The sequence below is a fragment of the Anaerovirgula multivorans genome, assembly GCF_900188145.1.
Taxonomy (GTDB): Bacteria; Bacillota; Clostridia; order Peptostreptococcales; family Natronincolaceae; genus Anaerovirgula; species Anaerovirgula multivorans.
On sequence record NZ_FZOJ01000009.1, the window covers coordinates 115,343 to 161,960 of the forward strand.

Here is a 46,618-nt window from a genome sequence, read left to right on the forward strand (position 1 = left end):
GATAACATGGATTCATCATATAGGTCTATTAAATCCGGCATGCTTAAGGGTTCTTTTCTCACTTCATTGAACCATACATCAATTAAATAAGCCATCTCACCCCTAGTTATTTCTAATTTTGACATTTTTTCTTCTATTTCATTTAAACCTTTCAGTGCATGTATTACTTCTTCTGTTGTTACATTTTCTTCTGATTTGAATTCATAAGGAGACTTTGTTTTCATTAGTCCTTCTTGTAACACCAACGTTATATACATATAAGCCCAATGATTTTCATGAACATCATTTAATTGGAAATTTTCATTCTCAGCTTCTTTTATATCTAACATTTTTGCTGAAATTACAGCTAATTCTCCTCTTGTTACAGGTTTATTTGGATCAAATATTTCATCTGTAAATCCTTGCATGATTCCTGCATTTGCTACTCTGTAAATACTATCATAATGGGGATTTGTATCTTGGGAATGAACATCTGCAAATTTATTGAATTGGTCTACTACTTCTTCTACTTCTGCTATTTCTTCTTCTATTACTTCTACTTCTTGTGCTAACGCATTATCAATTACTGTTGACAATATTATGGATACTATTAATAAAGCTAACAATAGCTTGCTTAACACTCTAAAATTCATATCCATTCCTTCTTTCTACGTATATAGTATTAGTATTTCTAAGAAACCTTTTTGTTTAGTCTTTTGTATAAATTACTATTTCTTTATAAACATATATATTAAATAATTTTAAAAAAATACAATATTTATTCTGTAAATGTGGGCATAAAAAAAACTCCACCTTATTAAAAGGCAGAGACTATTTTACGTTTATGATATTATTCAATCCAGGAAAAGACTCTGAAGGGATTTAGTATATTTTTATTCGTATGAGTTGACCATTATTTCTATAGTTTCTTCAAGAGATAAAGTATAAGGATCTAGTTCAAATAAGCCTCCCATTGTTTGGCGTGCACTTTCAGCCAATGAAGGAATTTCTTCCTTTTTGATACCATATTGGGACATTTTAAGATTGAATACATCGCAGTCTTTTTGAAGTTTTACTAAGGCTTTAACAAAAGACATAGGACGTTCCTCCTGTGGAAGTAAGTCTACATCAACACCCATGGCTTTTGCCATAGCTTCAAATCGCTTAGGCACTTTAGAGGAAAAGAATGTGTAATAGGCTTCTGATAGCATGATAAGTCCAGCACCATGTGGAAGATCAGGGTAATAGGCACTAAGTGCATGTTCCATTGAATGCTCTGAGGTACAACTTGATGTGGCTTCTACGAAGCCGGAAAGCGTATTGGCTAGAGCTACCTGAGTACGGGCTTCAATATGATTGCCATCTTTAACGCATGTAGGCAAATATTTAGCTATTAACTCAATACTTTTTAAAGCGTACGCGTCACTGATTGGTGTTGCTATATTTGCAATATAACCCTCTGCGGCATGGAAAAGTGCGTCAAAACCTTGATAAGCTGTGAGATGTTTGGGTACTGTCAACATAAGCTCTGGATCAACTACTGATAGTACAGGAAATGTATATGTATTACCAAAGCCGATTTTTTCATTGGTTTCTTCTTTGGTAATAACGGTCCAAGGGTCAGCTTCTGTACCAGTTCCAGCTGTGGTAGTTATGGCTACTATAGGAAGTGCAGGGTTTGGTACAGGCATCCCCTTTCCAGTTCCCCCACTGATATAGTCCCAATAATCCCCAGGATTTTTTGCCATAACAGCAATGCTCTTTGCTGAGTCAATACTACTGCCACCCCCTAGACCAATTACAAAATCACAATCTTCTTTCTGTGCAAGGACTGCTCCTTCCATAACGTGAGATTTAATAGGGTTAGGCAAGATTTTGTCAAAGATAACATGCTCTATACTCTTACTGTGTAAAATTTCTACGACACGATTTAAATAGCCATTCCTTACCATGGAACCACCAGCAGAAATAACGATTAAGGCTTTTTTACCAGGGAGAGTTTCTTTAGCAAGCTCCTTTAGTTTTCCTGGGCCAAATAAAATTTTTGTTGGTACATGGTAGTTAAAAATCATAAAAATACCTCCTTGATGTTAATAGGTTTATTAGAATCATTACTTATAGTATAATATTTTTATATATTTTAACAAGAATGCACTTTTTTGATACATAGTACCATGGAGGATACTATAGGATAGGAGTTGGAGGATGCTTATGACTAAGAAAAATAAGAAACCAAAAGAAGCAACATGTGAAATTGAAGTAGCTTTTGATATTATAGGAGGTAAATGGAAACCTATCATCTTATGGTTTCTTGGAGAGTTTGGCACCCTAAGATTTGGACAGCTTCAACAGTTAATGCCAGATATAACTCATAGAATCTTAACTAAACAATTAAGAGAGCTTGAAACACACTGTTTGATACAAAGAAAGACATATCCAGAGGTGCCACCAAGGGTTGAATATACAATTACCGATAATGGAAGAGCGGTTTTGCCTATTCTGGATATGATGTGTGGATGGGCTGATAGAAACGATTATTTTGGATATAGCATAAAATATAATTTATGCCAACAAGGCATACAGAAAAAGTTGCTGGTAAATGATCATGATAATATGGACTGAGACATATATAGTTAAGGAAGTAAATTAAGAAAGATAGATTGCTAAGAGGCAGTCTATTTTGTTTAGAAAGAAGGGGCAATAGGAGGTTAAATTTTTTTGGAAAGGGGGAAATGATTGTGGCACAAAAATCAAATAGCGTCTATGCGAGTATTTTTGTAATCATGACTATTCTAACAGTATTATTTCTTGGTAGATGTTCAGCCACGAATGAAAAAACGGATAAAGAAGAAAACTCTGATATGACAACAGTACTGCCTCCTATAAAAATGGTACTGCCTGATGATTCTTATTTATTCTTGCCTTTAGAAGATATAGGCTTCCAATTGGTTTTTACAGAAGAAGTTGATCCGGATGTTGTGGAATCAGCAGTTTCTTTTGAACCAGAATTAGATTTTACAGTTCAAAATACCAAGGGTCAGTATGTAAAGGAGGTTCACCTGCGACTTCAGGAAAAACTGCAATCTCAAACCAAATACACACTGCGAATTAAAGACGTAGAAAATGAAGTTACTGGTAAGTCCGAGACAATTCAGCTTACTTACCACACGGAATTCCAGGGCGACAAACAAATTGCTGACCTGCAGTGGTCTCATGATGGGAAAGAAATACTTTATCTGGTTCGATCGGAGAGGAGCGATACTGCAGAGCTCTGGAAGGTGAGTGTCAAGGATGGAAATGAACAATTAGTGGCTACTGAGGTTGCTTGGCCGGGTAGGGCTAGCTGGTCACCCGATGATAGTACTATCTTGTATACAAAAATGATTGCTTTGCCAGATAAGAATTATTCTATTCCAGAAGTTCGTTCGGTGAAAAAGAGAGGCCGAGAGGAAAATATAATTGTCTCTGCCGAGGACCTAAAGGAGATTACTTACGATGATTATCCAGTTAATGTGTATTCTTGGTGGTCACCTGATGGGAAAAAGATTGCCCTGCAGCTTGACATGGCAGGAGAGGATGCCCATTCGGATTTACCTAGGTTTATGGCAACGGTCGACAGTGACGGTAAAGATCTTCAAAAGATAGAAGGGGAGATCTTTGTAGGCTGGCAAAAAGCTAACAAACTAATGGCTTTAAAAACCCACAAGAGTTATAATCATAGTCGTTCCTACCGATATGATTTATTTCTTGTCCAAGTAAATGAGAAGGAACTAATACAACTTTTATTAGGAGAAGGGCAGATATCTAATCTTGATAGATTTAGCCAATCATCGGATCTTGAAATCCTAGCAACTAGCCACTGGAAAAGTCTTAATGTGGTAAATTCATTTAAAATGGAAGGAACGGAAATTTTTCTTTACAATATAGAGCAAAACTTTCGTGTACCTATAAGCATGGATAGCGGTTATCAAAAACATCCCGATGTAGACATAAGTGGAGAGCGGGTTGCTTTTACATCTAATAAAGAAGGAAGCTGGGATATATACCTCTGGGAGAATGGTACAATCACACAGATCACCACTGGCCCAGCTCATGAATTATATCCTGCATGGTCGCCCAAAGGGGATAAACTAGCTTTCATTTCCACTCGCAGCGGCAAGGAAGAAATCTGGCTTTTAGAACTTTCTTCGGGTAACCTAGAACACTTAATTGGGCTGGAGTAAGTAAAGTAATGAAGGCATAAAGAATACTATTTTAAAATAGATAGTTGTAGGTCATACAAGAAGAAGATAATTCAGTCTTTTTCTTTTTTTATGAACACTTATAGGTTTGGAATCTGGGTTAATAAATTTCTTTTTCTATTGATTTGATGGTCTATAGATAGAGTAGCACAAAAGTCTAGTAAGTATTATTGATTTTTAAAGATTATTTAGCAAACACGAACATTAAACAAATTAGAACTATAAATAAAACGTAAAAAAACATATTATATAAAAAAAACATCAAAAATAGTTCGCATTTTCTTGATTGAAGTGTTATAATAGTTTTATCAAAATATGGTGGCATTTGTCTAAAGTAAATTAAGGCAAGCCAAAACACAGGAGGGAAAATAATGAAAAAAGATAATACTGTCTATAGCATCGATGGAATTCCATCGTTAGGAAGTGCAATTCCGTTGGGGTTACAACACGTTTTAGCAATGTTTGCAGGTAATGTTACCCCATTGATTATTATTGCCAATGCCTTGGGTTTACCGATTGAAGAAAGAACCTTCTTAATTCAAGCAGCAATGTTTGTGGCAGGAATTACAACACTAATTCAACTCTATCCAATTGGACCAATTGGAGCAAGATTACCGATAGTACAAGGGACAAGCTTTGGATTTTTACCGACTTGCTTGGCAATTTCAGCTAAGTATGGCTTAGCAGGTGTTTTAGGTGCTTCTTTTGTCGGCGGGTTTGTTGAGATGTTCTTAGGCGTCTTTCTAAAGCCTTTAAGAAAGTATTTTCCTCCTGTTGTAACAGGAACAGTATTGCTATCAATCGGGTTGTCATTGCTACCTACAGGAATCAAGTATTTTGCAGGAGGGGCAGGAACACCAGATTTTGGATCTTTTTCAAATTTAATGCTAGGTACAATTGTACTTGCAACAATATTATTCTTCAAACAATTTACTAAAGGGATTACTAGTATGTCATCCATATTAATTGGTTTGATGGTGGGGTATATTGTAGCTATACCTATGGGAAAAGTAGATTTTGCAGCAGTAGGGTCAGCTGGATGGATAGCCTTTCCAACACCTCTTAGGTATGGTATGACTTTTCGAATGGATGCAATTATAGCAATGCTATTGATGTACATTGTAACAGCGGTTGAAACAGTTGGAGATATCTCTGGAATTACAATTGGTGGAGCAAATCGAGAGGCCACAGATAAAGAGTTGGCGGGAGGTGTTATGGCGGATGGACTTGGTAGTTCTATTGCTGCTGTTTTCAACGTATTACCTAATACATCCTTCAGTCAAAATGTTGGTATCGTGGCATTGACAGGAATCATGAATCGTTTTGTAGTAGCAGTAGGTGCAGTATTCTTAATCGCTGCAGGATTATTTCCAAAAGTGGGAGCAGTTGTTGCAATTATGCCGCAAAGTGTGCTTGGTGGAGCAGCTATCGTTATGTTTGCCATGATAGCAATCAGTGGAATTAACTTAATTACTAAGGATTCATTAGAGGGAAAAAACAGTATTATTGTTGCTGTTGCTATGGGTCTTGGGTTTGGATTAGGCTCAGTTCCTGAGGCGTTAGTGAACTTACCTGAAACATTAAAGTTGATTTTTGGAGGTTCAGGCATCGTAGTTACAGGATTAATTGCTATATTTTTGAATATTATTCTGCCAGAAGATCAAGAAGAAACAAAAGCTGTTTTACAGAATAAGGCTGTATAAGTAACATTGATCCTAGAATAATAAATAGGAATCCAGCATGAGATGACTTGCTTCTGGTAAGTCTCAGAATTATGCTGGATTTTTCAATGAAATAGAATGAAATTGTGAAGATGATTGAATAAAAAGCAGATCTTTTTCGAGGAGGAGTTGGAGTGTTTACAATACAGCATTATGTTCAGCCTGAAACATTGGAGGAAGCATATCAGTTTTTAACAGCTAAGAGGAATAACGTAATATTAGGTGGCTGTGCCTTTTTAAAAATGAGCAAGAAGAAAATTGGCACTGCAATTGATCTTTCAAAGCTGCAATTGGATTTTATTCATGATAAGGGAGATGTCATTGAGATAGGAGCAATGGCGACTTTTCGTTCACTGGAAGTAAATCCTTATTTAAATCAATATTTCAATGGTATTATACCAAAATCTATAAAAAGCATCTTGGGTGTACAGTTTAGAAATGTTGTTACCATAGGAGGAACTGTTTATTCGCGATATGGGTTTTCTGATTTGATTACAGCATTACTGGCGTTAGACGTTGATATAGAATTATATCATGGAGGGATCATGCCATTAGAAACCTTCTTGAAAAATGGTTCATCAAAGGATATTTTAGTAAAGGTGATTTTACACAAAAACAATCGGATTGCCTCCTATCAGATGATGAGAAATTCTGTTGCGGATTATCCTATTCTGAATGTAGCAGTTTCTAAAAAAGGCGATGACTGGAAAATTGTTATTGGGGCAAGACCAAGGAGAGCAGAAATTGCAGTAAAGGCATCAGAATATTTAACCAATAATGAAGTCAATGAAACAATGATTAAGCAAGCGACCAATATAGCGATGGAGGAGTTGGACTTCGGTACCAATATGAGGGGACAGAAAACTTACCGTCAGGCAATTGCTGTTCCTTTAGTGAAGCGAGGAATAATGGAGGTTTTAAAATGAAAATAGAAGCTACGATTAACAATAAAAAGATTCAAATGGAAGTAGCGAATGATGAGTTTCTAGTAGATGCCCTAAGACGATATGGTTATTCCAGTGTGAAGAGGGGCTGTGATACAGGTTGTTGTGGGTTATGTACTGTTTGGATAAATGAAAGGCCTACCCTTTCCTGTTCTACGTTGGCCCCTACTGTTCAGGGGAAACAGATTACCACCATAGAAGGATTACAGGAGGAGGCTAAGGAATTTGCCTCATTTCTAGTTAAAGAGGGAGCAGAACAATGTGGCTTCTGCAGTCCTGGATTTGTGATGACAGTATTGGCAATGAAGAGGGAGTTAGAGAAACCCACTGAAGAGGAAATCCAACACTACCTAGTGGGAAACCTTTGTCGTTGTACTGGCTATGCAGGACAACTAAGGGCGATTAAAAAGTATTTGGAGGTCTAACATAATGAAATTTGTCAATCAACCAATTGAAAAAATAGACGGAATGGATGTTGCAACAGGAAAACCGGTGTATACTGATGATCTTGTCATGACTAATGCATTAATCGTAAAAATTCTCCGAAGTCCCCATGCCTTTGCTGAAATTAAATCTATTGACGTCTCGAGGGCAGAAGACTTACCAGGGGTGGAGTGTGTTTTAACCTATAAGGATGTACCTAATGTTCGATTTACTATGGCAGGGCAGTCTTACCCAGAGCCCTCCCCTTATGATCGATTAATCCTTGATAAGATTCTGAGATATGTAGGAGATGAGGTGGCCATCGTTGCAGCTGTGGACGAAAAAACAGCCAATAAGGCACTGAAACTAATTAAGGTGGAATATGAGGTGATGGAGCCGGTTCTAGACTTTGAAGAAGCGATTGGCCATTCAACAGTAATTCATCCAGAGGATAATTTGCACATCAATTTTGATATCGGCTTTAATCAGCATAAAAATATAGCCTCTTCAACAATCATTGAAGCAGGAAATATTGAAGAAGCTTTTGATGAATGCACTCATATTGTAGAAGAAACCTACTATATACAGGCGCAGTCCCATGCCATGATGGAGACCTATCGAGCTTTTAGCTATCTAGATCTGAATGAGAGACTTTCTGTAGTAAGTTCTACCCAGATTCCCTTTCATGTTCGAAGGATACTGGCAAGGGCCCTACAAATACCTGCCAGTAAGATTAGGGTCATTAAACCAAGGATTGGTGGAGGGTTTGGAGGAAAGCAAACAGCTTCAGTAGAAGTATTTCCTGCTATTGTGACACTAAAAACAGGAAAACCGGCAAAGATCATTTATGACCGTAAAGAAAGCTTTAGCTGTACGACTAGCCGTCATGCAATGCGGATTAAGGTAAAGCTGGGAGCAGACAGAGATGGTAGAATTCGAGGAATTGATATGGAGGGTCTTGCTGATACTGGAGCCTATGGAGAACATGCCCCTACTGTATTTAGTGTGACAGGATATAAAACACTTCCATTGTATAATCAGGCTAAGGCAGTACGCTATCGTGCCCATGCTGTCTACACAAATAAAATGACTGCAGGGGCCTTTAGAGGATATGGTGTAACGCAAGGAACCTTTGCCCTTGAATGTGCCATCAATCAGTTGGCAGGGAAATTGAACATGGATCCAGCTAAATTAAGGGAAATCAACATGATTAGAGAGGGAGAGAGTAGCCCTGTACTAGGTAAAAAGGATGATGGTACACCTATTAAGATGGAAAGCTGTGCCTTAGACCGCTGTGTTAAAAAAGGCAAAGCGTTAATCGAATGGGATCGAAAATTTCCAAGCTATGAGGTAAGTGACACAAAGGTAAGAGGGCTAGGTATGGCAATTACCATGCAGGGATCTGGGATTGCAAAAATAGACACAGCTTCTACAATCATTAAGCTAAACGATGATGGTTTTTTCACCTTATTATTAGGTTCTACAGATATGGGTACAGGAAGTGATACGATACTAGCACAAATGGCAGCCGAGGTATTGGAGATACCAATGGATAAGATTATTGTCCATGCAGTGGATACAGATATTTCGCCTTTTGATACGGGCTCCTACGCTTCCAGCACAACCTATGTCACAGGAAATGCTGTAATAAAAGCAGCGGAGAATATAAAAGAACAAATCATAGAATATGGCGCTAGATTTCTGAATCAATCTATGGAGGCTGTAGAATTTGATGGTGGTTATGTGAAGGAAATCGATGGAAGCAATAGAATTTCTCTAGATGAAATCGCACAACGGGTTGTATCTGGAGAAGGTAAAAGCCAATTAATCGGCCATGGCAGCTTCGGAGGGGATACTAGCCCAGCGCCGTTTATCGCAGGTTTTGCAGAGGTAGAGATCGATAAGGAAACAGGTAAAATTGACTTAATTGACTATGTTGCAGTAATAGACTGTGGAACCGTAATTAATCCTAACTTAGCTACAATTCAGGCGGAGGGTGGCTTGGTGCAGGGGATTGGTATGGCGATGTTTGAGGATGTTGTCTATAGTAGTAAAGGTAAGTTGCAGACAAATACCTTAATGCAGTATAAAATACCTTGCCGTAAGGATATTGGTAAATTGACAGTAGAATTTGAATCCAGCTTTGAACCATCGGGTCCATTCGGGGCAAAATCCATTGGCGAAGTGGTTGTTAATACACCCCCTGCTGCTATTGCTCATGCGGTATATAATGCAGTAGGAGTAAATGCAAGAAATCTACCAATCACCCCAGAAAAGGTCTTAATGGGGATGCTGGAGAATAAGAAATCATAAGACAAAGTGATAGAGAATAACTAGCAGAATTTTGTTACGCTAGTATTCTCTATTTTTTCACAAAATTATATTTTACTTTTCTTCAGAGTCTAAAACAGCTTGGCTGTTGTCAATACTTGGGATAGACAGAAAAAACTATGATTAGCCTCTAAAAAATTATTATTCTTGATGTTATATAATATCAAAAGGAGAAAAGGAGAGAATATGATGGACGTTATTGAAAGAAATTTACATTATTTCATTGATAAGCATAAGGAAATCTATGAAGCCTATGAGAATTACGGATATAAGCTGCATGAAAAGGGAGGTCCTTTGGATGAAAAAACACGGTGGCTGATTAAGGTGGCTATCTCGGCTTCATGCCAGTATGAATTTGCCCTTAGAACCCATATCCGAAAGGCCTATCGCTGTGGCTGTACTCTAGAAGAAATAGAACATGCGATTATGTTAGTGGCTCCCACTGGAGGCTTTCCTAAAATGATGGAGGCGTTGTTAGTGCTTAGAGATGAAAATTGGCCACCTAATTCCCTACCTTTTGGGAATCAATAAAGTATGATTTTATTGCTGATAAACAAATGCTAGTTGTCTGTTAATATGATTGAAGTAGATTGCTAAATAGGCAATCTATTTTGTTTTATAGAGGATTTGTAATATATAGAATATGCTATAATGAAGAAATAAGGTAGAAGCTTTCTAGAAAGCGCTAAGGTTCAATATAGATAATAAAAATGAGAGGAAAGCATTAATTTATCAAAATAGAAAAGATAGATTAAATATGGCAAATAAGTACGGATAACAAAAATCCAAGTATTTGGGTTTGTGGCAAGAAAAGAAGAAGTTTTAGATAGGGATATAGATTTTCTTGTTAAATTTCAAGAAGAACGCACTTTATTGCACTTAATTACTTTTAAAAATCAATTAGAAGAGTTTGTAAAAATGGGAGTAAAACATATAATAGCAGATTATTATGTGTAACCCTTCATAATGGGGAGAATAAATTAATAGAAAATCAGGTTGCTGTGATATGCAATCTGTGCTATAATGCATTGTACAAGTAAATAAGACAGTTCGAAACCATCCTGTCTATAAACAAAACTATGGACCAATTAAGTATTTATTAGTAAATTTGTATTTATAGGGTCGATGGACCTTTTTTTAGTTTATACAGATTTTAAGATGCTGCAGTAAATTATACCTAATACTTAACAAGGACAAGTTTATGGGCAAAGTAAGCCCTTTTTATTTTGCTCAAAATGACAGGGAAAACTATACTAGGAGGCCATTCTATGAAAATTAATTCAAATTTAGAAAAGAATTCGTCAAGAAGTAAAAGTATTTCTTCAGTTAATAAACTTACAATTTCGGGAATTGTCATAGCATTATATATAGCAATTATGTTCTTTACACAGGGTTTTGCCTTTGGTCAATTCCAAGTAAGGATAGCAACATCATTATATGCATTAACTGCAATTTATCCTTTTTTGATTATCCCTATGGGTATTAGTAATTTTTTAAGTAATACATTAATGGGAGGTTTAGGACTGCTTGACATGATGGGTGGTTTATTTGTTGGGATAGTAACCTCTACTTCAGTGTACCTTATTAAAAAATACAGACTTAATGATTGGCTGATAGCACTTCCAATAATATTTGGTCCTGGGCTTATTGTACCCATATGGTTATCCTATTTAATCAATGTACCTTATAAAATATTAGCGGTTAGCATTGTTATAGGACAAATTTTTCCTGGAATAGTTGGCGTAGTATTAGTAAAGCAATTAAGAAACAAGGTAAAATAAGTTAAATTGTAGAGTTATTAAAAACAATTATGATGATAAGATACAAAATAGCATATGGAGGTTTTATTATGGAAGGTAGAAATGAAAAAGAACTACAAGAGGTTACTTTGCTGGGAAATCAAGGTGTTAAATACAATTATGACTATGACCCTGCAGTACTAGAAAGCTTTGTCAATAAGCATCCAGAGAATGATTACTTTGTAAAATTCAATTGTCCTGAATTCACCAGTCTTTGTCCAAAGACAGGGCAACCTGATTTTGCTACCATCTATATCTCTTATGTACCAGATAATCTACTTGTTGAAAGCAAGTCGCTAAAACTTTACCTATTAAGCTTTAGAAACCATGGGGATTTCCATGAAGATTGTGTAAATATTATTATGAAAGACTTGATAAAGCTTATGGATCCTAAATATATAGAAGTATGGGGAAAGTTTACTCCAAGAGGAGGAATTTCAATCGATCCTTATTGTAATTATGGAAAAGAAGGAACTAAATGGGAAGGCATGGCTGAGAAAAGATTATTGTGGCATGATATGTATCCAGAGAAAATAGATAATAGATAATTATATTTAACTTGTAATAAAGAAAAACAGATTGCTGAGAGGATAGTCTTTGTTGTTTTTACAGAACATTTATAACGTACAAAATATAGTATAATAGATAAATATAATATAATCTTTTTAGAAAACGGTGAAAATTTAATGAAGGATTTATTAGATAAAATAGATGAAAAGAAAAATTTGCTAGATAGCAAAAGATCGCGCTCTCCCTATGCATTTACTTAAGGGGGGATAATTATGGACAAAAGAATTAAAGATTTATACTGTTGGAGCGCATTAATAGGCTTAGTAATGGGGCTTACCTTCTTTTAAATATGACAAAGGTACTATATATTGTACAAAAGCAAATGAAATTAACAGAAAAGAATTTAGCAGAAAAGAATTTAGCAGGATTTACTTTGACTTATTCTGGAATGATAGATATTTGAAGAAAGGGAACAATTTATTTCAAACAAATTTTTAAGTAATAAATTTTGTAACAGCATATTTTACATTCTCCTTCACTCTAATTAGTGCTACCAGCTTACTGTAGAAAACTATTGCTGGTAGTACTAATTTTTTATGCAATATTAACTACTTGTTTATTACAAATCTGCACCTATACAAATACAATTTCATAAGAAATAATTATAATTCCATATCCTCCCTCATAAATTATAAGGATAGCACTATGTCTTGAGGGGGAGTGGATGTGCATAGACGAATTATACAAATAAGTATTGTAATCCTTTTCGTAGGTATTCTCACTTTAGGAAGTATCATCTTCTTATATAATCAAAATTATTTTGCTAAGGTAGGAACAATATCTGATAAATATGGCAGTAAATATTTTGTAGAGTATATTCAGTGGGAATATAAAATGATTGAAGAAAATCCTGATTATGATGATTTAAAAATATTAATAGACATATCGGAAAAGAGGCTATATTTACTGAATGGAAATGAGCTAATCAAAAAGTACCCTATTGCCAGTGGGAGATCAGGGCATCCCTCTCCCCTAGGAGCTTGGAAGGTAGTTGGAAAGGCTAGGTGGGGAGGGGGCTTTGGTACTAGATGGATGGGTTTGAATGTACCCTGGGGCAGATTTGGAATACACGGTACCAATAAACCTGAGAGCATTGGATATAATGCCTCTGCTGGATGCATTCGTATGAACAACAGCGATGTAGAGGATCTGTATAAGTACGTAAAGAATGGAACATCAGTAGCCATCGTTAATGGCCTTCACGGACCCTTTGGTTATGGTCTAAAAACCATCAAACCGGGAGATTTTGGTGCAGATGTTATGGAGATTCAGAGGAGACTTCGAGTATTCGGATATTACAATACAGAATACTTGGATGGCAAATACGGTCCTATGATGGAGCAGGCTTTATATAATTTTCAAAAAGACCGTGGTATTCCTAAAAATCCCCATATAGGATGGGAAACCTTTAAGGCTCTTGGTGTGGTTATTATGGATTAATAATTAATAAAGGATTTTTCAAGGAAATGTAGAATATAAAATATATAATATAGTTATAAAAGAACTTTGAGTTCCCAATGCACATATACATAAAAAAGGGTATGCTCATCACAATGTATATTGAAAAACAAAAGATAGCAGCCATCTTTTGTGACGAAGCACTATATCAACCATAAAAGGAGGAAAAGAAATGCTTATAACGGATATAATGAGAAAAAAGCTGATTACAGTAAACCCACAGGATACTATTGAAAAGGCTTTAAAGGTTATGGTTGAGAAGCAAATAAATGGTACTCCAGTGGTGGATGAAGAAGGTAATCTAAAAGGCATGATTGTAAAAGCGGATATCTATAGATTTTTGATGGATCCAGGACATTATGAAAGCTGTCCAGTAGATTGGGTAATGACAAAAGATGTGGTTACTGCCCAAAAAGATCAAGATATTATTTCACTAGCAAAGCGTTTGAGAGAAAATAATATTATAGCTATTCCTGTGACAGAAGATAATAAAGTTATAGGAATTATTACAATTGAAGATGTCATAGACTACTTAATTGAAAATACGATATAAAAGATAAGACCTGCTATAGAAAAAATAGCAGGTCTTATCTTTTGCAAATCCAATAACGGTCAACTTTCTATTATAAGACAAACATCATTTCTGTTTTTTATCATACTATGATATAGAATATCAATTTTATGGGTTATACTAATCAAAGGAGATGGAAGATGTGTGTGGAATTGTTGGGTGGACAAATTTGAAGGAAGATATATCAACGCAAAGACATATTATAGAATCAATGACATGCCAGTTAAGCAAAAGAGGGCCTGATGATGTGGCAATTTTTCAAAAGAAAGATGTTCTTTTCGGGCATCGACGCCTTGTGGTAGTAGACCCCGAAGGGGGAAAACAACCTATGACCAGAAGGATAGGGGATTATGCTTATACTGTTATTTATAATGGAGAGCTATATAACACCGAGGATTTAAGAAAGGAATTAATAGAAAAGGGACATCGCTTCCACTCTTATTCCGATACAGAGGTGCTATTGGTTTCTTATATAGAGTGGGGAATAGACTGTGTTAAAAAGTTTAATGGAATTTTTGCCTTTGGTATATGGGATGAAAAGGAAAGAAGTCTGTTTATGGCAAGAGACCCGCTAGGAGTAAAGCCATTGTTTTATACAAAGGCAGGCAACCACTTTATGTTTGCATCTGAGATTAAGGCTTTGCTAGCTCATCCCTTAGTAGAGCCAATCGTTGGTGAAGAAGGAATAGCAGAGATATTTGGGTTAGGTCCTGCAAGATCTCCAGGCAATGGGGTATATAAAAACATTCATGAGGTGCCTCCAGCCCATTGGTTACTGTACAAGAATGAGGGCTATAAGTTAAAGCAGTATTGGCAGCTAGAAAGCAAGGAGCATACTGACAGCTTTGAAACAACAGTAGAGCATGTAAGACACCTATTAATAGATGCCATCGAAAGACAGCTAGTATCGGATGTACCGGTCTGCACCTTTTTATCAGGGGGTGTAGATTCCAGCGCCATATCTTCCGTTGCCGCCAATGCATTTAGAAGAGATGGGAAAGGTCAGCTTAACACCTATTCTATCGATTATGTAGATAACAACTTATATTTTAAAGCCAACGAGTTTCAGCCTAATTCCGACAGCGCTTATATAGAAATGATGAAAAATCATATCGGCTCAGAGCATCATAATATTCTTCTAGATATACCCCAATTGTTTACGGCATTAGAGGATGCAGTAAAAGCCAATGACTTACCAGGAATGGCGGATGTAGACTCTTCTCTATATCTCTTTTGTAAAGAAGTGCGAAAAAATGCTACTGTAGCTTTATCAGGGGAATGTGCAGATGAAATCTTTGGTGGGTATCCGTGGTTTACAAGAGCAGAAGATATAACTGCCGATACTTTTCCATGGGCAAAATCTACAAAGGAAAGAATGGGAATTATCTCCAAAGGCTTTAGAAATATATCATTAGAAGATTATGTAGCAGCTAAATATGAAGAAACCATCAAAGAAGTACCAAGGCTTGATGGAGAATCTCAACAACAGAATAGGATGAGGGAGTTATTTTACCTCAATATGAAATGGTTCATGATTACCCTGTTGAATAGAAAAGATCGCATGAGCATGGCCAACAGTTTGGAGGTAAGGGTGCCCTTTGCTGACTACCGACTTGTAGAGTATCTTTGGAATGTACCATGGGAAATGAAATATCATACTCAACAGGAAAAGGGATTGTTAAGAAAGGCTATTCAAGGTATCCTACCAGAGAAAGTATTGAATAGAAAAAAGAGTCCTTATCCTAAGACCCATCATCCCCTATACACAAAGATGGTGCAGCAAAAGATGAAGGAAATACTGCAGGATACTACTTCTCCGCTACTTGATGTCATTAATATATCAAGAGTAATGGAGATCACAGAAACAGGCGGAGCCTCCTTTGGTAGGCCTTGGTTTGGTCAACTAATGACAGGGCCTCAGCTTCTAGCCTTCTTAATACAGGTAAATATATGGATGAAGGAGTATAAAGTAAGAATACAATAAAAAATATAAAAGTTTTTAAAATATGAGTTGAATCAAAGATTTTTACTCCCGTCTATTATAAATTGGTTAAAGAATATGAAAAAAATTCTTCTCAAGAATTATTAGAGAAAATTGATAAAGTTAATAGAGAACTAGAAGATGAACACGATGGAGCTGGCGACGTACTGAAAAAGCTTCGAGAAGTTACCAATGGCTTTGAGGTGCCTACTGGAGGCTGCCACAGCTTCCAATTAACCTATAAAGGACTAGAAGCATTGGAGTGGGATATTTTCCAACATGTTCATTTGGAAAATAATATACTTTTTCCAAGGCTAGATGTAGAAATGAAAAAATAGTAGATCATAGTGAAAAGCCCAACAAATTTGTTGGGCTTTGATATTATCTAACTAAATTTAAGACAACAATAACACTACCTATCGTCCAAGTATAATAGGAAAAGTAGTAAAGCTTTTCTTTTTTGATAAAGTTGATCAAGGCTCTTATAGCAAGAACTCCTGCTATAAAGGAAGCCAGAATACCCGCAAAAAGAATGGAAAAGCTAATATCCCCTGCACCATGAGTGATCACATCTTTTGTTTCTAATAGCACAGCTCCTCCTATAGAGGGAATAGAAATTAAGAAGGAAAACTTGGTAGCCAACTCCTTATTAAAGCCTCGAAATAAAGATCCTACAATGGTAGAGCCTGAACGGGAGATTCCTGGAGTAATGGCAAATCCTTGAAAGATCCCTACAATAAGAGCATCTACCCAATTCATCTGTTTAATATTTCTTTTACCGCTGTGAATCCTCTCAGCCGTCCATAGAAGGGTACCTGTTATGATTAGGGAGATACCAATGATGAGCTGAGATCTATAAAAGCCTTCGAAGATATCCTTAAAAAAGATTCCCATCAACCCAGTAGGAATGGTGGCTACAATGATTAAAACCCCTAGCTTTCTATGATCATTATTTATTCTAAAGCCCTTACCTTTGAAAACATCAAAAATCATCAAGATAAATTCCTTGCAAATTAGAAAGATATCCGATGAATAGACGAAGAAGATAGAAATAAGGGTTCCAAGATGGAGCATTACTGTTAGAAACAGTATTTTATCCTCAGGAGTATTTAATAGGTGTTGGGCTACTGATAAATGGCCAGAGCTACTGACAGGTAAGAATTCTGTTAACCCCTGGACAATACCTAATATAATGGCTTTAACAATTGTCAAAAAAACACCTCCTCTAAAATGTATATAACCTAATCAATTATACCACAATTACAATAAATTATTATCCCAACAATAATAGTTTTTATTGTAAAAGATTAAAAAATAATAAATTTACATTGAAGTAGTTTATCATATTGTGTAGACTTAATTTAATAGGTAGCTCAAACAAGGACTTATGAGATATAAGTATCTAATACCAATGCCAAAGGATGATTATAAATGTTTAAAAACAACAGCTTTATAAAACGGTTTACCGACATGATGTCGGAGGGCTTTATTTTTATAGATACTACTGGAAAAATACAGATATATAACAATAAAGCAAAAGAAATCTTTGGAATAAATGATCATGAAGGCATAGATCATAGGACTGGAACGATTCAAAAGGGAGATATCGTTATTATAGGAGACAACTGCCTAGGCAAGGACGATGGCAACCTTACTCCCAAAGCCTTAAAACAGTTAGGCATTCATGATCATCACATTGAAATTGGAGATGCTATTGCAGCTGTTGGCGTTATAGATATTCCTGATGTAGAACCTATGTATAGATACAGTAAATCAGGTGCACTAGTGCTAGAAAAAAGATTTCTTGAAAATGATATCAATGTAGTAATAGATACTATTAAGAAAACTATAAAAATAGAAGTAAATCATCAGGAATTTTTACTATCCTACAATAACGCTATAGGTCATATGGTAGTGCTAGATGGGGAAACAAGAGAAGTGAAATTTTACCAAACAAAGGGATACACCGCTAGAGGAGAAGGTATACAGGATTTACTTTCCGGCAAACATTATCGAGCTAAAGGTAAATATGCTGATATCTTTGATGTTATTGGCAAAAACATTTTTGAAATCCATAGCCATAGCGCTACCATTGAAGAGTTTTATGAAGTAGCACAGGGGAAAGACCTCAGCTATAAGGAAAAGTTTACTGAAATCAATGGGCGTTCTACCATCTGCACACTAGAACCTATTAATCATAAGAGCAAAAGGGTAGGAGCAGTCCTAAAGGTAGAGGATATTTCAGAGATAAAGAAAGTAATCAGAGAAAGAGATGAAGCCCTTTTCCATCTGGAACGAATAGAAGAAAGGCTGAAGGAAAGGGAAGATATTTCTATTCTTTTTCCTGAGGTTATAGGAGAGGGTGAAGAAATCAGTCATGTAAGACATCTGGCTTATAAGGCATCAAGGTCTAACTCCACTGTTTTAATTTTGGGAGAGAGCGGCACTGGGAAAAGTATGCTGGCTAAAGGGATTCATCATGCCAGTAAATATAGAGACAAGCCCTTCATTTATGTTAACAGTAGCAGTATACCAGAGAATCTTTTGGAAAGTGAATTGTTTGGTTATGAAGGGGGTGCCTTCACAGGAGCTAGAAGAGAAGGAAAAATCGGTATGTTTGAAATGGCAGATGGTGGCACCATATTTCTAGACGAAATTGGAGAGCTATCTATTTCTCTACAGGCAAAACTGCTACAGGTTTTACAAAGCAAAAGCTTCTATAGGGTAGGGGGTAACAAAAGAATATCAGTAGATGTAAGAATCATTGCTGCCACTAATAAAAATTTAGAAGAGGAAATGGTAAAGGGAAGCTTTAGGGAAGATTTATATTATAGAATCAATGTATTTCCTATTTGGATTCCACCTCTTAGGAATAGAAAGCAGGATATATATTCTTTGGTAGAGAATATACTCCCTAAAATTTGCTCTCGAATAGGATGTCATCAGAAACATATGTCAGGGGAATCTATTCAAAAGCTATTAGATTACTCTTGGCCTGGAAATATAAGAGAATTGGAAAATATTTTAGAGCGAGCGGTGAATTTAACGGAAACCAACACCATATTATCAAAACATCTAGTACTAGGCACTATAAAGCAACATCAAGTAGACAGAGATACAGATATAAAAAGTTTAAAGGAAATTATATGGGAAGCAGAAAAGAAGGGAATTGAGGAGGCATTAAAGCTTTCAAACGGAAACAAAAACACAGCAATGGAAGCTTTAGGCATTGGCAAAACTAGTTTTTATGAAAAATTGAAAAAATACAGCATAAACTAGTCCTTAAATTCGGAATAGAGTTCGTAAAAATGAACTCTATTTTTAATGTTGATATTAACATATTTATTGTCCACATTTATTAGTATAAGGAAGATACGGTTCATAAAAACGGAAAGAAAGTGTTTGTTTTCTAATTAGTGGTTCTGTAGATTTTAAAAGAATCAGCAATTGTATTGGTTGGTATAATTATTGCATATAATTAGCATCATAGAATAATAAACAAAAGGAGATGCAGATGGTGATGGAGTTGAAGGAGAGAAACAATCATTTTATTTTTTCGGGATGTGATACAGTTAAGTTAGCGCAAGAATATGGCACCCCTCTATATGTGATTTCAGAGGATATCATTCAGGAAAGATGTAAAGAAATAAGAGAAGCTTTTTTAGATAAATATTCAAATACTAAGGCTGCTTATGCTAGCAAAGCCTTTTTAACGTTGGCAATGTGTAAGATTATTGATAGAGAAGGTCTAGGACTTGATGTCGTATCAGGTGGAGAGCTATATACAGCTATAAAGGCAGGCTTTCCTACAGAAAAGATTATGTTTCACGGGAACAACAAATCATGGGAAGAGCTAGAGATGGCAGTAAAAAACGATGTTGGAAGGATCATTGTCGATAACCTCTATGAGTTAGAAATACTAGGGGAGATTGCAAAGCAACATCAAAAGAAAGTTAAAGTTCTTTTCCGTGTTACACCAGGAATACAGGGACAAACCCATGAATACATTATTACAGGACAGAAGGATTCAAAGTTTGGTATGCCTCTTGAGACACAAAAGATTTATGAAGTAGTAGAGGAAGTTATGGCATCAGAATATATAGAGTTGACTGGATTTCACTTCCATTTAGGTTCTCAATTGTTTGAAAATGATATCTATATCGGTGCGATTCATGTGATGATTCAGTTAGCACAGGAATTAAAGGAGAAGCTAGGATTTATTCTTACTGAATTAAATACAGGAGGAGGATTTGGAATTCGTTATACAGATCATGATAAACCAAAACCTCTACATTTCTTTACCGGCGCTATTATGGAGACTGTAAAGGAACAATGTGATAAGTATCATTTAGATATGCCGACAGTGATTATAGAGCCTGGCAGATGGATTGTGGGGGAAGCGGGAATTACCCTTTATACAATGGGAGCCATTAAAGAAATACCAAATATTCGAATCTATGCCAGCATAGATGGAGGATTGCCAGATAACCCAAGGCCCGCACTATATAGAGCTAAATATGATGCAATTGTAGCTAATAAGACTAATGAAGCCCCCAGTATGACGGCAACGATCGCTGGGAAATGCTGTGAATCAGGGGATATTCTAATATGGGATTTAAAAATCCCTAAAATAGAAGCAGGAGACACTTTAGCAGTATTAAGTACTGGCGCCTACAACTTTTCTATGGCAAGCAACTATAATAAATTACCTAAACCGGCAGTAGTCTTAGTGAAGGAAGGAAAAGCAGAAGTTATAGTGGAAAGAGAGAGCTATGAAAATCTGCTGGATAGAGAAATTGTTCCTGAATATCTAAAAAAATAACATAAATTAAATAGATAAAATTTTATAATGGCCCTAAGATATTAAAATAGTTATTGTACGGAATTCCTAATATTTTTCAATCAATAGAAAAAAGAAAGAATATTATTGCAATTAAATTCTTAGGGGCATATAATTATTCTATAAAAATAGAAATATATGGTAAAAATGAGAGCTGCTTTAGACTGGTATAGAGGATGTCTATAACCAGTCAAGGAGAGCTTAGCAGGATAGAATAGATGGAAATTTAAAAGTAATGGGGGGGAGAATTATTATGAGATTACCAGTATGTATTTCTTTGGCGAATCTACCTACAAAGATCGAAAGGCTAGAAAGAATATCAAAGGAGCTAGGAGGCATTAATCTTTACATAAAAAGAGATGATCAAACCGGTTCTGAAATTGCTGGGAATAAAGTAAGAAAGCTGGAATTTACAGTCAAGGAAGCTTTAGATAAAGGCTGCGATACCTTGATTACCTGTGGAGGGATTCAATCTAATCATGCTAGAGCCACTGCTGCGGTTGCAGCAAGGTTGGGGTTGAAATCTTTTTTGGTTTTGAGAAGTGATGAGACACCTGTTTTAGAAGGAAATTACTTTTTAGATAAGCTTTTAGGGGCCGAAGTCAAGCTGATTACGTCAAAGGACTATGCCACAGCAAGAAATCAAATCATGAAGGATCTAAAAGAATCGTTGGAGAAAGCAGGACATAGCCCTTATATCATACCTGAAGGAGCTTCTAACGGTATTGGTAACTTTGGATATTTCAAAGCTATGGAGGAAATTAAGAGACAGGAAGAAGAAATGGGTATCAGCTTCGATGGAATAGTTGTTTCGGTCGGCTCTGGAGGAACCTATGGCGGTTTATTTCTGGCCAATAAGCTTTATGGCTATGGTAAGAGGATTATTGGTGTCAATATATGTGATGACGCAGATTACTTTAAAGATAAAATAAGCAGTATTTTAGAAGAAAGCTTTCAGTACATAGAAGAAACAATTGATTACCGTAGAGATGAAATAGAAATTATAGAGGGATATGTAGGAAGAGGCTATGCCTTAAATAATAAGAAAGAACTAGATTTCATTTATAAATTTTCGGCTATGGAAGGGGTGATTTTAGATCCGGTTTATACTGGGAAGGCTATGTATGGACTAACAGAAGAAATCAAAAAGGGGAATATAAAGGGAATAAAAAACCTTTTATTCATCCATACCGGTGGAGTTTTTGGCCTATTTCCTAAAAAAGATTTGTTTGGGTTATAACAATAAGATGAGAAGTAGCCTATTTTAAACAGTGACAGCAAGGAACAGAAGAAAAAATTGATAAGCTAAGGGGGAAGAATTATGAGCGAAACAAACAAAAAAAGCGTATGGCAAGCCTATAAGTTCCCAATTGTTTTACTTTGTTCCATTTTTTTAGGTAGCATGATTGGTCTTGTGATGGGGGAAAAAGCTGTAATATTTCAACCATTGGGAGATATATTCTTAAGAATGATGTTTACCATCGTTGTGCCTTTAGTCTTTGTAACAATTAGCAGTGCCGTATCAAGTATGGGAAATATGAAAAGACTAGGTAAAATCTTAGCCAATCTTTTATTAGTCTTTGCCATTACAGGAATAATTGCTTCTATTATTATGATTGTTACAGTGAATATATTTCCACCAGCTAAGGGTGTTATCCTTGAGATGCCACAGGCTGAGATGTTAGAGCCTTTTAAAACTACTGATCAAGTAGTGAAGGCCTTCACAGTAGGAGATTTTCCTGAGCTAATATCTAGAAGGAATATGCTTCCACTTATTGTTTTTTCCATTTTCTTTGGATTGTGCGTTAGCTTAGTAGGAGAAAAGGGGAAAGTAATCGCTAACGGATTAAATGCTTTGTCAGATATTTTCTTAAAGATGGTGTCATTGATTATGTACTATGCTCCTATCGGGTTAGGCGCGTATTTTGCTTCTCTTATCGGAACCTTTGGACCAGAACTATTGGGATCCTATGCTAGAGCGATGGCGGTCTATTATCCAGTTTGTGTTATTTACTTCTTTGTGGCCTTTACAGGTTATTCATATTTTGCAGGGGGTAAGGAAGGGGTTGTTACTTACTTCAAGAATATTATTAATCCAGCTATTACTTCTTTAGCTACACAAAGTAGTATTGCGACTTTACCTGTCAATTTAGAGGCCACAAGAAGATTAGGGGTACCTAAAGATATTCGAGATATTGTTTTACCAATAGGAGCCACCGCCCATATGGATGGATCCTGCTTAAGTGCCATACTAAAAATCTCTTTTATGTTTGGTATTTTTAATATGCCATTTCAAGGAATCGGAACCTATGTGAGTGCGATTGTATTAGCCGTACTAAGCGGAGTCGTTATGTCAGGGGTTCCGGGAGGAGGGCTTATTGGTGAGATGCTTATCGTGACTATGTACGGATTTCCTCCAGAGGCTTTCCCTATCATCGCTACCATAGGTTACTTAGTAGATCCACCGGCAACTATGATTAATGTTACTGGAGATACTGTAGTGGCCATGATGATTACTAGAATCATCGAAGGTAAGGATTGGATGAAGAAAAAGCTAGAAATACCAGCTTAAAGAATAGATAATAGGAATTGTCAAGGAAACATCTACTGTAGATTATAATACGGTAGGTGTTTTTTTATATACTAGGAAAGTTCTACTTTCCTAGTATATAAAAAATAGGGGTTGTAGGGGATGAAATCCCCTGCCCGCCTTCAGGAAGGTGCTCAGACAGCTTTGCTGTCGTCGAAGGAAACCTAGGGTTTCCTAGCGAAAGCATCGAAGATGCTTTTTTTATCTATTATGTAAAGCATTTATGGAGCAGATGATGCATAAGATTATATAAAGAAGGGTCAAGCTTATCTGAGGAGGTGAAGTACCAGAAGGAATTGTGGTTAGAAGAGTAATTAAATTGTATTTTCAACATTTTTTTACAAAGAGAAGGAGGAAAGATTTATATGATTAATGTCGTCTGGTTTTTATTTATTGCAATAGGCGTTTTTGTAGGAGTCTTCACTGGAAACATCGAAGCAGTTACAGAGGCAGCGATTAACAGTGCTAAAACTGCTGTTGATATATCATTAGGGCTCATTGGGGTTATGGCCTTATGGCTTGGAATTATGAAAATTGCAGAAGTATCTGGACTTATTAAAACAATTGCCAGAGCCTTAAGGTTTATCATGGTGCCATTATTCCCAGATGTACCAGAAGACCATCCAGCGATGGGAGCAATGATTATGAATATGGCAGCAAATGTTTTAGGATTGGGAAATGCTGCTACGCCATTGGGGTTAAAAGCAATGCAAGGATTACAAGAATTAAATCCCCATAGAGATACTGCAAGTAATGCAATGTGTACTTTTTTGGCAATTAATACTTCTTCTGTAACCTTAATCCCTGCAACTGTTATTGCCATTCGTGCCGCTGCTGATTCAGCAAATGCAACGGATATTATCGGACCAACGATTATAGCAACGATAGCTTCTACAGCAGCGGCGATTATAGCAGTTAAATTATTACAGAAATTGCCAATGTTTCAAATTAAGCCAGAAAACTTAAAGAGGGCAAGCAACTAATGGGGGGAATGAATGATGTTTATTACTATTGTTGATGGTATATCTAAATATGCAATACCATTTATTATTTTAATAATACCTGCTTTTGGTTTTTTTAAGAAAGTAAAAGTATATGAGGCTTTTACTGATGGAGCAAAAGAAGGCTTTTACACAGCAGTTAGAATTATTCCTTATTTAGTAGCGATGTTAGTTTCAATTGGGATCTTTAGAGCTTCTGGAGCAATGGATCTATTAGTGAATCTTGTAAGCCCCATAACTAATTTAATAGGTATGCCTGGAGATGTGCTGCCCATGGCTATCATGAGACCACTATCTGGTGGTGGAGCACAGGGGATTATGAGTGAATTAATCACTACCCACGGACCAGACTCTTTAATCGGTAGAATGGCTTCTGTTATGAATGGCTCAACAGAAACAACCTTCTATGTTTTAGCAGTATACTTTGGTTCAGTAGCTATTAAGAAGACAAGGCATGCGTTGCCTGCAGGATTAATCGCGGATGCTGTAGGTTTAGTTACAGCAGTTGTTGTAGTAAGGCTAATGTTTGGTGCATAAAATCGCATAATATAATAGCATATAATAAGGGCTTCCTATAGCCCTTATTATATTGATGCTTTTTCATAAAAAAAATAATATACTAATATATATAAACTAAGTTTTTGAATGAAAGGCGGCGATCCATCATGTTAAAACCAAAGGCGTTAAAATCAGGTGATACCATAGGAATTATTGCTCCAGCCAGTCCTTCAACAGAGAAGAAGGTAAAATTAGTTCAGGAACAGATGGCTGCTTTAGGTTATCGAGTAAAGTTTGGCCAAAGCTGTTACGAAACCCATGGTTATTTAGCTGGGAGTGATGTTTTAAGGGCAAAGGATATAAACCATATGTTTAAGGATAAAGAGGTACAGGGAATCATTTGCCTGAGGGGTGGCTATGGTACAATGAAAATACTACATAAGTTAGATCTTGAGGCTATTAAAAGTAACCCTAAAGTATTTGTAGGCTATAGCGATATAACTTCTTTGCATCTTGCTATGAACCAGATGTGCAATTTAGTGACCTTCCATGGACCAATGGCAGCCTCTGATATTTCAAAAGGATTAGATGATTTTACTAAGGATTCTTTTTTCAAAGTCATAAGCAAGTCAGAAGCAGTAGGGCTCATTAAAAATCCTAAAGATAGTAGAATGACTTGCCTAGTTGAAGGGGAAGCTAGAGGCAGGATTGTAGGGGGAAACCTAGCGTTAATTACCGCTACTATGGGAACGCCATATGAAATTGATACGAAGGGAAAACTATTGTTTTTAGAGGATATTGGGGAAGTACCCTATCGGATTGATAGAATGCTAACCCAGTTGGCCTTAGCTGGGAAGTTTGATGATGCAGCTGGGATTATATTGGGAGATTTCAACAATTGTGAAGCTCCTAAAGGGGAAGAGAGCTTAAGTTTTATGGAGGTACTTGAAGAAATCCTTATACCCTATGGTAAGCCAACCATTTACAATTTGCAAGCAGGTCATTGCTCTCCTATGATCACCTTACCTCTTGGTGTAGAAGCTGTGTTAAAGGCTACTGAAACTAAATTATATATCGAGGAGGTCGCCACAAGCTAATGGAGACAAAATCATCAGTGTTACAGCAAGCAAAAGCTATGAAGGATTGGCTAGTAGAGGTTAGAAGAGATTTTCACCGAAATCCTGAGCTAGGGATGGAGGAAATTAGAACCCAAAAGAAAATTCTACAGTATCTTGATGAAATGGGAATAGAAACTATTGCTGGCATGGCGAATACAGCTGTGGTGGGCATCATAAAAGGAAAAAAAACAGGAAAAACAGTGGCCCTTAGAGCTGATATGGATGCTTTGCCGATGCAGGATTGTAAAAAAGTGCCTTATAAGTCAGAGGTAGAAGGAAAAATGCATGCCTGCGGACATGATGCCCACGTGACGATTTTGTTAGGGGCAGCGAAGTTGTTAAAAACCATGGAACACAGTATCCATGGGACAATCAAGCTATTTTTTCAGCCAGCAGAAGAAACTGTAGGAGGAGCGAAGCCCATGATTGAAGCGGGGGTACTGGAGGAACCTAAGGTAGATGCTGTTCTAGGTTTACATGTTACTCCAGAAATGGTTACTGGACAAATCGGAATAAAGTATGGTCAAATGAATGCTTCCTCCGATACAATAAAGATCAATATTTATGGGGCTAGCACTCATGGGGCTTATCCTCATGGGGGGATAGATGCTATTGCAGTGACTGCCCAGGTGATTACAGCTTTGCAGACCATTGTTAGCAGAAACATTGATCCAAGAGATGCCGCTGTGGTTACTATAGGGAAGATTCAAGGAGGAACACTAGGAAACATCATAGCCAACAAAGTAGAAATGGTAGGGACTGTTAGAACCTTGAACCCCAGCATAAGAAATAAAGTTTTAAACAGACTAACGGAGATTGTAGAGAGAGTAGCGGAGGGTTTAGGGGGAAAAGGAGAAGTTATTAGGGAAGAAGGTTACACTGCCTTGATTAACCATGATATCATTGTGGATGCGGTGGTTCAAAACGGTAGGGAACTATTAGGAAAAAAAAATGTCATCATGATAAAATCACCTAGCTTAGGGGTAGAGGACTTTGGGTATTTTTTAGAAAGGGTTCCAGGTGCCTTTTATAGATTAGGATGTAGGAATGAAGAAAAGGGAATAATTCATCATGGACACAGCAACTTATTTGATGTGGACGAAGATTGTCTGCCTTTAGGGGTAGCATTACAGGTGAAAAACGTACTAACATTGCTAGGAAAGGAAGAAACAGATGAGGGAGCTAGAAAATAACATCCAACATCGATGCAGGTGTAATGTATTGCCAAAACTCCCGCTGAATTGTAGTCGAATTTTATTTAGAAAATTTGATTAAGATATATTGACAAATATATCTATAAGAAATATTATAATTACATAATAATATAATTATAAATACATTCAAAGGAGGAATTGCAGATGGTTATTAAAGTGTTAGGTTCAGGGTGCAAAAATTGCAAGACATTAGAAGAAAATGTAAAGGAAGCGTTACAGCAGCTTAATCTTCAAGGGGAAATAGAGAAGGTGACAGACTTTAAATCAATCGCTGAATATGGGGTTATGAAAACTCCAGGACTTGTAGTGAATGAAAAAGTGGTAGCATCAGGGAAGGTTTTAGGCGTAGATGAAATAAAAAATCTAATAGGGTAGATAGCATTTGTTAAAGAGGCTTGTCTTTGGTGGATAGGCCTTTCTTTTCGCTTACTTTATGGTAATTGAAAAGACTTTTTTCTATAGAAATAGGGGAGAAAAGCTTTTTCTCCCCTATTTTGTGGATAGTCATTCTATTTGATTTTTGTACAAGCTTTACAGATCGCGATAGCAGGGTCATTCTCAACACCCTTCATTCTGGCACATTCCTCACTATAGTCCTCTAACTCATTTAAAGGAGCCTCTAAAAATCTTGAAAATTCATTTTGAGCTTTGTAGAGGAGATCTTTATTTAAGGAATAGATGGTTCTTTGACCTTCTTTTTCTACTTCCACCAATGTCGCATGTTTCAATATTTTTAAATGCTGGGAAATACGGGGTTGGCTAATATTCAAAATTCCCTCAAGCTCACATACATACATTGGTTTAATTGATAACAGCTTAATAATTTTAATTCTTGTACTTTCACCTAAGGCTTTAAAAATCACTTCAAAATCCATATTCAACCTCCGTTATCTCAAAATGTAGACATGATATTTATTATAGCATACTTCTTTTCTGGTGGTTATATCATATTACTTGAAACTTTAATTCTCTGTTCGGCTCAAAAATTGCCAAAAATTGAAAAGTATAAATTTCTTAATTATAAATTACCCATAACTTCATCTATATAATCTAATAATTTCAAGTTAGCTTCATAGTAAATACGTTTGAGGGTAATACTAAATATTGTATTGTCAAAAGAAGGCAAAACAATTATGAAGAAATATAGAATAGGAGTTGGAACAATGCTGATTGTATTTACTAGAGCCCTTATACTATATGGTTTAGTAGTACTGGTTATGAGAATGATGGGTAAAAGGCAGATTGCAGAGATGCAGCCCTTCGAATTGGTTATTACAATTATGATTGCAGATTTAGCTGCTACCCCTATGGAAAATACTGGGGTGCCATTATTAAATGGTGTTATACCAATCGTAACCCTTTTATCTGCACAAGTAATCGTATCCTATTTATCCTTAAAAAGTGAAACCTTTAGAGAAATCGTATGTGGCAAACCCAGTATAATTATTGACAAAGGAAATATCGTTCAGTCAGAGGTCACTAGACTGAGAATCAATATGAATGATCTTTTAGAACAGCTGCGTGGCAAAAGTTATCTAAACCTAAGTGATGTGGAGTATGCTATATTGGAAACCAACGGACAGATTACTATTATACCTAAGGCAGAAAAAAGAAATGTTCTTACCAGTGATTTAGGAGTACCGGTTCAACCAGAAGAACTACCAATTACATTGATCGTGGATGGAAAATTGATTGAGAAAAACCTTCAAAAAAGTGGACATAACCACCAATGGATAATGAATCGATTAAAACAAAACAATATAAATAATATAGAAGATGTATTCTTTGCATTTTTATCCTCTGAGAGGATGTTCTATTCTCAACCAAAGGAAAAAACAACAAAGCAAGGAGGTTAACCCATGAAGGTGGTAGTTATAACGGTATTGATACTTGTGTTATTTTTTGTCTCCTCCTTATATATGAATCATTACATAACAAGAAGTTCAGAAGAAGTAGTTAATAAAATTGAAAAACTGGAAGAGTCCATTGAAAAAAACAATTGGGAAGAAGCACAACTCTATATGAAAGAGACTGCAGAAGAATGGAATAAAACAAAGAAGGTATGGCTAATCTTCTTAGAACACTATGAAATAGATAAGATAAATATTGTATTGGCACGATTACAAAAATTTACAAGCATCGAAAAAGACACTGAGGCACTGGGAGAAATCGCAGAGTTCAAACTTCTAGTAAAACATGTTGTGGAAAAGGAAGCTTTTAAGATCACTAATATTTTGTAATGTAATGAATATAGAGACTCCTATTATTTACCTCTAGATAAATAGGGTAACATAGCTTATCATGGATTATGTAAACCATAACTATGATAGGGAGGAGTTTACTGTCTATGAAAAAAATATTACGCTTCACCATAACAATAGGAGTAATTATGCTATTGTTAGTGCCTTCTTTTGCTGAAGCGGCGCAAGTACATCGAGTAGCTAGGGGAGAGACCATGTTTTACATTGCCCAGAGATATAGATTGACTGTTGATGAGTTGGTAGCTCAAAATGGTTATTTAAGAAATCCTAGCAAAATTTTTGTAGGGCAAGTATTAATTGTACCAAAACAGTTAGAACCCAATGTGTATATCGTACGTCAAGGAGATACTTTATTTAGAATAGCAGAAAAATTAGAGGTGACTATGCCTGCGTTAGCCGCAGAAAACAATATCAGTAACTGGAATCATATTTTTGTGGGACAAAAACTTTCTGTTCCTGCTAAGGCTACGAATCCATCTACAGCACTAGCACCTTCTCAAGCAGTAGTTTCTAATGATTATGTGGTAAAAAGAGGAGACACTCTATACAAAATATCTCAAGAGGTAGGAGCACCCATGGCAGCGCTAGCTGAGGCCAACAACTTAAAGGATTGGAATACTATTTATGTGGGACAAGGTTTAAAGGTACCTTCAACATCAGTAACACAACCTGTTGAAACTCCGAAACAACCAGAGACTACTCCACAATTAACAATGGCTCAGCTAGCAAAAATGTATACTGATACCTTCTATTTAAAGGGTTCAGCCAATACAAATAAAATTGCTTTGACCTTTGATGACGGACCGAATCAAAAATATACAACACAAATACTAGATGTGTTAAAACAGCATGGAGTGCCTGCTACTTTCTTTGTATTGGGTAGTAAAGTAGAAAGACATCCAGAAATCTTGCAACGTATAGTTGAAGAAGGCCATGTGGTAGGTAACCATACATGGATTCATCCAGATCTCAGTAAAGTAACACAAAGCAGTTTAGTTAGTGAGATACAACAAACAGAAGACATCATCCATGAGGTTACAGGAGTAAGAACTGGACTAATGCGACCACCCTATGGAAGTCTTAATCAAGAGGGAATGGAAAAATTAAGAGACATGAATTATAAAGTAATTAACTGGTCTGTGGATTCTGTAGATTGGAGAGACCAAGATGTAGATCAAATATTAATTAACACCTTGCCGGATGTAAAACAGGGTGGTATCCTATTATTCCATGATGCAGGTGGAGATCAGCAAACTAGAGCTGCAACTGTTGCAGTATTACCTGAATTGATTTATACTTTAAAAATGCAAGGATATGAGTTCGTAACAGTGGACGAGCTATTAAGTGTTCCAACGTATAAATAATATTTTAAATGAGTCTATATCTTGAACAAGATATAGACTCATTTTATGAAAATAGCTCTAGATTTTTTCAGCAAAGGCTTTACCAAGTTCAAAGCATTGTTTTAAGGTTTCCTCTGAAGGGGTAAACTTTTTGCCAAGTGGTTCAAAGGGCAGTTTAAAGGCCATTTGCTTTAATAAACTATGGGCCATTTGTAGTCCTTCTCCACTCCAACCATAGGAGCCAAATACTCCTGCTACCTTACCCATATTGGCCATTGGATCAATAAGGGAGAGAAGATCCCACATAGGTTTAACCATGGTCTTATTAATCGTAGGAGAGCCTAAAAGAATGCCTTTAGATGTATTGATGGCATAATGAATGGCTTCTAAATCTTCCTTTTCTGCATCAATAAATTTAACTGTTGCACCAGCTGCCTCTAAGCCTTCCTTAATTTTCTCAGCCATGATTTCTGTGTTTCTATAGGCGGACAAGTAAAAAACTGCCACTTGGCTTTGATTTCTTGTACTCATTTCTTTAGTTGACCATGCAAAGTAATTTGTTATGGCATCTTGAGGCTTTTCGCTTAAGATAGGTCCATGGGAAGGGAGTATGGCATCTATAGCTAAATCCTTAATTTTCTCATGAGCATTTAAGTAATGCTGAGCAAAGGGCTCCATAATGCAACGATAATAATGCTTAATGGCATCGGGATATTCTATCTTATTAACAGCTTCATGCTCTATGGCGCAATAGTGAGAACCAAAACAATCGCAAGAAAATAGAGTTTTATCTGTCTTACTATAGACAAACATTGTATCAGACCAATGGAGGAATGGAGCAGTAATAAAAGTTAATTTTCTGCTTCCGATATCTAATTCTTCTCCGTCTTTGATTACATGATATTTAAATTCTCTATTTACCTGTTCTTGAAGAAATATACTTGCTGCCTTTGTACAAAATATTTCTACATCAGGATTGATTTCTAAAATGTATTTTAAACTTCCGGCATGATCTGGTTCAGTATGATTAATAATTACATAATCAATTTCTCTGATATTTGTTAGTTTTTTTAGTTTTTCTAAATACTCATCTTTAAAATTTGCCTTAACTGTATCGATCAGTACTTTTTTTTCATCATTAATGAAATAAGAATTGTAGGTGGAGCCATGGGGAGTTTTCATAATAATATCAAAGGTTTCCAAATCCGGGTCTAATACTCCTGTCCAAAAAATTTTGTTTTTAATTTCAAAAGCTTCCATTATATAACCTCCTTCAACTTTCAATAAAAGTATACCCAATAGGTTTAAGTATAAACACATTCCATAAGTTTTATTTTGTAACAGGGGTAATAAATGATAAAGAAAATAGAAATAATAGAAATAATTAATAAAATAAGGAGGGGTTATTTTGGATTTTAATAGAGCTCAGGAAATTGTTAATTCTCCAAATCACATCGAAATACTTCATCAAGGAAAATCTGTGTGGATTACAGGATTAGATGCTCAAAGGCAGGTGGCAAAAGTACAGGATGAAGAACATGTTGCAGAAGGTATAAAAGAAGTGCCAATACAGCAACTAATAGAAAATGGTGTAATAAAGTAAGCAAAAATAAAGGTAGATAGTGATGATCTACCTTTATTTTTTTTGTGAATAGTATTGACTTCATTAAAGAATACATATAAAATATAATTAAACAAACACATGAACATATATTCATATGTAATGGAGGGATGGAATGAAGAAGGAGATCGAGGTTTGTGAAGTGCAATGCATTCACGAAGAAGACGTAAAGGAAGTTAAAGAAAATATGCTACAGGATACAATTCTTAATGATATGGCAGAATTCTACAAGGTATTTGGGGATGTTACAAGGATTAAAATACTTTATGCATTACTTCAAAAAGAAATGTGTGTATGCGATATTGCTGCTGTATTGGAAATGAATCAATCGGCGGTATCTCATCAGCTAAGGATTTTGAAGAGCCATCGACTAGTTAAGTACAGAAGAGATGGCAAAGTTATTTATTATTCCTTAGATGATGAACATGTTAAGAGGGTCTTTAATGAAGGATTACATCATCTTCAGCATAGCTAAAAAATAATAACAGGTAGTGAGGGGGACAAACATGGAAAAACTAGAAGGAGTTAAAAAGACAGGAAAAGAGGGGCAGAACACTTTTTTAGTAGAGGGTGTGGATTGCCCCAACTGTGCTCTGAAGGTTGAGAGAAGAATTCAAATGATTGAAGGCATAAAAGAAGCTACTTTAAACTTTTCTACTTCTAAGCTATATGTAAAGCATGATGGTCAAATAGAGGAAATTCTGCAGGCATTGAAGGAAACAGGACATCAAGGTAGATTACTGGAAGCCACAAGAAAAAATAAAGGTATTCAACAGGAAGTTGCATGGTATCAGAACAAAAAGACGGTGATGACTTTTATTTCTGGTATTTTCATAGTGTTCGGGTTTATGGTACAATTTTTAAGCAGTAATAGAGATATATCAACACCACTTTTTGCACTGGCTATGATATCAGGAGGATATTACGTAGCTAAAAGCGGATTATTTGCACTTAAATCCTTTAGTCTAGATATGAATTTCTTAATGATGGTGGCTGCAATTGGAGCAGCTTTATTAGGTGAGTGGTCGGAGGGAGCTGCTGTAGTATTTTTGTTTTCTGTAGGGAATACATTACAGGTTTATACTATGGATAAAACAAGAAAATCCATATCACAATTGATGGAATTAGCCCCAAATGAAGCTCTCCTTAAGACATTAAGTGGTGAAATCATGGTTCCGGTTGAGGAACTATCTATAGGAGATCTAGTGATCATTAAACCAGGAGAACGAATACCAATAGATGGCGTTGTAGCTAAAGGGTATTCCTCTGTGAATCAAGCTCCGATTACAGGAGAGTCTATTCCGGTGGAGAAGGCAGAGGGTAACGAGGTTTTTGCTGGTACCATCAATCAACAAGGGTTGTTGGAGATTAAGGTAACAAAACTAGTAGAGGATACAACTCTATCAAAGATAATGAATATGGTAGAAGAGGCACAAGCACAAAAGGCTCCCTCTCAGCAATTTGTTGATAAATTTGCAAAATACTATACTCCTATTGTAGTATTATTGGCGATTTTCATTGCAGTGATACCACCGATTTTCTTAGGAGTAGAGTTTGCACCATGGATTAAAAAAGCATTAATTTTGTTAGTGATTTCTTGTCCATGTGCCCTTGTCATATCCACTCCTGTTTCTATTGTATCCGCAATAGGCAATGCTTCTAAGGAAGGAATCCTTATTAAAGGAGGAGCTCATCTAGAAGAAACAGGTAAAATCACGGCAATAGCTTTTGATAAAACCGGGACATTGACGGTAGGAAGACCTTCAGTAGTGGATATAGATAGGACCTCTAGTCATAGTAGAGAAGAGGCGTTAAAAATTGCTGCTTCATTAGAAAAAGCATCAGAACATCCAATAGGAAGAGCTATTGTTGAAAAGGCAGCTTTGGAGGGAATTACTTTAGACTTAAATCTAGAGGAGTTTGAAGCTATTATAGGGAAAGGAATTAAAGGAAAAGTAGGGGGGGAAATTTATTATTTAGGAAACTCACGGTTATTCCAGGAGATTTCTATAGAGATGAAAGATATAAAGGAAAAGATTGAAGGTTATCAAAAGGAAGGAAAAACTGTCATACTATTAGGAGATGAAGAAAGGGTCATTAGTATATTTACTGTTGCAGATGAAGTGAGAAGCATGAGCAAGAATGCTATTCAACAGTTGAAGAAGGCAGGTATTGAAAAGACAATTATGCTAACAGGAGACCATCCTAATACTGCTGCTGCTGTAGCTAATGCTACAGGAATAGAAGAATTTAAAGGCCAGTTGTTACCAGAAGATAAACTCCAGGTAATCAAGAATTTAGTGGTAGAATACAAAAACGTGGCTATGGTAGGAGACGGTATTAATGACACACCGGCATTAGCAACCGCTTCTGTGGGTATAGCTATGGGAGCTGCAGGGACAGATGCGGCATTGGAAACTGCAGACATTGCCTTAATGGGAGATGATTTAAACAAGCTGGCTTATACTGTACTGCTAAGCAGAAGGGCATTAAAGATTATTCGTGAGAATATTATCTTTTCTATATTCATTAAAGTAGTATTTCTAATATTGACTTTTATGGGAAGAGCTAATTTATGGATGGCAGTATTTGCTGATACTGGGGCTTCAATTATTGTTATATTAAATGGGATGAGGCTTTTAAAAAAAAATAAGAAGTCCTAGAATTGAAAAACTAACGATAATGATTATTAAATAAAAAAAAATATCAAAAACTAATTTTTATGTGTTTAAATATATTTTTCAGGGGAATATATTAATTGATGGTTAATCAAAAGATAAACCAAATTTAATTAATAAGCTCAGGAGGTATATACATGGCAGAAAGATTAGTAGGTGTGCAAGCCCCACATTTTGAAATGAAGACAGTAGATGGATTAGGACAAGATTTTGGGAAAGTATCATTGAATGATTATAGTGGTAAATGGTTAGTGATGTTTTTCTATCCACTAGATTTTACCTTTGTTTGCCCAACTGAAATCACTGGTTTCAACAAAAAAATTGAAAGCTTTAAAAAACTAAATGCTGAAATATTAGGAGTAAGTACAGATAGTGAGCATTCCCATAAGGCATGGATCAATACAGCTCAAGACAAAGGTGGCTTAGGGCAACTTCAATTTCCATTAGCATCTGATATGACACAAAAAGTAGCTAGAGATTATGGCGTATTGATTGAAGATGAGGGTATCGCTTTAAGAGGACTGTTTATCATAGACCCAGAAGGAGTTTTAAGATATTCTGTTGTCCATGACTTAAATGTTGGAAGAAGTGTTGATGAAACATTAAGAGTGCTTCAAGGATTGCAATCTGGAGGCTTATGCCCAATCGATTGGGAACCAGGAGATGAGCATTTATAATTGTAAAATAGTCTTAGGAAGATTTAAAAGACGATTCTAGGTGAAAGATAAGGGGAGCTTTTGGAACTCCCCTTTTAATATGTATTTACTTATTCATCTCAGTTGCCTTGATAGCCAATGCGGCTCCGATTGCATATGCCTGCTGCAGAATATTTTCATCCTTCATAATAGGGTGCTGATCTACATTAGGAATAAAGAGATTGCCTTCATGGCTGGTATTGATGGATTTAAAATATAAATCCATGATGGGTAACGTAGCATCAAAAAGATGAGGATTTTCTGACATACCTGCTGTACAAATAAAATATCCTAAACGTTTTTTTTCTTTATCAATTAAGGAATGATTTAGCACATATTTGCTTGACCAAATAGCTTGATTCCGATCAATAATTGTCTTCAATTGAGCACTGACGCTATTGAAGTATAAAGGAGAAGATAGAATGACAATATCTGTTGCATCAAACTTTTCATAGAGCTTTTCCATATCATCCTTCAAGACACATCCCCTTTTTCTAGTACAGCCATCACAGGCTTTGCAGGGCTGAACATTCAATTTATCAGCATAAATTTTTTCGATAGCTACTTGATTTTCACAGGTTTTTTCTATACCCTTAAGCATATGGGTAACTAAAGTATCGTTATTTTTTCCTTTTCTAGGGCTTCCCACAATTCCCAAAACCTTTAACATAGTGTTCCTCCTGAATATATGTGTATTTTTAGGGACTTTCCATATTAAATACATTTTATCACAAATAGCACCAATTTACTCTTAAGTCTATAGAAAAGTTTCTACAGCATCGGAGGTAAGAGAGGCATAAAGGATAGCGGTAGAGCATATATGTAATATGAAAAAAGTTGAAAAGGAGATCCATATGAAGAAAAAAATGAGACTCTTGTGCTTTATAACCCTGATGCTTCTAGTAATAGGGGTATTTGGTAGAAATTATTTATTTATCGATGATTTTATTAAATCTAAAAACAATGGTGAACAGGAAAATATAATAACCGAGGCCAACAGCTACACAACTGAAAACTATCAAAGCTTTTTTACAGAAAATGGAGAAATTGACATAGTAGATTCAAACTATATGGTTGCTTTAACGGAAGTATTTTATAATCTAGATAAATACCAGGGGAGAGGGATCACATTAGAAGGTTTTGTACATAGAGAAGCGTACTATGATGATAATCAATTTATGCTGGCAAGAACAGTGTCATCTTGTTGTGCAGAGCATGCAACAATGATGGGTTTGCTAAGTCATTGGGAGGATGCAGAAGAATTAAAGGAAGGTACTTGGATAAGCGTGAAGGGAATGTTACAGTCTACTGTCCACTACAGTCCTAAGATAGACAAAGGGGTAACTTGGCCAATGGTCATTGTAGAAGAACTAGAAATAATTGAAAAACCAGAGGAAGAATATATTTATCATGAATTATAAGATAGTTAAAAGCTTATAGATAACCAATTTTAAACTTTAATTGCACTCTGTGAAAGTGACTGACAGCAAATCAAAGATTTGGGTCATCTACTTTTGATATACACGGTCTACGGTTTCGCCCAAAACCATGGGCTGCAAATGTAGCCCTTAGTATATCAAAATTTCACCTTGTATAAGCGACTGACATGAAATCATAGATTTCAGTCATCTGCTTAAGTTCTGTAGTTGGTTACCTATATAGTAATAAAAAGCTATACATTATTTTATACTTTAAAATAATGTATAGCTTTTTATGAGATTTACAGCCTAATTTCATGTGAAGTAAAGAAAGTACAAAGCTTTTGAGTCTGTCATCCTGAGGGGTGAGGAAGGAACTGAGCTTTATTTTAGCGAAGTAAAAGTGGTTTGCAGCATTGAAACAATAGGCAGGTTGATTTCTAGCCAATAAATTATGAGACCAAAAATGACAGCTGGTATCGTTGTAATCACAGTGGCCCACAATGCAGAACGACGGTCAATTGCAATTAGAGGTAATAAAGCATCTCCATCCTGAGATACCGCATTGGCAAATAGGGCGGCAAAGGGCACTAGACCTCGAGTAAATAATGTAACAAATATAATTTGAGGGCCACAGCCAGGAATCAACCCAATAGCTGAACCAATAATAATCGATAATATACCTGTAGCTAATAGTACTGTCTCAATCATCCCTTCGCCAGTGGCATAATCACCACCACCAATGGCTAATACTAGGATTTCATAGGCTAAGAATCCAACAAATACCCATGTCACAACAAAGGCGGTATCTTGAGCATTATGGATAAAGGTTTCCTTCAAAGACATGGCCTTTAGTTCAGTTTCTTCATGGGTATCATCCCCAAGAAATTTTTTACTCATAATCATCATAAGGATAGAAAATGCTGTTCCTAAGGTTCCTATAACTAATCCTAAATTAGGGATGAAAAGCTCATTAATATCTACTTGAAGCAACAGTCCTATTCCTAAGGGTAAAGCAATCAGCATAATAAGCCAATATAGATAAAAACCATTATGGGTAAATCTGTAGCCCAAAGTATCATGACTTTGATGACCCTTCAACTTATGATGTAATAAAAGGTCAATTTCATCTCCTTCACTATGACCAATATGTTTGATGAGGTTATCATTACATCCTCCCATTCGATTGCATTCATATTGAAGTAGACTATGGTCAGCATTTGCATGGTCTTGATCAAGATCTTCCTTGCTCTTTCTTCTAGATTTATACTTTTCTAAGATTTCAATACCTAGGTTGGTTTTATCAACAGCATAACCAGTAATGATGGCAGCTATAAAAGAAAGAAAACTAATAATGAGGTACTGCAGTGGATGGCTGGCAATTAGTACAAAGGCTGAATCCCCCATTGTAGCTACCAAAGTAGCTATAACCGTACCAAAGCTTACTGCTCCTTTAAAAAATAAGGGCATAACGAAAATAGCCCCACCACAACCAGGCGTGAGTCCTAATAATGCCCCCAGCACAGGTTGCCATTTTTTTGATCTTTCTATAGAAGATATAAAATCTCCAGACTTTTTGAAGTTTATATATCCAAATAACAAAAGAACAAATCCAACAAAAACTCCTACCTCTAAAAAAGCACCTTCAGCGCTATCTAATACAAGTTCTAAAATGGTCACAAACAATAAGTTCTACCCCCTTATTTCATTTTCTATATAATTATACCCTCTGACTATGTAACCTAACAATAGTTTTATTCTTCTCTTCTGTGTCTAGCAAAGTCCTTTATCTCTTCCTCCTGATGAAGTTCAGAGGTGATCTCCCAGTGAATAACATAGGTCAATATAAGTCGTAGAACGATAATAGTACCTAATACTTTTATCTCATCCATTGTACGAACTAAAATTGTCCTGAGGATTTCTCCACCTAATTTAAATTCAAGGCCTAATGCCAAACCCTTAGCTAGTTCGATTTTTATACAGGTATCATTAAATTTTAATTTCTCTTTAACATACTTTAAAAAACTTCTTACACCAGAATAACCTATAATAAAGATGCCAATTAGCTCTAAAATATGAATTACGAAGACAACCAATGCTTCAATCAAATGTTCAAACTGTTCTAGCATAGTATTCCTCCTAGAAGATGGGATTCTTTTGTACTTTTATAATAGTATGTCCAATCTTTTCTAGACAAAACTAAAATCCTACTGCTTTTACACAGTAGGACTTTAGCAACTATTAAGATATCAATCTGGTTAACCCTAAGATAACTAAGATACATCCTGGAATAAATGAAGTTTTTTCCTTTAATCGAGAGGCTAAATAGTTTTTGCCTATATGAATGCCTGACAGCAGGAATACTAAATTTAATATAGCTACCAATAATAAAGTAAATAGGATCGTCGTGATAGAGGAAAGTGAAACCGCAATTCCAATAGCTAAGGAATCGATGGCTAAAGCTATTCCTAATACGATAGCTTCTTTTGTGTCAATTACTCCAGAAATATCTAGATCTATCTTTGCAGGATCTCTCAATACATTTATTGCAATTCCCAAAGAGTCAATACTGATAATTGCAATAGAAGTAGGTTGGTGGACTTTTTCCTTAGGAAACCTATAATTTAACCAGCCTTGAATCAAAAACCAAATACCAATAACCAATAGTATACCTGCCCCTATCAAATTCGTAGCGACTTCCGGTACCAATCTTGTTAAAAGATTTCCGGCAAAAAAACCAAGACTTAGAAGGGCAACAGAAATAAAATCTAGTATAACAAGAGAGTATAAAGGAACTTTTATATTTTTTATACCATAAGCTATGCCAACACTGAAACTATCCATGCTTATGGCGATGGCAATCAAAAGACCTTCAATCATGTGATCCCTCCTTAAATCATCATCTCCTTACCATATTATGTAGCATGGGGCAAGGGGTGACAAAATTTAATATTGCGAGTAATAAAAATCTTGAAGAAAAGATAGTGGTATGATATGATGTAAAGAAAATTCAATATAAGCTTTATTAAATACTTTCAGGGCGGGGTGAAATTCCCCACCGGCGGTAACGTTTTATGCGAAGCCCGCGAGCCTTTTGGTTGATCTGGTGAGATTCCAGAGCCGACAGTATAGTCTGGATGGGAGAGAGTATAGTATTATATTACTGTTGATTACATATGCTTTTATATGGTAGGCACTTAATAAATCAATGAACAGTGATATTAATTATATCAATCATACCCTGAGGTAAAATCTCAGGGTATTTTATTTTGTTAAAAAGAAAAAAATAGGAGAAATGGAGGTGGTATTGTGGAGGAGAACTATATGGAAAGAGCCCTTACTTTGGCAAAACTAGGATGGGGGAAGACAAGACCAAATCCTCTAGTGGGGGCTGTGATTGTAAAGGAAGGAAAGGTTATTGCTGAAGGATATCATCATTATTATGGTGGAGATCATGCAGAGGTAGATGCATTAAAAAAAATAAAATTTCTTGCTAAGGGAGCTGCGATTTATGTAAATTTAGAGCCCTGCTCACATTATGGGAAAACACCCCCCTGTGTAGAAGCTATCATAAAAAGTAAAGCGAAAAAGGTAGTTGTTGCACTACAGGATCCTAATCCACAGGTGGCAGGTAGGGGGATAAAAATACTTAGGAAACATGGAATAGAAGTGGTATTAGGAGTTTTGGAAGAGGAAGCAAGAAAGCTAAATGAAATTTTTATTAAATATATTACTACATCTAAGCCCTTTTGCATTTTAAAAACCGCAATGACCTTAGATGGCAAAATTGCCACCTCAAATGGAGACTCAAAATGGATTACTGAAGAGGATGCAAGGGCATACGGTCATCATATAAGAGATCGAGTAGCTGGAATCATGGTGGGAATTTCTACCATATTAGCGGATGATCCTCAACTAAACACCAGAATTCTCAACAAAGAAGGAAATCAGCCAGTACGAATTATTGTAGACAGTAAGCTCAGGATTCCTTTAGAAGTCAATGTGGTGAAGACTGCGAAACAACAACCAACGCTTATTGCAACTACCAATAAAGCTTCAAAAGAAAAAATAGAAGAACTAGCTAAATTGGGGGTGGAGGTGCTAATGGTTGAGGAGAAAAACGGAAAAGTAAATCTTGAGGATTTAATGATACAACTAGGACAGAGAAAAATAGACAGTATTCTATTGGAGGGGGGAGGCACCCTGAACTATTCAGCCTTAGATGTAGGAATTGTAGATAAGGTCATGTGTTTTATCGGGCCTAAGATTATTGGGGGAAGAAATGCCATTACACCAGTAGAAGGTACTGGTAAAAGCTTAATAAAAGATGCTTTCATTGTAGAGGATATTTCTCTTGAAAAATTTCGGAAGGATATTTTGATAGAGGGTTATATCAGAAGGAGAGGATAGGTTGTGTTTACGGGAATTGTTGAAGAAATAGGTAGAATAAGGAGAATTCATCAAAGTGGAGATGGTGCTAGCATTATCATTGAAGGAAAAAGAGTTTTAGGAGATGTGAAGTTGGGTGATAGCATAGCTACTAATGGTGTATGCTTGACAGTAAATCAGTTTGATACTTCTAGTTTTCAAGTAGATGTTATGGCAGAAACCATGAGGCGTAGCAACTTAAAGAATTTGAAAACAGGTGATTTAGTGAATTTAGAAAGGGCGGTGGCAGTAGGGGATCGTTTAGGGGGACATCTTGTCAGCGGACATATCGATGGGGTAGGGGTTATTAGTAATTATGATCAAGAGGACAATGCAGTATGGATCACAATTGATGTAGAACTAGAATTATTGAAATATATCATTTTAAAGGGGTCTATTGCAGTAGACGGTGTAAGTCTTACGGTAGCTTATGTAGATGAAAAGTGTTTTAAAGTCTCTATCATCCCTCATACCCGAGATGAGACAATTTTAATTAATAAAGGAGTTGGGGAGCTGGTAAATTTGGAATGCGATATGATTGGAAAATATGTAGAAAAATTAATGTTTTATAACAAAGATAAGCAAGAAAAGAAGGATATTTCATTAGATTTTTTGGCACAACATGGATTTATAAAATAAAGGAGGAAAATAAATGCAATTTCAGTTCAATACCATTGAAGAAGCATTAAAGGATATAAAGATCGGAAAAATGATTGTAGTAGTGGATGATGAGGATAGGGAAAATGAAGGGGATTTGGTGGCGGCAGCTCAATTTATCACTCCTGAAACCGTTAATTTCATGGCGAAATATGGGAGAGGCTTGATTTGTTTACCTATGCTGGAGGAAAGGTTAAAACAGCTTCAAATGCCACAAATGGTTCAAAATAATACAGATGATCATGGAACAGCCTTCACTGTTTCCATTGATGCGGTGGAAACCACTACTGGAATCTCTGCTCATGAAAGGGCTATTACAATCCAAAAAGCTGTGGCTCCTAATACTAAGCCAGAGGATTTTAAAAGACCAGGACATATTTTCCCTTTAGCAGCTAAGAAAGGCGGGGTTTTAAATAGGACAGGCCATACAGAGGCATCAGTAGATTTGGCTAGACTGGCGGGCTTATATCCTGCAGGGGTCATTTGTGAAATTATGAATGAAGATGGCACGATGGCTAGAGTTCCAGAATTAATGGGATTTGTTAAAGAGCATCGTTTAAAAATCATTACTATTGCTGATTTAGTTGCTTATAGAAGAAAAAATGAAAAATTGGTAGAACGGGTAACAGAAACCCATATGCCTACAAAGTATGGAGATTTCAAAATAGTAGGTTATATAAATAGCATGAATGAAGAGCACCATGTGGCCTTAGTTAAAGGAGAAATTCATGGAGATGAGCCAGTGTTAGTAAGGGTACATTCCGAATGTCTGACAGGAGATGCTTTTGGCTCTCTAAGGTGCGACTGCGGTGAACAATTTGCAGCAGCTATGAACAAAATCAACGAAGAAGGTAAAGGAGTACTTTTATATATGCGGCAGGAGGGTAGAGGTATTGGCTTAATTAATAAGTTGAAAGCTTATGCTTTACAGGATGAAGGGTATGATACAGTGGAAGCAAATCTTGCTCTTGGTTTTCCGGAGGATATGCGAGAATATGGGGTTGGGGCTCAAATATTAAGGGATCTGGGTGTGAAAAAGATAAGATTGATGACCAATAATCCTAAAAAACTTATAGGGTTAGGGGGTTATGATTTAGAGATCGTAGACCGAGTAGCTATTCAAATGAACCATAATGAGAGAAATGCCCGTTATTTAAAAACAAAACAAGAAAAGCTAGGACATCTATTAAAATTCAAGGAGGAAAAATAAAGATGAAGACATTTGAAGGTCAATTAACTAGTAAAGGTTTAAAATTTGGCATTGTTATAGGTAGATTTAATGAATTTATAGGGAGTAAATTATTAGGTGGAGCCATAGATGCGATTAAAAGACATGGTGGAGAAGAAACTAATATAAGTATTAGCTGGGTGCCAGGGGCCTTTGAAATTCCATTAGCAGCTAAGAAAATGGCTAAGTCTGGGAATTATGACGCAGTTATATGTTTAGGAGCAGTTATAAGAGGAGCTACACCTCACTTTGAGTATGTAGCTGGTGAAGTAACAAAGGGTATTGCCCATGTGGGATTAGAGCTAGAGCTACCAATTATATTTGGCGTTCTTACTACTGATACAATAGAACAGGCTATTGAAAGGGCAGGGACAAAGGCCGGTAACAAAGGATTTGAAGCAGCGGTCACTGCAATTGAAATGGCAAACCTTCTAAAAGAAATAAAATAATGGATAGGTGCTAACTAGCACCTATCCATTATTTTATTTCTATTTTACATTCTATTTTACAGCAAATTTATTTATTTAGTTGAATTTTTTATTTTCATAACATATAATTATACTGCTAAAATAAAACAACCCATCTATAACCTATTAAGGTATTTCTTAATTTCCCATTTTCTTATGTGTAATAAATTTACAACTTAACCAATTGTCAATCTATAAAGATGATATGTTTTTTAAAACACAAGAAAGCGCACTAAAGTGAGCTTATGTTTAATATCAGATACAAGGGGGTAGAATTATGAGTAAATCAATAGGGCGGGAAGAACAGGCTACACAAGAAAGAAGTGAAAAAATGCACAAAAAAGCTATTGAAGTTAGTGAGAAAGTAAAATTTAGAGTGATATCTATTTACGCAGTTTTTGTATTAATATCTGCTTTTATCTTTAATAGCCCCTATGAAATTATGACGGGTATGATGCATATCATAGTAGCGCCTAGTATATTGATAACTGATTATATGGCAGTAGGAAATATAGGAGCGGCCTTATTTAACAGTGGGATATTGATGCTTCTTGCAATTTTTATTACAAAGAAGTGCAAGGTAAATATGAATGGACCCATCATTGCTGCTATTTTTACAATAGGAGGGTTTGCTCTTTTTGGTAAAAATTTGTATAATGTATGGGGAATATTTTTAGGGGTTTATCTATTCTCAGTCGTTCAGAAAGAAAAGTTCAGCAAGTTTATCCTCATTGCATTTTTTGGTACAGCGTTAGGTCCCTTAATTAGTCAGGTCACTTTTGATCTAGGCTTTACAATAATAAACGGCTTGATTTTAGGAAATATTATTGGTGTTATAGCAGGCTTTATCTTACCACCTCTTGCTAATCACTTTATTAAATTTCATCAGGGTTTTAACCTATATAATATGGGTTTTACAGCTGGTATGGTGGGAACAGTATTTATGGCGCTTTTTAGAGCGTTTGACCTGCAAACTGCTCCTACATTAATTTTACTAGAAGGATATAACCGTGTGTTAGGTATGTACTTATTTTTGATCTTCACTTCTATGATTATCGTGGGACTTATGTTTAACAATAGGAGTTTTAGCGGTTATAGAAGGCTTTTAAAATACTCAGGAAGGCTGGTGGCGGATTACGTTAATTTAAGCGGATTTGGCCTGAGCTTTATTAACATGGGATTACTTGGGATGGTAACAACACTATACGTATTATTAGTAAATGGACAGTTAAATGGTCCAATTATTGGTGGAATATTTACCGTAGTGGGTTTTGGAGCTTTCGGTAAACATATTAGAAATATAACGCCTATATTACTAGGAGTATACCTAGCTTCACTATTCAAAATTTGGGATACCAACGCAATCGGACCACTATTAGCAGCATTATTTGGAACAACATTGGCACCTATAGCTGGAGAGTTTGGTGCCATCAGCGGCATTGTTGCAGGATTCTTACACATGGCCATGGTAATGAATGTTGGGTATCTGCATGGGGGTATGAACTTATATAATAATGGGTTTGCCGGTGGAATGGTGGCAGCTGTTCTTCTACCAATAATTGATTCCTTTAAAAAGGAGGAAGAGTAATTTGACACATGATAAAATGAAAGCAATAAAAATAGTAGATGAATTAATGAGTTTTTATCTTAAAATTGGCATAGTAGATATTCATATTGATTTTAACTATGGAGAAAAACAAACTGAAGTACATTTAAGGGGAGAGTGCCATAACCCACCAATTAAAAAGCTTGAGAAACTAGAAACGGTTTTAAACACACCCCGACAACCTGAGTTAGAAGAATACTACTGGGAACTTGTAGGGAACAGCGATTATTATCAGGAAATTACATTGTTAGGAGCGTTAGTAGATTCTGGTGAAGTTGACTATAGTGATCACCAATTAAAAGTTAAAGTTATAAGAAAAAGATGATTATTACAATTTCAAAAGCATTTTAAAATACAACAAAACCCCTTGACAGAGAAAAAGAAAGATGATATATTGATATTCCGCCGTTATTAGACGGCGGTTAATAAATATTTTAATAGTTACGGGAACTTTCAAAAAAGAGTTGACATAATGCGAGAAACCAGGTATAGTAGTAAAAGTCGCCAGAAGCAAGGGGCGGCGGGTAAGAAACAAAAAAACTTTTAAAAAAGAGTTGACAAGCAAAAGAGATTCTGATAAAGTAGTACGAGTCGCCGCTAGTAGGGGCGACGGGATAGAAGAACAAAAGAAACAGTAAAACCTATATCATATAAAAGAGAAGCTGGTAAAACAGCAGAGAAGAAAACGATAAAAAAAGTGTTGACATAATACGATGGATATGATATAGTAATAAAGTCGCTGAAAAGCGGCGGATGATAAAAAGGTCTTTGAAAATTAAACAGTATAGATATTAAGCCAGCAAAGAAAAGCATCTATTCAATAAGAATAGAACCCAGAAATTTTTTATTAAGAGTTTGATCCTGGCTCAGGATGAACGCTGGCGGCGTGCCTAACACATGCAAGTCGAGCGAACCGATTTATTGGAAGCCTTCGGGT

At 36.0% G+C, this 46,618-nt stretch carries 46 protein-coding genes, 1 rRNA gene and 1 riboswitch (1 of these 48 only partly in view); of the genes, 38 read left to right on the top strand and 9 right to left on the bottom strand.

Annotated elements, in window-relative coordinates; all coding sequences use genetic code 11:
* On the bottom strand, positions 1-632 hold the start of the coding sequence (locus CHB72_RS11380; protein ID WP_207652543.1) for a polysaccharide deacetylase family protein. 970 nt of this gene lie to the left of the window's left edge; only the first 632 of its 1,602 coding nucleotides appear in the window; its start codon is at positions 630-632; its stop codon lies beyond the left edge, outside the window.
* Positions 633-872: 240 nt separating this feature from the next.
* Entirely contained in the window at positions 873-2,051 is a 1,179-nt protein-coding gene (locus tag CHB72_RS11385; protein WP_089282996.1) for an iron-containing alcohol dehydrogenase, read from the bottom strand.
* A 139-nt stretch (positions 2,052-2,190) separates the two neighbouring features.
* Between CHB72_RS11385 and CHB72_RS11390 the strand changes: the two genes are divergently transcribed.
* The 14 genes from CHB72_RS11390 to CHB72_RS11450 all read left to right on the top strand — a co-directional run bounded on the left by CHB72_RS11390 (position 2,191) and on the right by CHB72_RS11450 (position 16,356).
* Positions 2,191-2,601: a winged helix-turn-helix transcriptional regulator gene (locus CHB72_RS11390; protein WP_089282997.1), complete on the top strand. Its 411-nt coding sequence runs from the start codon at positions 2,191-2,193 to the stop codon at positions 2,599-2,601.
* Between the two features lie 116 nt (positions 2,602-2,717).
* The gene (locus CHB72_RS11395; protein ID WP_207652545.1) at positions 2,718-4,202 is read left to right on the top strand and encodes a TolB-like translocation protein; all 1,485 of its coding nucleotides are present in this window, start codon (positions 2,718-2,720) and stop codon (positions 4,200-4,202) included.
* Between the two features lie 389 nt (positions 4,203-4,591).
* Complete coding sequence (locus CHB72_RS11400) at positions 4,592-5,923, top strand: uracil-xanthine permease family protein (protein ID WP_089282999.1); 1,332 nt, start codon at positions 4,592-4,594, stop codon at positions 5,921-5,923.
* Between the two features lie 152 nt (positions 5,924-6,075).
* Positions 6,076-6,867 carry an FAD binding domain-containing protein gene (locus CHB72_RS11405; protein ID WP_089283000.1) on the top strand — a complete coding sequence of 264 codons (792 nt, stop codon included), beginning with the start codon at positions 6,076-6,078 and terminating at the stop codon, positions 6,865-6,867.
* The gene (locus tag CHB72_RS11410) at positions 6,864-7,310 is read left to right on the top strand and encodes a (2Fe-2S)-binding protein (RefSeq protein WP_089283001.1); all 447 of its coding nucleotides are present in this window, start codon (positions 6,864-6,866) and stop codon (positions 7,308-7,310) included. The genes CHB72_RS11405 and CHB72_RS11410 overlap by 4 nt, the downstream gene beginning before the upstream one ends.
* Positions 7,311-7,314: 4 nt before the next feature.
* The gene (locus CHB72_RS11415) at positions 7,315-9,621 is read left to right on the top strand and encodes a xanthine dehydrogenase family protein molybdopterin-binding subunit (protein WP_089283002.1); all 2,307 of its coding nucleotides are present in this window, start codon (positions 7,315-7,317) and stop codon (positions 9,619-9,621) included.
* A 207-nt stretch (positions 9,622-9,828) separates the two neighbouring features.
* Entirely contained in the window at positions 9,829-10,170 is a 342-nt protein-coding gene (locus tag CHB72_RS11420) for a carboxymuconolactone decarboxylase family protein (protein WP_089283003.1), read from the top strand.
* A gap of 270 nt (positions 10,171-10,440) precedes the next feature.
* Entirely contained in the window at positions 10,441-10,596 is a 156-nt protein-coding gene (locus CHB72_RS26535; protein WP_176431330.1) for a hypothetical protein, read from the top strand.
* A 311-nt stretch (positions 10,597-10,907) separates the two neighbouring features.
* Positions 10,908-11,420, top strand: a complete 513-nt coding sequence (locus CHB72_RS11425) for a QueT transporter family protein (RefSeq protein WP_089283004.1) — start codon at positions 10,908-10,910, stop codon at positions 11,418-11,420.
* A 68-nt stretch (positions 11,421-11,488) separates the two neighbouring features.
* On the top strand, positions 11,489-11,986 hold the full coding sequence (queF, locus tag CHB72_RS11430; protein WP_089283005.1) for a preQ(1) synthase: 498 nt from the start codon (positions 11,489-11,491) through the stop codon (positions 11,984-11,986).
* 688 nt (positions 11,987-12,674) lie between these two features.
* Positions 12,675-13,448, top strand: a complete 774-nt coding sequence (locus tag CHB72_RS11435; RefSeq protein ID WP_242975105.1) for a L,D-transpeptidase family protein — start codon at positions 12,675-12,677, stop codon at positions 13,446-13,448.
* Positions 13,449-13,638: 190 nt separating this feature from the next.
* Entirely contained in the window at positions 13,639-14,019 is a 381-nt protein-coding gene (locus CHB72_RS11440; RefSeq protein WP_089283006.1) for a CBS domain-containing protein, read from the top strand.
* Positions 14,020-14,170: 151 nt separating this feature from the next.
* Positions 14,171-16,021, top strand: a complete 1,851-nt coding sequence (gene asnB, locus CHB72_RS11445) for an asparagine synthase (glutamine-hydrolyzing) (protein WP_334293325.1) — start codon at positions 14,171-14,173, stop codon at positions 16,019-16,021.
* Between the two features lie 62 nt (positions 16,022-16,083).
* A complete protein-coding gene (locus CHB72_RS11450) occupies positions 16,084-16,356 on the top strand; it encodes a hemerythrin domain-containing protein (protein WP_242975106.1) in 273 nt (90 codons plus the stop codon).
* Positions 16,357-16,399: 43 nt separating this feature from the next.
* Here the strand turns inward: CHB72_RS11450 and CHB72_RS11455 are convergent, their stop codons facing one another.
* A complete protein-coding gene (locus tag CHB72_RS11455; RefSeq protein ID WP_089283009.1) occupies positions 16,400-17,230 on the bottom strand; it encodes an undecaprenyl-diphosphate phosphatase in 831 nt (276 codons plus the stop codon).
* Between the two features lie 219 nt (positions 17,231-17,449).
* Between CHB72_RS11455 and CHB72_RS11460 the strand changes: the two genes are divergently transcribed.
* The 9 genes from CHB72_RS11460 (at position 17,450) to CHB72_RS11500 (ending at position 27,654) form a co-directional block, all read left to right on the top strand.
* Positions 17,450-19,297: a sigma-54 interaction domain-containing protein gene (locus tag CHB72_RS11460; RefSeq protein ID WP_089283010.1), complete on the top strand. Its 1,848-nt coding sequence runs from the start codon at positions 17,450-17,452 to the stop codon at positions 19,295-19,297.
* Between the two features lie 241 nt (positions 19,298-19,538).
* Complete coding sequence (gene lysA / locus CHB72_RS11465) at positions 19,539-20,840, top strand: diaminopimelate decarboxylase (protein WP_089283039.1); 1,302 nt, start codon at positions 19,539-19,541, stop codon at positions 20,838-20,840.
* Positions 20,841-21,111: 271 nt separating this feature from the next.
* Positions 21,112-22,098: a D-cysteine desulfhydrase family protein gene (locus CHB72_RS11470; RefSeq protein WP_089283011.1), complete on the top strand. Its 987-nt coding sequence runs from the start codon at positions 21,112-21,114 to the stop codon at positions 22,096-22,098.
* Between the two features lie 81 nt (positions 22,099-22,179).
* Positions 22,180-23,430, top strand: a complete 1,251-nt coding sequence (locus CHB72_RS11475) for a dicarboxylate/amino acid:cation symporter (RefSeq protein ID WP_089283012.1) — start codon at positions 22,180-22,182, stop codon at positions 23,428-23,430.
* Positions 23,431-23,813: 383 nt separating this feature from the next.
* On the top strand, positions 23,814-24,431 hold the full coding sequence (locus CHB72_RS11480; RefSeq protein ID WP_089283013.1) for a nucleoside recognition domain-containing protein: 618 nt from the start codon (positions 23,814-23,816) through the stop codon (positions 24,429-24,431).
* Between the two features lie 12 nt (positions 24,432-24,443).
* Complete coding sequence (locus CHB72_RS11485) at positions 24,444-24,986, top strand: spore maturation protein (RefSeq protein WP_278277833.1); 543 nt, start codon at positions 24,444-24,446, stop codon at positions 24,984-24,986.
* A 128-nt stretch (positions 24,987-25,114) separates the two neighbouring features.
* Entirely contained in the window at positions 25,115-26,044 is a 930-nt protein-coding gene (locus CHB72_RS11490) for a S66 peptidase family protein (protein ID WP_089283015.1), read from the top strand.
* Positions 26,044-27,258 (top strand): M20 metallopeptidase family protein, encoded by a 1,215-nt coding sequence (locus tag CHB72_RS11495; RefSeq protein ID WP_089283016.1) that lies wholly within the window; start codon positions 26,044-26,046, stop codon positions 27,256-27,258. Before CHB72_RS11490 ends, CHB72_RS11495 begins: the two co-directional genes overlap by 1 nt.
* A 165-nt stretch (positions 27,259-27,423) precedes the next feature.
* Positions 27,424-27,654: a thioredoxin family protein gene (locus CHB72_RS11500; protein WP_089283017.1), complete on the top strand. Its 231-nt coding sequence runs from the start codon at positions 27,424-27,426 to the stop codon at positions 27,652-27,654.
* Between the two features lie 134 nt (positions 27,655-27,788).
* Here CHB72_RS11500 and CHB72_RS11505 read toward each other — a convergent pair whose 3' ends face one another.
* Positions 27,789-28,154, bottom strand: a complete 366-nt coding sequence (locus CHB72_RS11505) for an ArsR/SmtB family transcription factor (protein ID WP_089283018.1) — start codon at positions 28,152-28,154, stop codon at positions 27,789-27,791.
* A gap of 258 nt (positions 28,155-28,412) precedes the next feature.
* On the opposite strand from CHB72_RS11505, the gene CHB72_RS11510 reads away from it, so the two are divergent.
* From CHB72_RS11510 to CHB72_RS11520, 3 genes are all read left to right on the top strand, one after another.
* Positions 28,413-29,135 carry a YetF domain-containing protein gene (locus CHB72_RS11510; protein ID WP_330397038.1) on the top strand — a complete coding sequence of 241 codons (723 nt, stop codon included), beginning with the start codon at positions 28,413-28,415 and terminating at the stop codon, positions 29,133-29,135.
* A 3-nt stretch (positions 29,136-29,138) separates the two neighbouring features.
* Positions 29,139-29,519, top strand: a complete 381-nt coding sequence (locus CHB72_RS11515) for a DUF4363 family protein (RefSeq protein WP_089283019.1) — start codon at positions 29,139-29,141, stop codon at positions 29,517-29,519.
* Positions 29,520-29,626: 107 nt separating this feature from the next.
* Positions 29,627-30,904: a LysM peptidoglycan-binding domain-containing protein gene (locus CHB72_RS11520; RefSeq protein WP_176431331.1), complete on the top strand. Its 1,278-nt coding sequence runs from the start codon at positions 29,627-29,629 to the stop codon at positions 30,902-30,904.
* Positions 30,905-30,961: 57 nt separating this feature from the next.
* On the opposite strand, the gene CHB72_RS11525 is transcribed toward CHB72_RS11520, so the two are convergent.
* Entirely contained in the window at positions 30,962-32,143 is a 1,182-nt protein-coding gene (locus tag CHB72_RS11525; protein WP_242975107.1) for an FprA family A-type flavoprotein, read from the bottom strand.
* Positions 32,144-32,291: 148 nt separating this feature from the next.
* Between CHB72_RS11525 and CHB72_RS11530 the strand changes: the two genes are divergently transcribed.
* From CHB72_RS11530 to CHB72_RS11545, 4 genes are all read left to right on the top strand, one after another.
* On the top strand, positions 32,292-32,486 hold the full coding sequence (locus CHB72_RS11530) for an H-type small acid-soluble spore protein (protein WP_176431332.1): 195 nt from the start codon (positions 32,292-32,294) through the stop codon (positions 32,484-32,486).
* 133 nt (positions 32,487-32,619) lie between these two features.
* Complete coding sequence (locus tag CHB72_RS11535; RefSeq protein ID WP_089283022.1) at positions 32,620-32,979, top strand: ArsR/SmtB family transcription factor; 360 nt, start codon at positions 32,620-32,622, stop codon at positions 32,977-32,979.
* 31 nt (positions 32,980-33,010) lie between these two features.
* A complete protein-coding gene (locus CHB72_RS11540; protein WP_089283023.1) occupies positions 33,011-35,167 on the top strand; it encodes a heavy metal translocating P-type ATPase in 2,157 nt (718 codons plus the stop codon).
* A 152-nt stretch (positions 35,168-35,319) separates the two neighbouring features.
* On the top strand, positions 35,320-35,859 hold the full coding sequence (locus tag CHB72_RS11545) for a peroxiredoxin (RefSeq protein ID WP_089283024.1): 540 nt from the start codon (positions 35,320-35,322) through the stop codon (positions 35,857-35,859).
* A gap of 85 nt (positions 35,860-35,944) precedes the next feature.
* Here CHB72_RS11545 and CHB72_RS11550 read toward each other — a convergent pair whose 3' ends face one another.
* Entirely contained in the window at positions 35,945-36,547 is a 603-nt protein-coding gene (locus CHB72_RS11550) for a flavodoxin family protein (protein WP_176431333.1), read from the bottom strand.
* Positions 36,548-36,731: 184 nt separating this feature from the next.
* Between CHB72_RS11550 and CHB72_RS11555 the strand changes: the two genes are divergently transcribed.
* Positions 36,732-37,298: a TIGR03943 family putative permease subunit gene (locus CHB72_RS11555; protein WP_176431334.1), complete on the top strand. Its 567-nt coding sequence runs from the start codon at positions 36,732-36,734 to the stop codon at positions 37,296-37,298.
* A gap of 381 nt (positions 37,299-37,679) precedes the next feature.
* Here the strand turns inward: CHB72_RS11555 and CHB72_RS11560 are convergent, their stop codons facing one another.
* From CHB72_RS11560 to ytaF, 3 genes are all read right to left on the bottom strand, one after another.
* The gene (locus tag CHB72_RS11560; RefSeq protein ID WP_242975112.1) at positions 37,680-38,975 is read right to left on the bottom strand and encodes a putative manganese transporter; all 1,296 of its coding nucleotides are present in this window, start codon (positions 38,973-38,975) and stop codon (positions 37,680-37,682) included.
* A 74-nt stretch (positions 38,976-39,049) separates the two neighbouring features.
* The gene (locus CHB72_RS11565) at positions 39,050-39,424 is read right to left on the bottom strand and encodes a DUF1622 domain-containing protein (protein ID WP_089283028.1); all 375 of its coding nucleotides are present in this window, start codon (positions 39,422-39,424) and stop codon (positions 39,050-39,052) included.
* A 112-nt stretch (positions 39,425-39,536) separates the two neighbouring features.
* Positions 39,537-40,175, bottom strand: a complete 639-nt coding sequence (gene ytaF / locus CHB72_RS11570; protein WP_089283029.1) for a sporulation membrane protein YtaF — start codon at positions 40,173-40,175, stop codon at positions 39,537-39,539.
* Between the two features lie 147 nt (positions 40,176-40,322).
* A riboswitch (FMN riboswitch) is annotated at positions 40,323-40,448 on the top strand.
* A gap of 156 nt (positions 40,449-40,604) precedes the next feature.
* On the opposite strand from ytaF, the gene ribD reads away from it, so the two are divergent.
* The 7 genes from ribD to CHB72_RS11605 form a co-directional block, all read left to right on the top strand.
* Positions 40,605-41,705, top strand: coding sequence for a bifunctional diaminohydroxyphosphoribosylaminopyrimidine deaminase/5-amino-6-(5-phosphoribosylamino)uracil reductase RibD (gene ribD, locus CHB72_RS11575; RefSeq protein ID WP_242975108.1), 1,101 nt, complete (start codon positions 40,605-40,607; stop codon positions 41,703-41,705).
* Positions 41,706-41,708: 3 nt separating this feature from the next.
* Positions 41,709-42,362 carry a riboflavin synthase gene (gene ribE / locus CHB72_RS11580; RefSeq protein ID WP_089283030.1) on the top strand — a complete coding sequence of 218 codons (654 nt, stop codon included), beginning with the start codon at positions 41,709-41,711 and terminating at the stop codon, positions 42,360-42,362.
* A 13-nt stretch (positions 42,363-42,375) separates the two neighbouring features.
* A complete protein-coding gene (locus CHB72_RS11585) occupies positions 42,376-43,590 on the top strand; it encodes a bifunctional 3,4-dihydroxy-2-butanone-4-phosphate synthase/GTP cyclohydrolase II (protein ID WP_089283031.1) in 1,215 nt (404 codons plus the stop codon).
* A 2-nt stretch (positions 43,591-43,592) separates the two neighbouring features.
* Entirely contained in the window at positions 43,593-44,057 is a 465-nt protein-coding gene (gene ribH, locus CHB72_RS11590; RefSeq protein ID WP_089283032.1) for a 6,7-dimethyl-8-ribityllumazine synthase, read from the top strand.
* A 295-nt stretch (positions 44,058-44,352) separates the two neighbouring features.
* A complete protein-coding gene (locus CHB72_RS11595) occupies positions 44,353-45,663 on the top strand; it encodes a DUF1576 domain-containing protein (RefSeq protein ID WP_089283033.1) in 1,311 nt (436 codons plus the stop codon).
* Position 45,664: 1 nt separating this feature from the next.
* On the top strand, positions 45,665-46,006 hold the full coding sequence (locus CHB72_RS11600) for a hypothetical protein (RefSeq protein WP_089283034.1): 342 nt from the start codon (positions 45,665-45,667) through the stop codon (positions 46,004-46,006).
* Between the two features lie 518 nt (positions 46,007-46,524).
* Positions 46,525-46,618 (top strand): 16S ribosomal RNA (locus CHB72_RS11605); the annotation flags it as partial.

Coding starts and splice junctions, on each gene's coding strand:
- CHB72_RS11390 (WP_089282997.1), top strand. CDS start 2,191: ATGACTAAGAAAAATAAGAAACCAAAAGAAGCAACATGTGAAATTGAA.
- CHB72_RS11485 (WP_278277833.1), top strand. CDS start 24,444: ATGATGTTTATTACTATTGTTGATGGTATATCTAAATATGCAATACCA.
- CHB72_RS11490 (WP_089283015.1), top strand. CDS start 25,115: ATGTTAAAACCAAAGGCGTTAAAATCAGGTGATACCATAGGAATTATT.
- CHB72_RS11565 (WP_089283028.1), bottom strand. CDS start 39,424: ATGCTAGAACAGTTTGAACATTTGATTGAAGCATTGGTTGTCTTCGTA.
- CHB72_RS11555 (WP_176431334.1), top strand. CDS start 36,732: ATGAAGAAAAAAATGAGACTCTTGTGCTTTATAACCCTGATGCTTCTA.
- CHB72_RS11540 (WP_089283023.1), top strand. CDS start 33,011: ATGGAAAAACTAGAAGGAGTTAAAAAGACAGGAAAAGAGGGGCAGAAC.
- CHB72_RS11525 (WP_242975107.1), bottom strand. CDS start 32,143: ATGGAAGCTTTTGAAATTAAAAACAAAATTTTTTGGACAGGAGTATTA.
- CHB72_RS11420 (WP_089283003.1), top strand. CDS start 9,829: ATGGACGTTATTGAAAGAAATTTACATTATTTCATTGATAAGCATAAG.
- CHB72_RS11515 (WP_089283019.1), top strand. CDS start 29,139: ATGAAGGTGGTAGTTATAACGGTATTGATACTTGTGTTATTTTTTGTC.
- CHB72_RS11475 (WP_089283012.1), top strand. CDS start 22,180: ATGAGCGAAACAAACAAAAAAAGCGTATGGCAAGCCTATAAGTTCCCA.
- asnB (WP_334293325.1), top strand. CDS start 14,171: ATGGAAGATGTGTGTGGAATTGTTGGGTGGACAAATTTGAAGGAAGAT.
- CHB72_RS11425 (WP_089283004.1), top strand. CDS start 10,908: ATGAAAATTAATTCAAATTTAGAAAAGAATTCGTCAAGAAGTAAAAGT.
- CHB72_RS11415 (WP_089283002.1), top strand. CDS start 7,315: ATGAAATTTGTCAATCAACCAATTGAAAAAATAGACGGAATGGATGTT.
- CHB72_RS11510 (WP_330397038.1), top strand. CDS start 28,413: ATGAAGAAATATAGAATAGGAGTTGGAACAATGCTGATTGTATTTACT.
- CHB72_RS11495 (WP_089283016.1), top strand. CDS start 26,044: ATGGAGACAAAATCATCAGTGTTACAGCAAGCAAAAGCTATGAAGGAT.
- CHB72_RS11400 (WP_089282999.1), top strand. CDS start 4,592: ATGAAAAAAGATAATACTGTCTATAGCATCGATGGAATTCCATCGTTA.
- CHB72_RS11385 (WP_089282996.1), bottom strand. CDS start 2,051: ATGATTTTTAACTACCATGTACCAACAAAAATTTTATTTGGCCCAGGA.
- CHB72_RS11410 (WP_089283001.1), top strand. CDS start 6,864: ATGAAAATAGAAGCTACGATTAACAATAAAAAGATTCAAATGGAAGTA.
- CHB72_RS11460 (WP_089283010.1), top strand. CDS start 17,450: ATGTTTAAAAACAACAGCTTTATAAAACGGTTTACCGACATGATGTCG.
- CHB72_RS11550 (WP_176431333.1), bottom strand. CDS start 36,547: ATGTTAAAGGTTTTGGGAATTGTGGGAAGCCCTAGAAAAGGAAAAAAT.
- CHB72_RS11440 (WP_089283006.1), top strand. CDS start 13,639: ATGCTTATAACGGATATAATGAGAAAAAAGCTGATTACAGTAAACCCA.
- lysA (WP_089283039.1), top strand. CDS start 19,539: ATGGAGTTGAAGGAGAGAAACAATCATTTTATTTTTTCGGGATGTGAT.
- queF (WP_089283005.1), top strand. CDS start 11,489: ATGGAAGGTAGAAATGAAAAAGAACTACAAGAGGTTACTTTGCTGGGA.
- CHB72_RS11505 (WP_089283018.1), bottom strand. CDS start 28,154: ATGGATTTTGAAGTGATTTTTAAAGCCTTAGGTGAAAGTACAAGAATT.
- ytaF (WP_089283029.1), bottom strand. CDS start 40,175: ATGATTGAAGGTCTTTTGATTGCCATCGCCATAAGCATGGATAGTTTC.
- CHB72_RS11535 (WP_089283022.1), top strand. CDS start 32,620: ATGAAGAAGGAGATCGAGGTTTGTGAAGTGCAATGCATTCACGAAGAA.
- ribH (WP_089283032.1), top strand. CDS start 43,593: ATGAAGACATTTGAAGGTCAATTAACTAGTAAAGGTTTAAAATTTGGC.
- CHB72_RS11595 (WP_089283033.1), top strand. CDS start 44,353: ATGAGTAAATCAATAGGGCGGGAAGAACAGGCTACACAAGAAAGAAGT.
- CHB72_RS11470 (WP_089283011.1), top strand. CDS start 21,112: ATGAGATTACCAGTATGTATTTCTTTGGCGAATCTACCTACAAAGATC.
- CHB72_RS11520 (WP_176431331.1), top strand. CDS start 29,627: ATGAAAAAAATATTACGCTTCACCATAACAATAGGAGTAATTATGCTA.
- CHB72_RS11480 (WP_089283013.1), top strand. CDS start 23,814: ATGATTAATGTCGTCTGGTTTTTATTTATTGCAATAGGCGTTTTTGTA.
- CHB72_RS11500 (WP_089283017.1), top strand. CDS start 27,424: ATGGTTATTAAAGTGTTAGGTTCAGGGTGCAAAAATTGCAAGACATTA.
- CHB72_RS11545 (WP_089283024.1), top strand. CDS start 35,320: ATGGCAGAAAGATTAGTAGGTGTGCAAGCCCCACATTTTGAAATGAAG.
- CHB72_RS11585 (WP_089283031.1), top strand. CDS start 42,376: ATGCAATTTCAGTTCAATACCATTGAAGAAGCATTAAAGGATATAAAG.